The organism is Tardiphaga sp. 862_B3_N4_1 (assembly GCF_051811085.1).
Classification (GTDB): Bacteria; Pseudomonadota; Alphaproteobacteria; order Rhizobiales; family Xanthobacteraceae; genus Tardiphaga; species Tardiphaga robiniae.
This window is the reverse complement of the sequence record NZ_JBPWQB010000002.1, coordinates 887501-943444: the sequence shown is the minus strand read 5'-3', so window position 1 is coordinate 943444 and position 55944 is coordinate 887501. Positions and strand designations below refer to the sequence as shown.

52 protein-coding genes, 2 tRNA genes, 2 rRNA genes and 1 riboswitch (2 of these 57 only partly in view) are annotated in these 55944 nt (G+C 62.5%); of the genes, 32 read left to right on the top strand and 24 right to left on the bottom strand.

The window, feature by feature from the left end:
* The 4 genes in view from AB8B02_RS21710 to AB8B02_RS21695 are tightly spaced (at most 57 nt apart) and all read right to left on the bottom strand, a layout consistent with a single transcriptional unit that may run on beyond the window.
* A protein-coding gene (locus tag AB8B02_RS21710) for a tripartite tricarboxylate transporter substrate-binding protein (RefSeq protein WP_439065128.1) crosses the window boundary here: on the bottom strand, positions 1–683 show its 5' portion. Its footprint begins 295 nt before the window's first position; the window shows 683 of its 978 coding nt (coding positions 1–683); its start codon is at positions 681–683; its stop codon lies beyond the left edge, outside the window.
* A 57-nt stretch (positions 684–740) separates the two neighbouring features.
* Positions 741–1637 carry a polysaccharide deacetylase family protein gene (locus AB8B02_RS21705; protein ID WP_089267639.1) on the bottom strand — a complete coding sequence of 299 codons (897 nt, stop codon included), beginning with the start codon at positions 1635–1637 and terminating at the stop codon, positions 741–743.
* A gap of 36 nt (positions 1638–1673) precedes the next feature.
* Complete coding sequence (locus tag AB8B02_RS21700; protein ID WP_309942758.1) at positions 1674–2570, bottom strand: fumarylacetoacetate hydrolase family protein; 897 nt, start codon at positions 2568–2570, stop codon at positions 1674–1676.
* The gene (locus AB8B02_RS21695; protein WP_439065127.1) at positions 2567–3262 is read right to left on the bottom strand and encodes a GntR family transcriptional regulator; all 696 of its coding nucleotides are present in this window, start codon (positions 3260–3262) and stop codon (positions 2567–2569) included. The genes AB8B02_RS21700 and AB8B02_RS21695 overlap by 4 nt, the downstream gene beginning before the upstream one ends.
* 219 nt (positions 3263–3481) lie before the next feature.
* Between AB8B02_RS21695 and AB8B02_RS21690 the strand changes: the two genes are divergently transcribed.
* Both AB8B02_RS21690 and AB8B02_RS21685 read left to right on the top strand, forming a co-directional pair.
* On the top strand, positions 3482–4558 hold the full coding sequence (locus tag AB8B02_RS21690) for a phospholipase (RefSeq protein WP_309942761.1): 1077 nt from the start codon (positions 3482–3484) through the stop codon (positions 4556–4558).
* A 101-nt stretch (positions 4559–4659) separates the two neighbouring features.
* Positions 4660–5631 (top strand): S1C family serine protease, encoded by a 972-nt coding sequence (locus tag AB8B02_RS21685; RefSeq protein WP_120287257.1) that lies wholly within the window; start codon positions 4660–4662, stop codon positions 5629–5631.
* An 86-nt stretch (positions 5632–5717) separates the two neighbouring features.
* On the opposite strand, the gene AB8B02_RS21680 is transcribed toward AB8B02_RS21685, so the two are convergent.
* The 4 genes from AB8B02_RS21680 to AB8B02_RS21665 all read right to left on the bottom strand — a co-directional run bounded on the left by AB8B02_RS21680 (position 5718) and on the right by AB8B02_RS21665 (position 10360).
* Entirely contained in the window at positions 5718–6680 is a 963-nt protein-coding gene (locus tag AB8B02_RS21680; RefSeq protein ID WP_439065126.1) for a DUF1775 domain-containing protein, read from the bottom strand.
* A 44-nt stretch (positions 6681–6724) separates the two neighbouring features.
* Positions 6725–8941 carry a TonB-dependent receptor family protein gene (locus AB8B02_RS21675; RefSeq protein ID WP_439065125.1) on the bottom strand — a complete coding sequence of 739 codons (2217 nt, stop codon included), beginning with the start codon at positions 8939–8941 and terminating at the stop codon, positions 6725–6727.
* A gap of 70 nt (positions 8942–9011) precedes the next feature.
* Positions 9012–9395: a DUF2946 family protein gene (locus AB8B02_RS21670; RefSeq protein WP_439065124.1), complete on the bottom strand. Its 384-nt coding sequence runs from the start codon at positions 9393–9395 to the stop codon at positions 9012–9014.
* A gap of 77 nt (positions 9396–9472) precedes the next feature.
* Positions 9473–10360 carry a cation diffusion facilitator family transporter gene (locus AB8B02_RS21665; protein WP_439065123.1) on the bottom strand — a complete coding sequence of 296 codons (888 nt, stop codon included), beginning with the start codon at positions 10358–10360 and terminating at the stop codon, positions 9473–9475.
* A 654-nt stretch (positions 10361–11014) separates the two neighbouring features.
* Between AB8B02_RS21665 and AB8B02_RS21660 the strand changes: the two genes are divergently transcribed.
* On the top strand, positions 11015–11599 hold the full coding sequence (locus tag AB8B02_RS21660; protein ID WP_439065122.1) for a L,D-transpeptidase: 585 nt from the start codon (positions 11015–11017) through the stop codon (positions 11597–11599).
* 69 nt (positions 11600–11668) lie between these two features.
* Here the strand turns inward: AB8B02_RS21660 and AB8B02_RS21655 are convergent, their stop codons facing one another.
* Positions 11669–12568: an SDR family oxidoreductase gene (locus AB8B02_RS21655; protein ID WP_439065121.1), complete on the bottom strand. Its 900-nt coding sequence runs from the start codon at positions 12566–12568 to the stop codon at positions 11669–11671.
* Positions 12569–12613: 45 nt separating this feature from the next.
* Positions 12614–13354 (bottom strand): SDR family oxidoreductase, encoded by a 741-nt coding sequence (locus tag AB8B02_RS21650; RefSeq protein WP_120287251.1) that lies wholly within the window; start codon positions 13352–13354, stop codon positions 12614–12616.
* A 121-nt stretch (positions 13355–13475) separates the two neighbouring features.
* Here AB8B02_RS21650 and AB8B02_RS21645 point away from each other — a divergent pair, with 121 nt between their 5' ends.
* The 3 genes from AB8B02_RS21645 (at position 13476) to AB8B02_RS21635 (ending at position 16632) form a co-directional block, all read left to right on the top strand.
* Entirely contained in the window at positions 13476–14369 is an 894-nt protein-coding gene (locus AB8B02_RS21645; protein ID WP_439065120.1) for a LysR family transcriptional regulator, read from the top strand.
* Positions 14370–14380: 11 nt separating this feature from the next.
* Positions 14381–15268, top strand: a complete 888-nt coding sequence (gene gluQRS / locus AB8B02_RS21640; protein ID WP_439065119.1) for a tRNA glutamyl-Q(34) synthetase GluQRS — start codon at positions 14381–14383, stop codon at positions 15266–15268.
* Between the two features lie 101 nt (positions 15269–15369).
* Positions 15370–16632: an ATP-binding protein gene (locus AB8B02_RS21635; RefSeq protein ID WP_439065118.1), complete on the top strand. Its 1263-nt coding sequence runs from the start codon at positions 15370–15372 to the stop codon at positions 16630–16632.
* On the opposite strand, the gene AB8B02_RS21630 is transcribed toward AB8B02_RS21635, so the two are convergent.
* Positions 16559–17419, bottom strand: coding sequence for a YihY/virulence factor BrkB family protein (locus AB8B02_RS21630; protein WP_210269064.1), 861 nt, complete (start codon positions 17417–17419; stop codon positions 16559–16561). The two genes, AB8B02_RS21635 and AB8B02_RS21630, sit on opposite strands and share 74 nt — an antisense overlap.
* A 199-nt stretch (positions 17420–17618) precedes the next feature.
* On the opposite strand from AB8B02_RS21630, the gene AB8B02_RS21625 reads away from it, so the two are divergent.
* From AB8B02_RS21625 to AB8B02_RS21605, 5 genes are all read left to right on the top strand, one after another.
* Positions 17619–17813: a twin transmembrane helix small protein gene (locus AB8B02_RS21625; RefSeq protein ID WP_439065117.1), complete on the top strand. Its 195-nt coding sequence runs from the start codon at positions 17619–17621 to the stop codon at positions 17811–17813.
* Between the two features lie 33 nt (positions 17814–17846).
* Positions 17847–18419: a cob(I)yrinic acid a,c-diamide adenosyltransferase gene (locus AB8B02_RS21620; RefSeq protein WP_068729209.1), complete on the top strand. Its 573-nt coding sequence runs from the start codon at positions 17847–17849 to the stop codon at positions 18417–18419.
* Between the two features lie 138 nt (positions 18420–18557).
* On the top strand, positions 18558–19307 hold the full coding sequence (locus AB8B02_RS21615; RefSeq protein ID WP_089267624.1) for an electron transfer flavoprotein subunit beta/FixA family protein: 750 nt from the start codon (positions 18558–18560) through the stop codon (positions 19305–19307).
* Positions 19307–20242 (top strand): electron transfer flavoprotein subunit alpha/FixB family protein, encoded by a 936-nt coding sequence (locus AB8B02_RS21610; protein ID WP_439065116.1) that lies wholly within the window; start codon positions 19307–19309, stop codon positions 20240–20242. Before AB8B02_RS21615 ends, AB8B02_RS21610 begins: the two co-directional genes overlap by 1 nt.
* Positions 20243–20409: 167 nt before the next feature.
* Positions 20410–21291, top strand: coding sequence for a 3-hydroxybutyryl-CoA dehydrogenase (locus AB8B02_RS21605; RefSeq protein ID WP_089267834.1), 882 nt, complete (start codon positions 20410–20412; stop codon positions 21289–21291).
* Between the two features lie 279 nt (positions 21292–21570).
* Here AB8B02_RS21605 and AB8B02_RS21600 read toward each other — a convergent pair whose 3' ends face one another.
* Entirely contained in the window at positions 21571–21954 is a 384-nt protein-coding gene (locus tag AB8B02_RS21600; protein ID WP_439059914.1) for a tautomerase family protein, read from the bottom strand.
* A gap of 109 nt (positions 21955–22063) precedes the next feature.
* On the opposite strand from AB8B02_RS21600, the gene AB8B02_RS21595 reads away from it, so the two are divergent.
* Positions 22064–22915 (top strand): LysR family transcriptional regulator, encoded by an 852-nt coding sequence (locus tag AB8B02_RS21595; RefSeq protein WP_439065115.1) that lies wholly within the window; start codon positions 22064–22066, stop codon positions 22913–22915.
* Between the two features lie 72 nt (positions 22916–22987).
* On the top strand, positions 22988–23182 hold the full coding sequence (locus tag AB8B02_RS21590) for a putative motility protein (protein ID WP_439065114.1): 195 nt from the start codon (positions 22988–22990) through the stop codon (positions 23180–23182).
* A 17-nt stretch (positions 23183–23199) separates the two neighbouring features.
* Here the strand turns inward: AB8B02_RS21590 and AB8B02_RS21585 are convergent, their stop codons facing one another.
* Positions 23200–24168, bottom strand: a complete 969-nt coding sequence (locus tag AB8B02_RS21585; RefSeq protein ID WP_439065113.1) for an AraC family transcriptional regulator — start codon at positions 24166–24168, stop codon at positions 23200–23202.
* A gap of 68 nt (positions 24169–24236) precedes the next feature.
* Here AB8B02_RS21585 and AB8B02_RS21580 point away from each other — a divergent pair, with 68 nt between their 5' ends.
* On the top strand, positions 24237–25451 hold the full coding sequence (locus tag AB8B02_RS21580) for an MFS transporter (protein ID WP_089267618.1): 1215 nt from the start codon (positions 24237–24239) through the stop codon (positions 25449–25451).
* A 41-nt stretch (positions 25452–25492) separates the two neighbouring features.
* Here AB8B02_RS21580 and AB8B02_RS21575 read toward each other — a convergent pair whose 3' ends face one another.
* From AB8B02_RS21575 to tlpA, 3 genes are all read right to left on the bottom strand, one after another.
* Positions 25493–25870, bottom strand: a complete 378-nt coding sequence (locus AB8B02_RS21575) for a VOC family protein (RefSeq protein WP_089267617.1) — start codon at positions 25868–25870, stop codon at positions 25493–25495.
* Between the two features lie 19 nt (positions 25871–25889).
* Entirely contained in the window at positions 25890–26249 is a 360-nt protein-coding gene (locus AB8B02_RS21570) for a DUF1428 domain-containing protein (protein WP_089267616.1), read from the bottom strand.
* Between the two features lie 152 nt (positions 26250–26401).
* Positions 26402–27076, bottom strand: coding sequence for a thiol:disulfide interchange protein TlpA (tlpA, locus tag AB8B02_RS21565; protein ID WP_246297386.1), 675 nt, complete (start codon positions 27074–27076; stop codon positions 26402–26404).
* Between the two features lie 141 nt (positions 27077–27217).
* Here tlpA and argH point away from each other — a divergent pair, with 141 nt between their 5' ends.
* The 4 genes from argH to AB8B02_RS21545 all read left to right on the top strand — a co-directional run bounded on the left by argH (position 27218) and on the right by AB8B02_RS21545 (position 33210).
* Complete coding sequence (gene argH, locus AB8B02_RS21560) at positions 27218–28615, top strand: argininosuccinate lyase (protein WP_439065912.1); 1398 nt, start codon at positions 27218–27220, stop codon at positions 28613–28615.
* Between the two features lie 92 nt (positions 28616–28707).
* Positions 28708–28992, top strand: coding sequence for an LPS translocon maturation chaperone LptM (gene lptM, locus AB8B02_RS21555; protein WP_068730373.1), 285 nt, complete (start codon positions 28708–28710; stop codon positions 28990–28992).
* A 6-nt stretch (positions 28993–28998) separates the two neighbouring features.
* Positions 28999–30264, top strand: a complete 1266-nt coding sequence (gene lysA, locus AB8B02_RS21550; protein WP_068729188.1) for a diaminopimelate decarboxylase — start codon at positions 28999–29001, stop codon at positions 30262–30264.
* Between the two features lie 324 nt (positions 30265–30588).
* A complete protein-coding gene (locus tag AB8B02_RS21545) occupies positions 30589–33210 on the top strand; it encodes a TIGR02302 family protein (protein ID WP_439065112.1) in 2622 nt (873 codons plus the stop codon).
* Positions 33211–33355: 145 nt separating this feature from the next.
* Here the strand turns inward: AB8B02_RS21545 and AB8B02_RS21540 are convergent, their stop codons facing one another.
* Both AB8B02_RS21540 and AB8B02_RS21535 read right to left on the bottom strand, forming a co-directional pair.
* Positions 33356–33733: a response regulator gene (locus AB8B02_RS21540; protein WP_175365986.1), complete on the bottom strand. Its 378-nt coding sequence runs from the start codon at positions 33731–33733 to the stop codon at positions 33356–33358.
* Between the two features lie 15 nt (positions 33734–33748).
* Positions 33749–34612, bottom strand: a complete 864-nt coding sequence (locus AB8B02_RS21535) for an MJ0042-type zinc finger domain-containing protein (protein WP_439065111.1) — start codon at positions 34610–34612, stop codon at positions 33749–33751.
* Between the two features lie 128 nt (positions 34613–34740).
* On the opposite strand from AB8B02_RS21535, the gene ftsE reads away from it, so the two are divergent.
* The 4 genes from ftsE (at position 34741) to AB8B02_RS21515 (ending at position 37970) form a co-directional block, all read left to right on the top strand.
* Complete coding sequence (gene ftsE, locus AB8B02_RS21530; RefSeq protein WP_068729180.1) at positions 34741–35400, top strand: cell division ATP-binding protein FtsE; 660 nt, start codon at positions 34741–34743, stop codon at positions 35398–35400.
* On the top strand, positions 35393–36364 hold the full coding sequence (locus AB8B02_RS21525; protein WP_068729178.1) for a cell division protein FtsX: 972 nt from the start codon (positions 35393–35395) through the stop codon (positions 36362–36364). Before ftsE ends, AB8B02_RS21525 begins: the two co-directional genes overlap by 8 nt.
* A gap of 80 nt (positions 36365–36444) precedes the next feature.
* Positions 36445–37170 (top strand): YdcF family protein, encoded by a 726-nt coding sequence (locus AB8B02_RS21520; RefSeq protein WP_093757394.1) that lies wholly within the window; start codon positions 36445–36447, stop codon positions 37168–37170.
* A gap of 26 nt (positions 37171–37196) precedes the next feature.
* Entirely contained in the window at positions 37197–37970 is a 774-nt protein-coding gene (locus AB8B02_RS21515; protein ID WP_120287238.1) for a lysophospholipid acyltransferase family protein, read from the top strand.
* Positions 37971–37977: 7 nt separating this feature from the next.
* On the opposite strand, the gene AB8B02_RS21510 is transcribed toward AB8B02_RS21515, so the two are convergent.
* Positions 37978–38535, bottom strand: a complete 558-nt coding sequence (locus AB8B02_RS21510; RefSeq protein WP_089267609.1) for a gamma-glutamylcyclotransferase — start codon at positions 38533–38535, stop codon at positions 37978–37980.
* Between the two features lie 127 nt (positions 38536–38662).
* On the opposite strand from AB8B02_RS21510, the gene AB8B02_RS21505 reads away from it, so the two are divergent.
* Positions 38663–39853: a DUF2125 domain-containing protein gene (locus tag AB8B02_RS21505; RefSeq protein WP_439065911.1), complete on the top strand. Its 1191-nt coding sequence runs from the start codon at positions 38663–38665 to the stop codon at positions 39851–39853.
* Between the two features lie 126 nt (positions 39854–39979).
* Here the strand turns inward: AB8B02_RS21505 and AB8B02_RS21500 are convergent, their stop codons facing one another.
* Genes AB8B02_RS21500 through AB8B02_RS21490 form a run of 3 tightly spaced genes read right to left on the bottom strand, consistent with a single transcriptional unit; the run spans position 39980 to position 42901 of the window.
* Positions 39980–40918: a prephenate/arogenate dehydrogenase family protein gene (locus tag AB8B02_RS21500; RefSeq protein WP_439065110.1), complete on the bottom strand. Its 939-nt coding sequence runs from the start codon at positions 40916–40918 to the stop codon at positions 39980–39982.
* Position 40919: 1 nt separating this feature from the next.
* On the bottom strand, positions 40920–42023 hold the full coding sequence (gene hisC / locus AB8B02_RS21495; protein ID WP_120288021.1) for a histidinol-phosphate transaminase: 1104 nt from the start codon (positions 42021–42023) through the stop codon (positions 40920–40922).
* Positions 42024–42049: 26 nt separating this feature from the next.
* Positions 42050–42901 carry a chorismate mutase gene (locus AB8B02_RS21490; protein ID WP_093757388.1) on the bottom strand — a complete coding sequence of 284 codons (852 nt, stop codon included), beginning with the start codon at positions 42899–42901 and terminating at the stop codon, positions 42050–42052.
* Positions 42902–43104: 203 nt separating this feature from the next.
* Positions 43105–43184, top strand: a riboswitch (SAM riboswitch).
* An 87-nt stretch (positions 43185–43271) separates the two neighbouring features.
* Here AB8B02_RS21490 and metX point away from each other — a divergent pair.
* The 3 genes from metX (at position 43272) to AB8B02_RS21475 (ending at position 46149) form a co-directional block, all read left to right on the top strand.
* Complete coding sequence (gene metX, locus AB8B02_RS21485) at positions 43272–44474, top strand: homoserine O-acetyltransferase MetX (RefSeq protein WP_089267605.1); 1203 nt, start codon at positions 43272–43274, stop codon at positions 44472–44474.
* Positions 44475–44476: 2 nt separating this feature from the next.
* Positions 44477–45163: a methionine biosynthesis protein MetW gene (gene metW, locus AB8B02_RS21480; RefSeq protein WP_439065109.1), complete on the top strand. Its 687-nt coding sequence runs from the start codon at positions 44477–44479 to the stop codon at positions 45161–45163.
* A gap of 341 nt (positions 45164–45504) precedes the next feature.
* On the top strand, positions 45505–46149 hold the full coding sequence (locus tag AB8B02_RS21475; protein WP_068729161.1) for a TIGR02594 family protein: 645 nt from the start codon (positions 45505–45507) through the stop codon (positions 46147–46149).
* Between the two features lie 6 nt (positions 46150–46155).
* On the opposite strand, the gene AB8B02_RS21470 is transcribed toward AB8B02_RS21475, so the two are convergent.
* On the bottom strand, positions 46156–46929 hold the full coding sequence (locus AB8B02_RS21470; protein ID WP_120287234.1) for an MOSC domain-containing protein: 774 nt from the start codon (positions 46927–46929) through the stop codon (positions 46156–46158).
* A 231-nt stretch (positions 46930–47160) separates the two neighbouring features.
* On the opposite strand from AB8B02_RS21470, the gene clpB reads away from it, so the two are divergent.
* Together clpB and AB8B02_RS21460 are read left to right on the top strand one after the other, a co-directional pair.
* Complete coding sequence (gene clpB, locus AB8B02_RS21465) at positions 47161–49797, top strand: ATP-dependent chaperone ClpB (protein WP_439065108.1); 2637 nt, start codon at positions 47161–47163, stop codon at positions 49795–49797.
* A gap of 71 nt (positions 49798–49868) precedes the next feature.
* Positions 49869–50507 (top strand): NAD(P)H-binding protein, encoded by a 639-nt coding sequence (locus tag AB8B02_RS21460; RefSeq protein WP_439065107.1) that lies wholly within the window; start codon positions 49869–49871, stop codon positions 50505–50507.
* An 89-nt stretch (positions 50508–50596) separates the two neighbouring features.
* On the opposite strand, the gene AB8B02_RS21455 is transcribed toward AB8B02_RS21460, so the two are convergent.
* Positions 50597–52660: a peptidoglycan DD-metalloendopeptidase family protein gene (locus AB8B02_RS21455; protein WP_439065106.1), complete on the bottom strand. Its 2064-nt coding sequence runs from the start codon at positions 52658–52660 to the stop codon at positions 50597–50599.
* Between the two features lie 835 nt (positions 52661–53495).
* Between AB8B02_RS21455 and AB8B02_RS21450 the strand changes: the two genes are divergently transcribed.
* The 4 genes from AB8B02_RS21450 to AB8B02_RS21435 all read left to right on the top strand — a co-directional run.
* A 16S ribosomal RNA gene (locus tag AB8B02_RS21450) occupies positions 53496–54982 on the top strand.
* A 215-nt stretch (positions 54983–55197) separates the two neighbouring features.
* Positions 55198–55274: transfer RNA gene (locus tag AB8B02_RS21445), tRNA-Ile, on the top strand.
* 108 nt (positions 55275–55382) lie between these two features.
* Positions 55383–55458, top strand: a tRNA-Ala gene (locus AB8B02_RS21440).
* A 457-nt stretch (positions 55459–55915) separates the two neighbouring features.
* Positions 55916–55944: ribosomal RNA gene (locus AB8B02_RS21435) — 23S ribosomal RNA — on the top strand; it runs 2791 nt beyond the window's last position.
* The 16S and 23S rRNA genes sit together here with 2 tRNA genes alongside, the layout of an rRNA operon.

Genomic DNA, 55944 nt, shown 5'->3' with positions numbered 1-55944 from the left:
CGGCTTGTCACGGCCAGCGCCTTGACCTGTTTGCCCTTCACCAGCTCCATCGCCGCGGGCAAGGCGACACTGGCCAGAGGCGTGTGACCGCCCATCACCGCATTTAGCGCGGGACCTGCACCCGTGAACGGCGCATGCACGATGTTGGCCTTGGCGTTGAGCCTGAATATTTTTTCGGCCGACAGATGCGGCGTGGTGCCGACACCGGCGGTGCCATAGGTGAAATTTTCCTTGGCGGCAGAGGCGATCACCTCGCGCAGGGTCGATGCTGTGAGACTAGGCGCGCCGACGATCAGATTGGGCGTGGTCGCCGCGACCACCACGGTCTTGAATTCATCCGGCAAATAGCCGGCCTTTGCCGATAGGCTCGGATTGACGGCGAACGCGCTTGTTGTCACCAGCACGGTATAGCCATTGGGTTCGGCTCTTGCGGCCGCGGCAGCCGCGATATTGCCACCGGCACCACCGCGATTCTCGATCACGACGGGTTCGCGCCACAGATCGTTCAGTTTCTGTCCGACAATGCGCGCGATGATATCGGCGGGGCCGCCCGGCGCGAAAGCGACGAGCAGGCGCACCGGCTGCACCGGGTAGGGCTGCTGGGCGACGGCGGGACCGATCGCCGTCAGCAGCGCAGCGGTGATCACGACCGCGCTGGATGCGCGCTTGAAGAAGTGCGTCATGAGATTCCTCCTCGATGTTTTTTCGGGAGGCTTTTGCGCCTCCTCAACGGGTGTGGTTCAGAACACCTCGTCCTTGAACCACCGGCCCTGCGCCAGTGCGTATTCGGCAATCTCCATACGCGTGCCGATCCAGACATCGTCGCGCTTGCGCGCCAGCTTGATCATGGCGTCGTAAACCCACGCGCCTGCCGGCCGACCGAACACATGGGTATGCGCGGTGACATCGAGCATGAACGGTGCCGCGTCGGCTTGGCTTGCATTGTCGAGGATGGCGCGGAACTGGTCGATCAGCGTTGCCGGCGCATTGCCGTAGCGGATGCTGTGCGGCAGATCGTTCACGTCCATCGTCAGCGGAATGCCGACGATGCGTTGTTCCGGCGCATCTTTCTGCGTGATAATCGAGGGCAGGTCGTCGTCATTGCAGTCGCCGAACCAGACATAGCCTTCCTCAGCGAGCAGCTTTGGCGAAATCAGGCTTCCGGTGCCACGTGGGCTGATCCATCCTTTCGGACGTTCGCCGGTGACGGCGGCGATGAGGTCACCGGTGCGGCGGATATTGGCGCGCTCACCGGCCTCGTCGAAATAGACCGGGATGACATCCATGCCATAGGAATGCGCCACGATCTCGTGACCGGCGGCATGAAGCTCCTTCAGCACGGTCGGGTGGGTTTCGGCCAGCACGCCGTTGACCATGATGCTGGTCTTCACATCGTTTGCGGCAGCGATGCGCGTGAGGCGCTGGATGCCGCGTACGGCGCCGTAGCTTGCCCAGGAATGCGCGTTGGTATCGAAAAAGCCGGGCTGCAACACGTTGCCCATCGGCCCGATGCCCGGTGCCTTGCCGGGCGACCAGGCCTCATAGGCCAGATTGAAGACGATGCCGATGCGTGCGCCATTCGGCCAGCGAAAGTCCGATGTTGCACGCTGCACGCGGAATGTCCGGGAATCACTCATGTTGTTGTCCTTGTTTTTGGCGCGTGCGGTGCCGTGTCAGGCCACGATGCTGTTGGACAGGATGCCGATGCCTTCGATCTCGGCTGTGACGCGATCCCCCTTGAGCAGGAAGCGCGGCGGCGTCATCGCATAGCCGACCCCGGACGGAGTTCCGGTGGCGATCACGTCTCCAGGCTCCAGCGTGAGGCCACGCGTCAGATGTTCGATGATGGCTGGGATATCGAAGATCATGCGGCTGGTGCGGCTGTCCTGGCGGACCTCGCCATTGACCGTGCTGAAGATCCTGATGTCGGCAACATTCGGCAGCGCGGACGCATGGACCACAACCGGCCCGAATGGGCAGGAGCGATCGAGGCCTTTGCCTTTGAACCACTGGCCGTAACGGCGTTGCATGTCGCGGCCGGTGATATCGTTGATGATCGAATAGCCGAACACATGATCGAAGGCGTTCTGCGCGGAAATATTGCTGCCCGGCTTGCCGATGATGACGGCGAGCTCGACTTCGTAATCGAGCTGTTCGGTGACATTGGCATGCTGCGGAATCGTCTCACCTGAAGCGATCACGGCGGTCGGCGGTTTGGTGAAGAATTCCGGCACGCTTGGCAACGGGGCGGGCGCCTTGCCCTGCGCGCGCATGCCTTCGTCGATATGATCCTTGTAATTGCGGCCAACACAGAAAACGTTCTTCTTCGGCCGCGGGATCGGTGCCATCAGCGTCAGAGATGCGAGTGCAACAAGGTTCGCGGCATTCGCGGTGGATGCGAGACCACGCACGATGGCGAGCCCCGCTTCGCCGGCTTCGGCGAGATCGCCGACATGGCGCGGCGCGGAGGCCTGGCCATCCGGCCACGCCTTCGTCAGATCGAGAACGTTGTCATCGGTCAAGAGGCCGAGATGCGATCCGTCTGCGGCTGCAAAAGTGAGGAAGATCATGGTGTGGTCTCATTCTGTCCGGGGAGGTCGAATTCTTTCAATGACGCCGCTGCCTGGTCGCGCAGCAAACGGACATGCCGTCGCGCGAGTGTTTCCGCGCGGTCGGGATCGCGCTGTGCGATCGCGTCGATGATGTCGTGGTGCTCATGAAACGATTGCGAGCCGCGATTGAGACGCTCGATAAAGCGCAGTCCCGCCATTTTCAGATGGCCGAATGAGTCCCATGTTTTGCCGAGCAGGGCGTTGCCGCTCTCTTTGATCATCAGCGCATGAAAGGCAGTGTTGGCAGCGGCATATTCGGTGGGGCGTGCCAGCGCGCCGGCTTCATCGAAATCGGCGAACACGGCCCGCAGGCGGGGCGCGACATCATTCGCACCGTTGAGGGCGACTTCGCGCGCTGCCAGACCTTCCAGCATTTCTCGGATCGACAGCCATTCGAGATATTCCGGCAGCGATGTCGGCATCAGCCGTGCGCCGCGGCGCGGGCGAAACGTGATCAGCCCTTCCTGCTCGAGCCTGCGCATGGCCTCACGTACGGGCGTCCGGCTGACCCCGAGCTCTGCCGCAAGCTCCTCTTCTCGAAGTCGCAAGGGGGCCGTGAGGCCGGCCGCACGCACCCCCAGCCGAACTTTCAGGGCCGTATAGACTTCGTCTCTCAGATAGGGCCTGGCGGCGATCGGGCTGATGCTCATGAATTTTGTATATGTATACAAAATCGAGAAGTCCATGGTATTTCAATGTTGCGTCGCAGCGATCTTGCCGAATGTGAGTGACTTGGCTGATCGGTAACTGGGGCTGACAGATCTTTCGCCGGGCGCGGAGATGGCCGCTTTGCCGTCGTATCAGTATGGTCTCTGGCTTCTCGCTCGGTCCTGGATTGATGGGGCCAAACGATTTGCCCGGAGCTTCCGATGAGCGACATAGTCGTCGACGATATCGTTGTTCTGCTGCCGCCCCTGCTGCAGTCGCTCGAGGCGCTGCAATTCGTTGCGCGCAATCTGCATCCGCCGACTTTCGGTGCCGTCATGGAAGCGGTGGGCGAGCCTGATCAGGCGCTCAAGGCGGTGCGCGCAGAGCTCAACGCATGGCCGGATGATTTTAGCGATCTGCGGGCACATCTCGATGCGGCGAGCGACGCGGCGCTGACAGCCTTTACCGGCTTGCGCGCGGCCCAGCAGCCCGGCGGCGATCTGCCGATGGTGTTTCGTGCATTGCGCCACGCCACGCGCGCGCAGGAAGCGCTTTATGCCACGGTGGCGCGGCTGCCGCCTGTGAGTACGTTCTTTCTTCCGCCTGACATGCGCGAGAACACGGCACTGCTTGAACGACTGGCATTGCCTTCGGCAGAGAACACCGGCGTCATTCATGATGGCGAGCCCGGACGTCGCGGCGGTTTCTCGATGTATGTGCCGGAAACCTACACGCCGGATCGTGCCTGGCCGCTGGTGATGGCGCTGCATGGCGGCAGCGGCAACGGCCGGGCTTTCTTGTGGAGCTGGCTCGCCGATGCGCGCAGCTCTGGCGCGATACTCATCGCGCCGACGGCGATCGGCAGCACCTGGGCGCTGATGGGCGACGATGCCGATACGCCGAATCTTTCGCGCATTCTCGATCTGGTGCAGTCGCGCTGGCATATCGATCCCGCGCAATTGCTGCTGACCGGCATGAGCGATGGCGGCACCTTCTGCTATGTCAGCGGCCTCCGCGCCGAGTCGCCCTTCACCCATCTGGCGCCGGTGGCCTCCACCTTCCATCCACTGATGGCGCAGTTTGCCGATGCAGATCGCCTGCGCGGCCTGCCGATCCATCTCGTCCATGGCCGTCTCGACTGGATGTTTCCGGTGCAGACCGCGCGCGAGGCACAGCAGGCGCTCACGATCGCCGGCGCCGACGTCACCTATCGCGAGATCGACGATCTCAGCCACTGCTATCCGCGCGAGGTCAATGCGGTGCTACTGGCGTGGCTCGCACAACGTCCCGGTGCGTAACCAAACGCCGCAGGGTCGCTAAGTTCACAGGCTGGACTTCCACGTCCGCGATCGGTTCTTATATGGCGGGGGCTACCCATCCCGGACAAAGGAGATTTTGCATGCCTTCACTGACCGAGTGGAAAGTGCCCCCGGGTGTGCAGCCGCGTGCTGAGGATTACGGATTCGACCTCGAGCAGGCGCTGGAGGCGGTGGTTGGGCTGCATTGCATCATCCCGGAAGATGCTTTCACGGCGGATACGCTCGGCACCGAGCGCGCCGGCAATGGCGTGCTGATCGGCGACGGCCTCATTCTCACCATCGGCTATCTCATCACCGAGGCCGAAACGATCTGGGTGCATCTCGGCGACGGCCGCGTGGTGCAGGGCACGGCGCTGGGCGTCGATCAGGAAAGCGGTTTCGGACTCGTGCAGGCGCTCGGCGAGATCGACATTGCGCCGCTGCCGCTCGGTGAGTCGGCGAGCGCGAAGATCGGCGATCGCGTGGTGGTCGGCGGCGTCGGCGGACGCACGCGGTCCGTGGCCGGGAAGATCGCCGCGACACAGGAATTCGCCGGCTATTGGGAATACCTGCTCGACGACGCGATTTTCACCCATCCGGCGCATCCGAACTGGGGCGGTGCCGCCCTGATCAACGCCAAAGGCGAGTTGATCGGCATCGGCTCGCTGCAGATCGAGCGCGAGCACGGTGGCAAGAACGAACATCTCAACATGGTCGTGCCGATCGACTTGCTGAAGCCGGTCCTCGACGATCTCAAGACCTATGGTCGTGCCAACAAGCCGCCGCGGCCGTGGCTCGGGCTGTATGCCGCCGAGGTCGAGGACAAGGTCGTCGTTGTCGGGATCGCCAGGAAGGGCCCGGCGGCCCGGGCCGAGCTCAAGACCGGCGACGTGATTCTTGCCGTCAACGGTGAGGAGGTATCCGATTCCGTCGAATTCTATCGCGCACTCTGGGCGCTAGGTCCGGCCGGTGTCGACGTGCCGCTGACGCTCTATCGCGGTGGCGATACATTCGATGTCGAATTGGTATCGACGGACCGCTCCAAGATGCTGAAAGCTCCCCGGCTGCACTGACGCCAGGATACACGCGACGCAATCGCGGCCTTGTCGTAGGCATCATGCGCACCGCAACATGTGCGGTGCGCAGCATCTCGACGTGATCAGTGCGCGTGTCCGCCGCCGGCCGGTGCCGAAGCGCCGACGGCGTTGACGTCGAGTTCGATATCCACCTTGCCGGCCTTCTCGAACTGCAGCTGCGCCTTCACCTTGTCGCCCTTGGCGAACGGCTTGGCGAGATCCATCAGCATCAAGTGATAGCCGCCGGGCTCGAGCTTCACGGTGGCGCCGGGCTTGATCTCGAGCCCCTCATTGAGCGGACGCATCTTCATCACGCCATCGGTCACGCTCATCTCATGCACTTCGATGCGGCTGCCGCCGGTGAATGTGCCACCGAGCAGCTTGTCGCTGGTCTTGCCGTTGTTGGTGATGGTGAGATAGCCGCCGGCCACCTTGGCCGCGGGCGGTGTGGCACGCGTCCAGGGCGTCATGATCATCAGGTCGCCCGCATGAACCATGCCGGCCATCTGCGCCATTGCATCATGTGGTGATGCCGCGGCAAGGCGTATGGCTGGCGCCGGTGATTTCAGACTGTGCGGATCCTGTCCTGCAGCCGGGATCTGCGCCCAGTCTTCCGAACTCTGCTCGCAGCTCTGCAATGTCGGCAGATACAGCGGTGCATCGGCCTTCAATGCGGCAGGCAGATAGGCCGAGAATACGAATTCGTCATAGAAGTCGTTGTCGAGCTTCCCGGTCCAGGTGATTTCCTTGACGCCTTCCGACGCTTTCATGCCGTGCATGAAATCGTAGGACTGCGCATAGACGCCTTTCTTCACGGCGATGGTCCAGCCTGGCTTCGGCATTGGCTTCACCGCGATCATGCCTTCCGGAATTTGCACGGTGATCTTCGTCGTCGGTGAGGCGCCACAGCCATGCGGTACGGCGAGCACCGCGCGATAGGAGCCGCCGACCGTGGCCGGACCGCTCTGCACGAAGACATGGGCATAAGCGGGCGATGCCACGGCGCCCAGCGCAGTGAGAAGCAACAGCATGGAGCGGTTGGTCATGGAACGTCCTTTCGTGGATTGAAGCATAGCGGAATTCATCATCTTCACCACCTCGCCTTGACGCCGGCATAGATAGCGCGGCCGGTGCCGGGTTCGAACAGCGGCGATGTCGCCGTGGCCTGATTGAGAATGCTGGCGGAGGCGATGTAACGGGTATCGAGCACGTTGCGTGCTTCGATGTAGCCCGAATATGTGCCGCCATTGTCGACGCCGGCTTTCAAGCCGAGCAGCGCATAGGGTTCGGTCTTCAGCGTGTTGGCGCTGTCGACATAGTAGGCTTCCGGCACCCATTCGACATTGGGGCCGAGATAGAAGCCGTTGGCGTGCTTGTAGAGCAGTTCCGCGCGCAGATAGTGCCGCGGCGCGCCCGGCAGCAGGTTGTTGCCGAAAGTCGCGTCATTGTCGAAGCGGAAGTCGTTGAACGTATAGGCCATGTTGAGCCAGAGCTTGTCGGGCTGCGGCGAGGCGTCGAACATGCCCTTGAACACGGCGATGCCGAGGCCGGCCTCGATGCCCTGATGGATGGTGCGATCCGCATTCGAGACGTTGCAGCTGCCGTTGGAGCTGTAGATGCACTGCAACTCGTCCCTGATTTCCGCCCGGTAACCAGTTAACTCCCAAGTCAGGTCAGGACGTCGACCGCGGGTGCCGATCTCATAGGTCGTCGCGCGCTGCGGCCGGATGCTGGTGAAGGGGATGATCGGATTGCTCGCGCCCGAGCTGTCCTTGCCAGACACGCTCTCGCCGAAGCTCGGGACTTCGGCACTGCGCGAGACATTGGCATAGGCTTGCCATGTCGGATCGATGTTCCAGAGCAATCCGCCCTTCGGGCTCCACAGGTTGAATTCGGTCGAGCCCGATCCGTCGACCCCATTGGGCTTCAAACGATCCTGTCTGTCGCGCGTCGCATAAAGGAATTGCGTGCCACCAATGACAGCGACAGTCGGCAGGAAATAGAACGAATTCTCAGCATAGACCGAGGTGTTCTTTGATCGATCGATGAACGAGAATGTCAGTGCACCCTTCTGCCCGGCGACATTGACATACTGGTTGTTGTCGATGCGGCCGTTGATGACATTCACGCCCGCGACAAACACGTTGCGATAGCCGCCGATATTGCGGTCGTCGGTCACTTTCGCGAAGCCGCCATAGTCCTGATAGCTGTAGTCCAGATACTGGAAGATCGGATGCATCAGGTGCCGGTCGACGCCGAAGACGCCGAAGTCGATGGTGGTATTGTCGAGCCGGATGGTGGTCTTGTTGGCGAGGCGCACGGTGTCGATGTTGCGCTGCTGGTCGCCGGTGAGATTGCCTGCTGCTGCCGTCTCCGGAGAATTCAGCGCCGACGCCTTGCTCACCGAGCCGGGAATGCGCTGCCGCACGCTGTTGGCATTGAGATAGAAGCGGGTCTCGAAGTCCGGCGAGAACTGGTAGCCGACATTGCCGCTGACGCGTGTTGCCTCGCCATTGCTGTGATCGCGGAAGCCATCGGCGGATTGCGTCGAGGCCGTGATGAAACCGTCCCACGGACCATTGGCACCGCCGGTGTTGGCTTGCAGGCGGCGGAAGCCGAAAGCACCCATGTCGACCGACGCGCCGTTCGGAAAAGGATCGCGGCCAGTGGGTGTCACGAAATTGATCGCGCCGCCGAGCGAATTGGCGCCGAAGCGCAATGCGTTGCCGCCCTTGAACACCTCGACATATTTATAGGCGGTCGGGTCGATCTCCTGGAAATCGCCATAGCCGTCGGCGGTGTTGATCGGGATGCCGTCCATATAGAGCTGCACGCCGCGCAGATGGAAATTGCGCGACAGGCTCGAACCGCGGATCGACAGCCGGGTGTCGTCGCCCCATTTCGGCTGCGCGAACACGCCCGGCACATAATCGAGGATGTCCTTGATGGTGTTCGACGGCGTCGATGTTCGCCACGCATCCGCTGTCACCAGCGCGACGCCGCCGGGCGTCTGCTGGATCTCGCGGAGTGCCTGCTGGGCGGTGAGCACCGTAAGGGCCGCTGGGACGGTCGGGGCCTGCGCGCCGACAGATGCTGGCGTTGCCGCAGGGGTGCTGCGGGCCGTACGGGCGTTTGGCGCCGCGTTGCGTGGCTTGCGCGTGGCTGCAGCGCGCTGCTGCGCGGGTGCATCGACGGTAACCGCCGGAAGCGATGTTGAAAGGGCCGATTGGGCCGACACCGCGCCTGGAATGAGCGTGGCCGCGGATGCGAGCAGGACGCTGCGCAGCCGCATGGAAACGGATAGCATGGGGAAAACTCCACCGGGATTGAACTGAGCAACGCGCGCGCTGATGCGCGGCGTCTGACGGCGTGGAACGTCAGCTCAGGCACGGTGGCGCGCGGGCCCGGTGGTCGGAGGTTGCTGCTTCCGCAACGATGCGATCGTCGAGGGCGGCGACGGGAGCGATCGCGATGGCGATACGCGAGACGAGGAAAGTCGCGGAGGCCGGCGGGGCACCCGGCGCATGGGTGCCGACGCAGATCGGGCAATGCACCGCAGGAGCGCCTGATGTCTTGTCGGCGTCGTCAGGGGATGCGGCAAGGTCAGGATGGGTGAGGCAGAGCTCGAAGCCTGCGGCCTGCGCGGTCGGCGAGATCGCGGCGAGCAACAGGCTGGACAGCACGACATTGAGCACAAGCGCGTAGGCAGCGGCCAAAGATGCCACGGCCCCAAACCAGCGTTTGCGCGAAACATGTGTCACGGGAACGATCCTCGCCTCTCGATTAACACGGGGGCGGAACCTGTCAAAGCCGTTCGTGGAGCGAAGTTATCCGAAATCTAGAGAACGACGATGCCGGAATGCTTGGCCTTGTCGTCGGGTTCGACATGGATGGTGATCAGCGCTTCGCCGATCTCCTGGCGGATCGCGGTCTCGAGCTTGTCGCAAATGTCGTGCGCGGCGCTCACGGTGGTCGATCCTGCCACCACCAGATGGAAATCGATAAAGGTCATGCTGCCGGCGCGGCGGGTGCGCAGGTCATGCGCCTCGATCGCGCCGTCGGCATGGGCCGATATGGTCTGCTTGATACTCGCGAGCATGGCTGGCGGAATTGCCTCGTCCATCAACCCGCTGAGCGATTCCTTCATCAGGCCCCAGCCGGCCCACAGGATGTTGAGCGCGACGAGCGCCGCAAGGATGGGATCGAGAATGGCGATGCCCGACAGTGCCGCCACTCCGACGCCGCCGAGAACGCCGATTGAAGAATACACGTCGGACAGCAAATGGCGGCCGTCTGCTGCGAGGGCAGGCGAGCGGTGAATGCGACCTTGCCTGATCAGCACCCATGCCCAACCTGCATTGATGATGCTCGCCGCTGCGTTGACGAGTAGTCCGAACCAGGGGGCTTCGACGAGGCGCGGCGTCAGATAGCTTTGATAGGCTTCGCGCAGGATCAGGATCGCGGCGAGCACGATCAGCACGCCTTCGAGCACGGCCGAGAAATATTCAGCCTTGTGGTGCCCGTAGGGATGATCGTCGTCTGCCGGTTTCGCGCTCAGCGTGGTCGCAAGCAAAACGACGATGGCCGTCACGACATTGACGATGCTTTCAATCGCATCGGACAGCAGTGCGACGCTGCCAGTCAGATAATAGGCGGCGTATTTCATACCGAGGACCAGCAGGCCAACGGCAATGCTGCCTTGCGCAAGACTGCGAACGCTTGTCATCTGAAAATCTCGTTGGGGTAACGCGAAGTCTCACGCGGCTGTGTGCTCTAATATGCCGATCACAACGATGCAAGCCGTGAAATCCAGCTGCAAGTGCTTCGCATTATAAGGCGCGTGTACTCGTCGAGCAGGTCGTCCTCCCAATGGACATGATATCGATCTCGTCATGCGCGTGGCATTTGTAGCGGTCGTCCGCGCATTGATAGTTGCGGGACGACATCGTGCTGGATCGTGTCGTCATGGCGCGGTTCTCAATGTCGTCGGCCTCAACAAGCCCGGAGGGACCATGGTGGAGCGCTTCGGCGCGCGTCGGCGGGCATCGCGGCGGCGGCGGTTCCATGGGCAGGTTTGCGCTGCGCGCCGGCCGACCCTCAAAGGCGATCGATCAACCTGAGGTTATTCGTGAGCCTGCGCGGCTGTGGCGCGATCACCACAGCGGGGCGCAAAGTGCAGCGCAGAGCTGTTCTATGAGCGAAATGACACGCTGTTGAGCCTGATTTGATCGCTCAGCCCTGTATGAGGTGCGGGTCGTCCGCGTTGGACGCGTTGCAGCAAGGGTTGGGAATGACAGGTTTTGGTGGATCACGCGGGCTGCGCCTTCTGGCGCTTTTGATGTTGCCCGCTGTGCTGGCAGGATGTGCAAGCAGCGGGGGGATGGTGTCGTCCACCGGCTTTGGCGGTCCGTCCGCCAGCTATGCCGAGTTGAATGACGGCGAGCACACGCTGCCGGCCATCGACGTCTCCGGAATCGCTTCGGCGATGCTGCGTCAGCGCGTCGCTTACCGCACCAAGGAGCCCGTCGGCACCATTGTGGTCGATACAGCCGCACGGCATCTCTATCTCGTGGAAGGCGATGGCAAGGCGATGCGCTACGGCATCGGCGTCGGCAAGGCCGGCCTCGCTTTTGCCGGCGCTGCTGTGATCAAGCGCAAGGCCGAGTGGCCGCATTGGACCCCGACGGAAAACATGATGAACCGCGAACCCGCGCGCTATCGCAAGATGGCTGGCGGCATGGAGGGCGGCATCGACAATCCGCTCGGGCCGCGCGCGATGTATCTCTATCAGGGCGACCGCGACACCATGTTCCGCATCCACGGCACCACCGAGCCCGAGACCATCGGCCATGCCGTCTCCAGCGGCTGTATCCGGCTGATGAACCAGGATGTCGTGGATCTCTATAATCGCGTGAAGATTGGCAGTCGCGTGATGGTGATCCAGAGCGGCCGCGCCGAGTCCTAACTCTGTGTCTCAGTAAAATGGGGCGGGCGTTGTTCACGCTCGCCCCATTTTCGTTGATGACATCCCGTCTCAGGCATTCACTCGCGGTATTAGCAAATCGGCGATGCCGATGCGGCGGAACATCTCGGCGCGAACGCGGTCCGCGACACCGTTGACGATCTCGGCGCCATCTTCCGACGGATCGATGTGACTGCGGAACGGGCGCTTGCCGAACGGCAGATCGACCACGCGGACGATCTCTTTTGCCACATCGGCAGCATCCGCATCGGAGGGCTCCAGCGAAGCCAAGCCCTTCAACGCCATATCAGGTACCCCGGCATAGGGACCGTCGTCGTATTCAGCCGCGCGAGCGGTGTCGGCCGGTTTGCCGGAATGTGCGAAGTGGTTGGTTCCCTTGGTGAAGGCGCCGGGCACTATGATCGAGGTTTCGATGCCCCAGCGCGTCAGTTCGCTGGCATAGGAGACTGCAAGCGAATCCATCGCCGCCTTCGCGGCGAAATACGGCGACAGATAGGGTGGTGTGCCGCCGCGTGCGCTGGATGACGATACCCAGACGAGGAGACCTTTGCCCTGCTTGCGCAGTTGCGGCAGCGCTGCGCGATTGACGCGCTGGGTCGACAGAACGTTGATGTCGTAGAGCTGTGCGAATTGCTCCGGCGTGAAGGCTTCTGCGGGCCCAAATGACATGTGCCCGGCATTGTGGATGACGACATCGAGGTGACCGTTGTCGGCGATGATCCGGCCGATGCCGGCATCGGCCGATTCCTGCGAGGCGACGTCGAGTTCGACGCTGCGGAGATCGACTTTGTGCTCAGCGGCATACTTTGCGACGTCGGCGACGGCCGACGCATTGCGGCCGGTGGTCTCACGCATGCTGGCATAAACGGTGTGACCGGCCTCGGCGAGGGCGCGGGCGGTGAGCGCGCCAAAGCCGCTCGATGCGCCGGTGATGACAATGACGTGTTTCATGACACGTATTCCTTTGAATGGTTCTTGAGGGTGTTGGCGTTTGGTTCAGACCAGCCCGCCATTGGCGCGCAGCACCTGGGCGTTGATCCAGCCGCCTTCCGGACCGACCAGGAAGGCAACGACATTGGCGATGTCCTCGGGTGTGCCGAGGCGCTCCATTGGCGTCGCCTTGGCGAAACGCTCGATCAGCTCCGGTGACTTGCCATTGAGGAACAGGTCGGTTGCGGTTGGGCCGGGTGCGATGGCGTTCACGGTAATCGAGCGGCCACGCATCTCCTTGGCCATGATACCCGTCATGGTTTCGACCGCGGCCTTGGTGGCGGCATAGATGCCGTAGCTCTCGAGCTTGGTGCCAACCACGCCCGTGGAGAAGTTCACGACCCTGCCGCCATCGCGCAGCCGCTTGGCGGCCTCGCGCATGGTGTTGAACGTACCTTTCAGATTGACCGCGATCTGCTGGTCGAACGACGCATCGTCGGCATCGGCGAATTTCGCCAGCTTCATGATACCGGCATTGTTGACCAGTACATCGACGCCGCCGAAGGCTGCTTCCGCTGCATCGAACATCCCGCGCACAGCGGCGGGATCGCTGACATCGGCCTTGGCGGTCAGCGCGCGGCCGCCCGCGGCTTCGATCTTTTGCGCGACCGCCTCGGCCGGCGCGGCATTGCCGGAATAATTGACGATGACCGTGAAGCCGTCGCGGCCCAGCCGCTCCGCGATGGCGGCGCCAATGCCGCGTGAGGCGCCGGTGATAATAGCTACCTTATTGGTTCCGTTTGCCATTTTCGTTCTCCTCGGTGTGGTGAGCAGCGGTGCCGCTCTGATAGGAGAAATCTAGGCCATTCCATTTTCCGGATAATGATGCATTATCTGGCATCACAATTCGGATTTAACGAACAAATAGATGGACCGTTTCGAGACGATGCGGGTGTTCACCCGGGTGGTGGAGCGGCGCAGCTTTACGGCGGCGGCGGCGGATCTCGGCCTGCCGCGTTCGACCGTGACCGATGCCGTCAAGCAGATCGAGGCGCGGCTCGGCGTGCGGTTACTTGAGCGCACCACGCGGCTGGTGCGGCCGACGCTGGACGGCGAGGCCTATCACCGGCGCTGCCTGACGCTGATCGCCGATCTCGAAGACGCCGAAAGCGCGTTCTGCGGCGCCAAGCCGAAAGGGCCGTTGCGGGTGGATATGAATGGCACGCTGGCGCGCAATTTCGTGCTGCCGCATCTGCCGGACTTTCTCGCCGAATATCCTGATATCCAGCTCTATCTCAGCGAGGGCGATCGGTTGGTCGACCTGATCCGTGAAGGCATCGACTGCGTGGTACGTGTCGGCGAGCTTCGCGACAGCGATATGGTGGCGCGGCGGCTGACCATGATGGACGAAGTCACCTGCGCCGCGCCGTCCTATCTCGCGCGCACCGGCGTGCCTTTGTCCATTGATGCGCTCAAAGGTCATCGCATGGTCGGCTATCACTCGTCGGCGACGGGCGCGGTGCTGCCGCTTGAATTTCAGGACGACGGCGCGTTGCGTTATGTCACGTTGCCGGTTGCGATCACGGTGAGCAGTGCCGATAACTACGCGGCGATGGCGAAACTCAGCTTCGGTCTGGTGCAGGTGCCGCGTTATCGGGTCAAGAGCGAACTCGCCGGTGGCACGCTGGTGGAGGTATTGCCGCAACATCCGCCGACGCCGTCGCCGGTGTCGTTGCTCTATCCGCGCAACCGCCAGCTCTCGCCGCGGGTGCGCGTGTTCATGGACTGGCTGACGCGTGCTTTTGCGCGCGACCTCATTTAATGAAACCTGCGATGGCTCCTGTTTTTCGCTTCGCGCCCAGCCCCAATGGTTATCTGCATCTCGGCCACGCCGCTTCGGCGCTGCTGAATTTCGATCTGGCGCGCGAGGCCGGTGGCCGGTTGCTGCTGCGGATCGAGGATATCGATGTCACGCGCTGCCGGCCGGAATTCGAGGCGGCGATCTACGAGGATCTCGCCTGGCTCGGTATCGCCTGGGAGATGCCGGTACGGCGACAGTCGCAGCATTTTGCCGACTACCGCGCCGCGACCGAGCGGCTCGCCGCCATGGGATTGCTCTATCCGAGCTTCGAGAGCCGCACCGAGATCGCGCGCATGATCGCGGCCGAAGAAGCGAAAGGCTCATGGCCGCGCGATCCCGATGGTGCGCCTCTCTATCCAGGCATTGCCAGATCGTTGTCGCCGCAGGCCGTCGCCGAACTCAAACAGGCAGATGCCCCGATGGCGCTGCGGCTCGATATGGCCAGAGCCATTGCGGCCAGCGGTCCGCTCACATGGACCGAGCGGGGGGCGGGTCCGGGCGGCGAGACGGGTATCGTTGCTGCGCAGCCGGAAGCCTGGGGCGATGTGATCCTGGCCCGCAAGGAAACACCGACCAGCTATCATCTCTCGGTTGTCCTCGATGATGCGCTGCAGGGGGTGACCCATGTGGTGCGCGGCCAGGATCTGTTCTGGTCGACCAGCGTGCACCGGCTGCTGCAGCAACTGCTCGGCCTGCCGCAACCGGTCTATCGGCACCACCCGCTGGTGCGCGATGGCACCGGCGCAAAACTGTCGAAATCGACCGGCTCCACCAGCCTGCGGGAGTTGCGGGCGCAAGGCGCTACACCGGCGGATATCCGCCGCATGGTCGGGCTGCCTGACCCGGCCGCCGCAAGTTAGCCGCAAGCGCGCCGCAAGAAATTCGCAAGCTGGACCAGACCCGCGGCGTGACTCCGCGCGCCTCGCCGTGGCATGGTGCCGCCGGGACGGGTGGGCAACATATGGCGCTGACATCGCGCTCTCCGCGCAAGATGCGGACGCGCACCAAGCAAACGCTGAAAAAACGCGTGGCCAAGAAGCGTGCGGTAAAGAAGCTTGCATCGAAGCCGCGCGCCAAGCGCAGATCCGCGCGTGCCGATACGATGGTGGAAACCGCGCTGGCGGTGTTTGCCCATGAGGTGCGCACGCCGCTGACCGGCATTCTTGCGGTCAGCGATCTGCTGGCCACCTCCGATCTCGACGAGCGTGAGCGGCGCTGGGTCGAGACGATCAAGGCTGGCGCCGAACATCTGGCGGGTCTCGCGACATTGTTCGTCGATGCGGCGCGCAGCAGCAAATCCAGATTCGAACTGCGGCAGGATTTCTTCGATCTGCGCGCGCTTGCCCGCAACATCGGCGACTCGCTCGCGGGCCGCGCGGCTGCCAAGGGACTGCTGTCGCGGGTCGCGATCTCCGACAGACTGCCGGTGTTCGTGATCGGCGATCCCGTGCGGCTGCGCGCGGCGCTGGAAAATCTGATCGACAATGCGGTGAAATTTACCGAACAGGGCAATGTGGCGCTGAAGGTCTCGCCTGTGCGCATGGCGGGCAAGGTCGGCGTATCCTTCACCGTCTCCGATAGCGGCATCGGCCTCACGCTGGCCGAGATCAAGCGGCTGTTCAAACCGTTCTCGCAGGCCAATGTGTCGATCGCGTCGCGTTTTGGCGGTGCCGGCCTCGGTCTGTCGTCGGTGAAGCAACTCGCTCGCGCCATGGGTGGCGACATCACTGTGGCGCAGAGCCGCGGTGGTGGGACAGTGTTCACGCTGACGGTCGGCCTCGACAAGACGAATGGTCCGATCGCCATCATGTCGAGCGCCGATGATGCTTCTTTTGCGCCGGGACAGGCGCTGCGGGTGCTGAGCGTCGAGGACAATCCGTTCGGCCGTGTCGTGCTCAATGCCATTCTCACCGAACTCGGCCATCAGGCCGAGTTCATCGGTCGTGGCGAAGCAGCGGCGGAGCGCGTCGCGCAGGGCACGTTCGATGCGGTGCTCATGGACATGGTGCTGCCGGGTATCGACGGCGTCGAGGCGATCCGGCAGATCCGTGCGCTGAAGGCGCCGCATGGCCGCGTCGCGATCATTGGGGTGTCCGGTCGCAGTGAAGACGAAGCCGCATCGCGTCAGGTGGGCGCCGACGCGTTCCTGATCAAACCGGTGTCTCCGCGGGCGCTAGCGACTGCGCTGCTTGAAGCGAGACGCCGTGGGGCAGCCGCGACTTGATGATGGCGGCATTGAGTTCGCCGCCGAATACGAAGATCGCCGCAATGAAATACAGAAACACCAGCGCGATGATCACCGATGCCAGGCCGGCATACATGGTGACGTAGTTGTTGGCGAAGCGCGCGAGATAGAGGCCGAAGCCGATGCCCGAGGCGAGCGACGCCAGCATCGTGAAGATGATGCCCGGCAGGATCTGACTGAAGGTGCGGCGGCCTGCCGGCAGCCACACATGCAGGATGAACAATGCGATCACCATGGCGACGATGGTGATGCCGTAACGCGCCACGGTCAGCAGCCGCTCGTTGTTCTCGACCATCAGCGGCACATAGCGCCGTACGATTTCCAGCATCAGCGGGCCGAGCACGATCAGGAACGCCATGGCGAGCGCGGTGACGGCAGCGACCAGCGTGTAGCCGATCGACTCCAGCCGCAGCCAGTACCAGCGCCGCAGCTCGATCACCGAGTATGCGCGGTTTAGTGCGACGCGCAGACTCTCGACGCCGTTGGAGGCGAAATATACTGCGAGCACGAGGCCGATGGTGAGCGCGTCGCCGCGGGTGGTGGTCAGCACGTCGTGGATTTGCGAGGACAGTGCGCCGGCCACCTGATCGGGCCAGACCTCCAGCAGCAGGCCGACGGCCTGATCGGCGAGATTCTTGGAGCCGAAAAAGCCGGCCAGCGAGGCCAGCACGATCAGGAACGGAAACAGCGCCATCAGGGTGGAGAGGGCGATATGGCTGGCGATCGCCCAGCCGTCATCGGCAAGAAACGTATAGAAGGCGTCCATCACAACATCGTAGACGGTGCGTATCTGCCCCACGTGCCACCTGGTCCGGGATCGGCCCGGCAAATCACCGGCCCTCATGTTAGCTTCTGATATCTAACGCGAAAAAGCCAGATCGTTGCATTGCGGCGCGCGCGTAACCGCTGTGTCATTTTGACGACTGACGATAGCGCAGCCTGTGGCGCAGTGTTATGTAGCTGATATGACGTCAACGCTCAGCAACATTATCCTCCCCATCGCGGTCGGCGCCGTTGCGCTGGTCTTGCTGCTTGGCCTGTTCAACATGATGCGCGGCGGCTCGCCGGATCGCTCGCAGAAGCTGATGCGGTGGCGCGTGGCGCTACAATTCGTCGCCATTGTCCTCACTATGGCCACCGTCTGGGCGATGGGCCGCTGACGCAAATTCCTTAACTGGCGCTGGATCAATTCGATGGTCGTTCTCAACCGCATCTACACCCGCACCGGCGATGACGGCACGACGGCCCTCGGCACCGGCGAACGTCGGCCGAAATACGATCTCCGCGTCAGCGCCTATGGAACCGTGGATGAGACCAATGCGGCGATCGGCGTGGTGCGGCTGCATCTCGCCCATGCGCGGTCCCTGGATGCGATGCTCGGGCTGATCCAGAACGATCTATTCGATCTCGGGGCTGATCTTGCGGTTCCGCAGCGCGAGGGCAAGGCCGAGCGGCTGCGCCTGCTGGCGAGTCAGGTCGAGCGGTTGGAGAACGATATTGACATGCTCAACGCGCCGCTGGCCGATCTGACCTCGTTTGTTTTGCCTGGCGGAACTCCAGCCGCCGCTCACCTTCATGTCGCCCGGACGATCTGCCGCCGTGCGGAACGGATCATGGTGGAACTCGCCGCTCAGCCCGATGAGCCGGTCTCGGATGCTGGTATCCAGTATATGAACCGGCTCTCGGACTTCCTGTTCGTCGCCAGCCGCTCGCAGAACGACAATGGCGCCGGCGACGTGCTCTGGGTGCCCGGCCAGAACCGGTAATTTCGGCTAAATCGGCGGGTCTAGAGACATTCGATTTTAGGGTCTGGCGCGTTGACCCCGTGTGGCAGGGGCTTTAGGTTCCGCGCCCAAGCTTCCGAGCAAGCTCTGAAACAATAAAACTCACACGAAAGAGGATCGATGAAGGTTCTGGTCGCGGTCAAACGGGTGGTCGATTACAACGTCAAGGTTCGCGTCAAGAGCGACGGATCGGGCGTCGAACTGTCCAACGTCAAGATGTCGATGAATCCGTTCGACGAAATCGCCGTCGAGGAAGCCCTGCGCCTGAAAGAGGCCGGCAAGGCAACCGAAGTGGTGGTGGTGTCGATCGGTCCCGCACAGGCGTCCGAAACCCTCCGCACCGGCCTCGCGATGGGCGCGGACCGTGGCATCCTCGTCAAGGTTGAAGGCACCGTCGAGCCGCTCGCCGTGGCGAAGATCCTCAAGGCCGTCGCCGATGAGGAAAAGCCGGGCCTGGTAATCCTCGGCAAGCAGGCGATCGACGACGACGCCAACCAGACCGGCCAGATGCTGGCCGCGCTGCTCGGCTGGCCGCAGGCGACCTTCGCCAACAAGCTGGTTGTCGAAGGCGACGACGTCACCGTGACCCGTGAAGTCGATGGCGGTCTGCAGACCGTCAAGCTCAAGGGACCGGCCATTGTCACCACGGACCTTCGTCTGAACGAGCCGCGCTACGCGTCGCTGCCGAACATCATGAAGGCGAAGAAGAAGCCGATCGACGAGAAGACCGCCGATGGTTACGGCGTCGATATTTCTCCGCGTCTTGAGATCATCAAGACCAGCGAACCGGGCGGCCGCAAGGCCGGCGTCAAGGTCAAGGACGTCGCCGAACTGGTATCGAAACTCAAGACTGAAGCCGGGGTGCTCTAATGCCGACATTGCTGCTTGCCGATCACGACAACGCCACCCTGAAGGATTCCACCAACAAGGCGCTCACCACTGCCACCCAGATCGGCGGCGAGGTGCACATCCTCGTTGCCGGCCAGAATGCGAAGCCGGCCGCGGAAGCTGCCGCCAAGCTGCAGGGCGTCACCAAGGTACTGCTCGCCGACGACGCCTCTTATGCCCACGATCTTGCCGAGCCGCTGGCCGCGCTGATCGTGTCGCTGGCGCCCGCCTATGACGTGCTGATCGCCGCTGCGACCACGCGCTCGAAGAACGTGATGCCGCGCGTCGCCGCTCTGCTCGACGTGATGCAGGTGTCGGAAATCACCAAGGTCATCGCACCCGACACCTATGAGCGTCCGATCTATGCCGGTAACGCGATCCAGACCGTGAAGTCCAAGGATGCCAAGAAGGTCATTACGGTGCGTACCTCGACCTTCGGTGCAGCCGGTGAAGGCGGCAGCGCGGCGGTGGAAGACGCCAAGACGGCCGAGAATCCGGGTTTGTCGACCTTCGTCGGCGAGGACATGGCCAAGAGCGATCGTCCGGAACTGACCTCGGCGAAGATCATCGTGTCCGGTGGCCGTGCCATGCAGAGCCGCGAGAACTTTGCCAAATACATCGAGCCGCTCGCCGACAAGCTCGGCGCCGGTGTCGGCGCCTCGCGCGCCGCGGTGGATGCCGGTTATGCCCCGAACGACTGGCAGGTCGGCCAGACCGGCAAGGTCGTGGCTCCGGAGCTGTATATTGCCATCGGCATTTCCGGCGCGATCCAGCATCTCGCCGGCATGAAGGACTCCAAGGTGATCGTCGCGATCAACAAGGACGAAGACGCGCCGATCTTCCAGGTCGCCGATTACGGCCTGGTCGCCGACCTCTACCAGGCCGTGCCGGAGCTGACCGAAGCACTCGGCAAGTAGAGGCCCAGCGGGCAAGGATTTGGCAAATAAGGCCTTGCTGAATTAGGGCTTTGCGCCTCAATTAACGACATCGGCCGGAGTGACTGACTCCGGCCGATATTTTATGTAAAGATAGCTTTCCGAACGCGGCATGCGCGGGCGGCGTGTTCCCAGAGATGACAAGCAAGATGGCGGTTATGATCAAGAAAGTCGGCGTGATCGGCTCGGGCCAGATGGGCAATGGCATTGCGCATGTGGCTGCATTGGGCGGCCTCGAAGTTGTGCTGAACGATGTCTCTGCCGACCGCCTGAAGTCTGCCATGGCGACGATCAACGGCAACCTGTCGCGTCAGGTGTCGAAGAAGGTCATCACCGAGGATGCACGCAAGGCCGCGCTGGATCGCATCACCTCGTCGGACACGATGGACGGCCTTGCCGATTGCGATCTCGTGATCGAATCCGCCGTCGAGAAGGAAGAGATCAAGCGCAAGATCTTCCACGATCTCTGCGCTGTGCTGAAGCCGGAGGCAATCATCGCCTCCAACACATCGTCGATCTCGATCACGCGCCTCGCCGCGTCGACCGACCGTCCCGAGAAGTTCATCGGCATTCACTTCATGAATCCGGTGCCGTTGATGGAGCTGGTCGAACTGATCCGCGGCATTGCCACCGATGACGCGACCTTCGATGCGTCCAAGGACTTCGTCACGAGGCTCGGCAAGCAGATCGCCGTCTCGGAAGATTTCCCGGCCTTCATCGTCAATCGTATTCTTTTGCCGATGATCAACGAGGCGATCTACACGCTGTATGAAGGTGTCGGCAATGTCGAAGCCATCGATGCGGCGATGAAGCTCGGTGCGCATCACCCGATGGGCCCGCTCGAACTCGCCGACTTCATCGGCCTCGATACGTGCCTGTCGATCATGCAGGTGCTGCACGAAGGCCTTGCCGACTCCAAGTATCGGCCGTGCCCGCTGCTGGTGAAATATGTCGAAGCCGGCTGGCTCGGTCGCAAGACCCAGCGCGGTTTCTACGACTACCGCGGTGAGAAGCCGATCCCGACGCGTTAAGGCGAAGCGCTCGTCTTTTTTAAGATAGACGCTGTCATTGCCGGGCTTGACCCGGCAATCCACCTTTACGCATGCAAGGAAGAAGGACGGATCCGCGGGTCATCCAGCGAAGCTTGCTTCGCGCTGCCTGCGGATGACGACGGTGTGTGTGGTTGGCCTCGCGGCCAAGTTAAACCAACATCCGCATCAAGCTCACCGTCGCCGGCACCATCCCGACGATCGTCGCCATGCCCATGCCGACTCCGCACAGATGCGCCATCAATGTCTCGCGCTGCGTAATCATGTCACGTACTGCGCCACGCCATGGCCAAACGACCAGTTCTCCGGCAGCACCTCGACGAGGTTGATGAAGACGTCTTCGGGCCGCAGGCCCGGTCTGTCAGTCAGCTTCTCGACGATCCGTTTGTAGAGCGCCTGCTTCTGCTCACGAGGGCGGGTGTTACTGACCGTCAGCTGGATGATGACCAGGTCATCGGTCCGGCGAATGCCGAGATAATTCGGATCATAGATGAAAGTGCCATCCTCGTGCTCCGAGATGGTGACGAAACGATCGCCCTCCGGGACGTTGAAGGTCTCGCGCAGCGCCTGATAGACGCCTTCGGCGATCGCCTCCCGATAGGCGGCGGGCTTGCCCTTCTTCAGTGAAATGCGAACCAGCGGCATGGTGGTCTCCTGTCGTTCAAATCCGATCCAACAAACCTAATCCCATATTGATCATTGGAAAATCGTATGAAATAATATTTCAATGATGTCAGATTGAAATGATTGGCCGATGAAAGCGCTCGATATCGAGGCCGTGCAGGCCTTCGTGCTGGTGGCCGATCTCACCAGCTTCACCCGCGCCGCCGAGGCGATGGGAAGCACGCAGTCGGCGATCAGCCTGAAGATCAAGCGGCTGGAAAGCGGGCTGGGCAAGCGCCTGCTGGAGCGAACGCCGCGGCTGGTGCGCCTGTCGTCGGAGGGAGCGGCTTTTCTGGCCTCCGCGCGAAATCTCGTCGCGGCGCATCAGTCGGCGATGGGCTCATTCGCTGCGGAGCGGCGGCGTCTCGTGGTGGGGATCAGCCATCATCTCGTCGGCGCCGATCTTGCCGACGTGTTGAAACGCATGAGCGCGACCGATCCGTCCCTGGTGATCGAATTGCGGATCGAGTCATCGCGGGTCCTGCTGTCAGCCTATGACGCTGGCGATCTCGACGCGGCGATCGTGTTGCGGGTCGACAGGCGACGTGGTGACGGCGAGGTCTTGATGGAAGAACCATTTGGCTGGATGGGCACACTGGATTTTCGGCACGCGCCCGGTGAGCCGCTACGACTCGCGGCGCAGTCCGCGCCATGTACGGTCCGTTCGGCGGCGATTGCGGCACTCGATGGGGCTGGCATTCGGTGGACCGAAGCCTTCGTTGGCGGCGGCGTTGCGACCATCGGCGCGGCGATCTCCGCCGGCCTCGCCGTTGGTGCGCTGGTCCGCCGTGTTGCTCCCGCCGGCAGCATCGATCTTGGCCCACGCCTCGGTCTGCCGAAATTGCAGGATGCCGAGACGATGCTGCATTCCAGCCTCACCGATGCGAGGGCGCGCGGCGCGCTGCGCACACTGGGCGCAGCATTTCGGGCGAATGCTGGCTGATTGTTGCACGAGGTCAACATTCGTTAACCCCGCATCGCTATACCGGCGGTACGACGTTACGGAGTGTTTCTGATGGATATGGCTTTGGTTGCCAGCGCGCTTGCCATGAAGGCAGCGGGAACGCAGCAGCAGATTTCGACCTCGATCATGAAGTCGAATGCCGACATGGAAAAGAACACTGTGCTCTCGCTGCTCGGTGGCGCGCAGCAGGCCTCGCAGGCCAATCTCGGCGCGGGCGTCGGCGGCAACGTCGATATCGCCGCCTAAGGCGCTGTCGAACCTGGCTACTGCTCTTTGGAAGCAGCAGTCAGTGTCGCGCGAAAATGGCTCGGTGGCGCGCCAATGATGCGCTTGAAGGCGCGGCTGAACGCGGCTTCCGATTCATAGCCAAGCCGACGTGCGACGACCGCGATCTTCAAGCGGTCGCGAGTGAGCCACTGCTTTGCTTCCTGCATCCGCAATTGCGCGACGTAACGGGCCGGTGTCTGGCCGACGACATTGGCGAAGCGCAACGCAAATGCCGAGCGTGACGCATGCATGACGTTGGCCAGCGCCTCGACGGTCCAATCCCTGGTCGGGTCGCGATGGATCGCAGCGAGAACCCGGCCGATACCGGGATCGCGCGCTGCCGCGACCCAGCCGGCAGAGCCGCAGCCCTTCTCCACCCAGTTGCGGATCAGTGCAGCGGCGACAACATCGGCCAGCCGCGTCAGCATGCCGCCGGCACCGACGCGATCCAGCGCCAGTTCGGACGTCATCGCCTCAAGCAGATGCGGGATGGCGGGCTCGTCGGTGGCAAGTTCGTGCATCTGCATCAGCTCAGGCATCATCAGAAGTAACGGGTGCTGGCTGTCGAGGTTGAAGGTCATGCCGGCACCGAACAGCACGGTTTCTTCGCCATCTCTATTGCCACCGCTGCAGGTGTCGAGGATGCCGCAGCACACCGGCTCGAACTGGCAATTCTCGACCGGTGCCGGGAAGGCATCGGGTGAACTCGCCAGCGCGTGTTCCGCGCCGCGCGGCAGCAAGACGGCATCGCCTGGTTCAAGGCGGACCCACGCGTTATCCAGAGTTCGCAGCCAGCAGCCGCGCTCGGCGACGAAGTGGAATTGCGCCTTCGGCCGTGCCGGGAATACCAGCCCCCATGGCTCGGTCATGCGGCAGCGGACGTAATCGACGCCCTCAATCTTCAAGCCCCGGAGCATTTCAGTCAGGGGGTGAGTGGCGACAGTTGTGGACGAATGATCAAGCATTGAGGGTTTTCTAGCATGGAAACTCCAGGAGGTCACCTCCATCTCCGGGGTCCCTGCTGGAGACTGCCATGACTGATTCCGCCACTGCCGCACTTGATGCCGATGTTTCTCCAATAACCAATGAGCGGACGAACGCAGCCTGGGCGGCTGTTGTCTCCTTAATGCTTGGCGCGTTCAGCCAGGTCACGGCTGAATTCCTGCCCGCCAGCCTGCTCACGCCGATCGCCACCGATCTCGGTGTCTCGGTCGGCGCTGCCGGGCAGGTGGTGACCGCGACCTCCCTTGTCGGGATCATCGCCGGACTTGCGACGGCCATTGTGACACGCGCCATGGATCGCCGCGTCGTCCTGTGGTCGCTCACGGTGCTGCTGATCGTGTCCAATCTGCTGTCGGCTACCGCGAGCAACCTTCCAATCCTGTTGCTTGCCCGCGTGCTGCTCGGCATCAGTCTCAGCGGCTTTTGGGCAATGGCAACGGCCACCGCGATGCGGCTTGTTCCGGCGGAGGCGCTGCCGCGCGCGATCTCGCTGATTTTCAGCGGCGTTTCGATCGCCACCGTCAGCGCTGCGCCCATCGGTGCATATCTTGGAGATCTGTGGGGCTGGCGGAACGTGTTCTTGCTGGCGGCCGCTGTCGGCGCCGTCGTGCTCGTCTTTCAGGTGCTGACGCTGCCGCGCTTGCCGCCGCTCACATCACCGGATGTGCGCACGCTGTTCGTGCTGATGCGTCGGCCCAGTGTCCGGCTTGTGATGATCGCAATCGCCGTCAGTATCTCGGGCCACTTCGCCGGATTCACTTACGTCCGGCATTTCCTCGAACAAGTGCCGCAGCTTCCGGTCACTGCGATCTCGCTCGTCCTGCTGGCTTATGGCGTTGGCGGTTTCTTCGGCAATTTCGCGGGCGGGGTGCTTGTCGCCCGTAGTGCGAAACTTGCGATCGTCACGGGATCTGCGGCCATCGCCGTGCTCGCGCTGGTGCTGTTTGTCTTTGGCGCTTCGGGCCTTGTCGCGGGCATCGCGGTTGGTCTCTGGGGTTTTGCCTTCGGCGTGCTGCCGGTTGGCTTCCAGACATGGATGGTGCGGGTCGCATCGGACGAAGCTGAATCTGCGGGCGGCCTGCTCGTCTCGGCTTTCCAGGTCGCGATCACGGTTGGCGCAGTCGTTGGCGGCATTCTAGTCGATGGTTTCGGCCCGTTCGGTGCCGTTGGTTATCTCGCAGCGGCGACACTGGCGGGCGCGCTGCTCGTATTGCTGTCGCGCAGCGGCGGCGAAGTGCCGGCCTGAAGCGCGAAGGGAGGCAGCAGCCTGCTGCCTCCCGGCTTCTCTTACGCGACCGGTGTGATCCAGCCGATCCCGGCACCGCCGGGCTGCAGCAGGATTGCGAGCCGGCCGACATCGGGAATGTCGAATACCGGCCGCATCAGCGTCGCGCCGGCCGCGACAGCTTTCTTCACACGCGCATCGACGTCGTCGACCGCGAGATACGGCATCCAGCCATCGGGGACATTCTCGTAGCCCGGGCCTTCCGCGTGGAAGATGCCGCCGACCGGCACATTGTCCATCATTGCGATCCAGTAGATGCCGCCGCCCGCCAGCTTCTTGGCCTGATAGGTCCAGCCGATGGTCTCCTGATAGAAGGCTTTCGCGCGCTCGGGATCGCGCGTCACGAATTCATTCCAGTTGAAATGGCCGTGCGGCGTCATGGCGTCCTCCGTTGTTGCGTCAGACTGAAACCAGCGTCTTGAAGCCACCATAGATCATGCGCTTGGCATCGAACGGCATCGCCTTCGGATCCATCATCTTGGCGAGGCGCGGATCCTTCATCACTTTGGCGTTGATGCGGTCGCGATCTTTGCGCGTCTTGTAGATGATATAGGAAAACACAACGGTCTCGTCGGGTTTCAGTTTCACGCTGCGCGGGAACGATGTCCATTTGCCGACGCTGACGTCATCGGCGACACATTCCTGATAGTCGAGTGCGCCGTATTCGCGCCAGATTTTGCCGGCCTTGCGCGCGATGGCGGCATAGGCTTTCAGCTTCTTCTTCGGCACCGGAACGAGGAATCCGTCGATATAGGCCATTGGTCGTTTCTCCCTGCTGTCATGCGTCGGCGCCGGGCGCGCGTGGCCCGGTTGTTTTCAAGACGAACGCAATTGCGTTCATCCGACAGCATTCTGGAGAATTTTGCGATCCGCGCAGGCGGCCGTATGTCGCAGTCGTCTGTGCCGCTACCTCAGAAGCTTGCCGCGGCGGGCTTCACCGCCGCTTTCAGCAGCTTGATGGCATCTTCGCTGTCCCACTCGGCAGGGCCGGCGATGGTCGCGATCTCGCAGCCCTTCCCGTCGATCAGCACCGAGGTCGGCATACCCAGTGCACGGCCGATGCCCTTGAGGTCCTGGAACACCTTGGCTGAGGTGTCGGTGAAATAATCCAGCCGGTTGAGGCCGCCGTCTTTCAGAAAGGCCTTCGGCTTCTCGGCGTCGCGGGTGTCGATATTGATCGCAACGACCTGGAAATCCGGGCCGCCGAGCTTGGTCTCGAGGTTGTTCAGCGCCGGCATTTCCTTGCGGCAGGGCACGCACCAGGTGGCCCACAGGTTCACCAGCACCGTCCGGCCGCGCCAGTCGGACAGCTTCTTCTCCTGGCCGTCGGCATCCCTGAAAGCGAGGTCCGGCAGTTTCAGCGGCGTTCTGGCCATGGTCAGGCCGGCGACTTCGCCGCGCGCCAGCGGTTCGATCTTCTTCGACAGTGCGATGGCCGGCGCGCAGGTCGGATCGCCCGGCGCAGCCTGCTGCCGCAGCCGATCCATATTGGATACCGCGGCAAAGCCGATCACGGCGCCGACGAGCACCGCGCCGAGCACGATCAGGCGGCGTTTGGCCGGACGGGGGGCAGGCTGGTCGGGCATAGGGTTTGTCATTCGGTCTCAGTTAGGGCTATGCAACGGTTGGCGACGGACGATCCGTCGGCTGCGGTTAAAGATGAGTGACAATTCATGGCTTCGCGCAAGGGCAACGGCAAGTCCAGCAATGACGGTAAGGGCTCCAATGTGAGCAACAAGATGTGGGGCGGGCTGTTCGATGAAAGCCCCGACGCCATCATGGAGGAAATCAATGTCTCCATCGACGTCGATCGCCACCTCTATGCCCAGGACATCACCGCGTCCAAGGCCCATGCTGCGATGCTTGCCAGGCAAGGGATTATCACCGCGAAAGATGCGAAAAATATCGCAGGCGGTCTAGACACGATCCTGTCAGAGATCACCAAGGGGGCGTTCACATTCAAGCGTGCGCTCGAAGACATTCACATGAATGTGGAGAGCCGGCTCGGCGAGCTGATCGGCCCGGCCTCCGGCCGCCTGCATACCGCGCGTTCGCGCAACGACCAGGTCGCGACCGACTTCCGTCTGTTCGTGCGCGATACCATCGACGAGATCGATGCGGCCTTTGCGTCGCTGCAGCGGGCACTGGTCGATCGTGCGCTGGAGCATGCCGACACGGTGATGCCCGGCTTCACCCATCTGCAGACCGCGCAGCCGGTGACCTTCGGTCATCATCTGCTGGCCTATGTGGAAATGGTGTCGCGCGATCGCGGCCGCTTCGCCGATGCGCGCAAGCGCCTCAATGAAAGCCCGCTCGGCGCCGCTGCGCTGGCCGGTACCTCATTCCCGATCGATCGCCATGCCACAGCCAAGACGCTGGGCTTCGATCGCCCGATGGCGAATTCGCTCGATGCGGTGTCGGACCGCGATTTCGTACTCGAGACGCTGTCGGCGGCTTCGATCGCGGCCGTACATCTGTCGCGCTTCGCCGAGGAGATCGTGATCTGGACCTCGCCGCTGGTCGGCCTCGTCAGACTCTCGGACAAGTTCACCACCGGCTCCTCGATCATGCCGCAGAAGCGCAATCCGGATGCGGCCGAACTGGTCCGCGCCAAGACCGGCCGCGTGATCGGCTCGCTCACCGGATTGTTGATTGTCATGAAGGGCCTGCCGCTGGCCTATCAGAAGGACATGCAGGAGGACAAAGCGGGCGCGATGGAGGCCTATTCGGCGCTATCGCTGGCGATCCGCGCGATTGCCGGCATGGTCCGCGATCTCGTGCCCAATGAGGAGCGCATGAAGCTTGCTGCCGGCGAGGGCTATGCCACCGCCACCGATCTGGCGGACTGGCTGGTGCGAACGCTGAAAATGCCGTTCCGCGAGGCGCACCACGTCACCGGCCGGATCGTCGGCATCGCCACCAAGAAGGGCGTGGCGTTGCACGAGCTCGACCTGAAGGAGATGCAGGCGGTCGAGCCGAAGATCACCGCAGAGGTGATGAAGGTGCTGTCGGTGGAATCCTCGGTGAAGAGCCGGGTCAGCTATGGCGGCACGGCGCCGAAGAATGTGACGTCGCAGGCGAAGGCCTGGCTCAAGCGACTGGAAAAAGAGCGGAAATTGGGCTGAGCGGGCTTGGCGTGCGAAAATTCAATGGATTTCGGGGTCTCGCCAGAGCGCAGCAATCTTTGTATGGTGCGCCCGCATTTGGGGATTTCGCTGTGACTTGTCCGACCCGCCCTGCGTCCGCGCGATGGGCCATTCTCGTTCTGACCGCTTCTGCTTTGGCGCTGGCTGGCTGCGGCCGTAAAGGCGGCCTCGATCTGCCGCCACAGGCGTCTGCGCAGCCGATGGGTACCGGCGCTCCAGCGGCGGATCCCGATGCACAGTCGGCTGCCAGCAAGGGCAGGGACGTGTTCGCGCCCTCGAACGGTGTCGATGAGGGCCCGCCGGCGGCGACCCGTGGTCGCAAGAAGCCGTTCCTGCTCGATCCGATCCTGGACTAACTCGCCATGCGCCATTTCGACTATCGCAACGGCGTGCTGCACGCCGAAGGCGTTGATATTGCCGAAATGGCGGATGCCGTCGGCACGCCATTCTATTGCTATTCGACCGCGACGCTGGAGCGGCACTACCGCGTCTTCACCGAGGCCTTTGCCGATACAAAGGCCCTCGTCTGTTACGCCATGAAGGCGAATTCCAACCAGTCGGTGCTGCGCACGCTGGCGAAGCTTGGCGCTGGCGCCGACGTGGTCTCCGGTGGTGAGTTGAAGCGGGCGCTGGCCGCCGGCATCCCGCCGAAGAAGATCGTGTTTTCCGGCGTAGGCAAGACCGCGGACGAGCTGCGGTTGGCGCTCGACGAGGACATTCTCTGCCTCAATATCGAGTCGGAGCCCGAGCTCGCATTGCTGTCGGAGATCGCCAGCGAGACCGGCCGTACAGCGCGGATCTCGATCCGCGTGAATCCCGATGTCGATTCCGGCACGCATGCCAAGATCTCCACCGGCAAGTCCGAAAACAAGTTCGGCATTCCCATCAGCAAGGCACGCGAGGTCTATGCCCGTGCCGCGAAGCTGCCGGGCATTGAGGTGACCGGCGTCGACATGCATATCGGCAGCCAGATCACCGATCTCGCCCCGATGGAGCAGGCATTTCGCATCCTGGCCGATTTCGTCACCGTGCTGCGCAACGACGGCCACACGATTTCGCATGTCGATTTCGGCGGCGGCCTCGGCATTCCCTATTACGAGGACCGCGCCGCGCCGCCGGAGCCGATGGCCTATGCGGCCATGGTCAAGCGCGTGACGCATAATCTTGGCTGCACGCTGATGTTCGAGCCCGGCCGCATGATCGTCGGCAATGCCGGCATTCTTGTCGCGCGCGTGATCCATGTGAAGCATGGCGACGGCAAGACCTTCGTCATCATCGATGCTGCCATGAACGATCTGATCCGGCCGACTCTGTACGAGGCCTATCACGAGATCCTGCCGGTAGCGGCGCCCGCACCCGGTGCAAAGCTGTCGGCCGTCGACGTCGTCGGCCCGGTCTGTGAAACCGGTGATTATCTGGCGCTGGACCGCAAGCTGCCGGAGCTGAAGTCCGGCGATTTGCTCGCGATCATGACCGCCGGTGCCTATGGCGCCGTGCAGGCGGGAACCTACAATACCCGCGCGCTGGTCCCGGAAGTGCTGGTGAAGGACGACCAGTATGCGGTGGTTCGCCCGCGCATCGAAGTCGAGCAGCTGATCGCCATGGACAAGGCCGCGCCCTGGTTGTGAGGCGGTGATTTACCTCTCCCCGCTCTGCGCGGGGAGAGGTCGCCGCGCCTTCGCGGCGGGTGAGGGGCGGGGCACGGGGCTCTCTTCAAGCTCAAGCGAGGTAAGCGGATCTCGAGGAGCCCCTCACCCCACCCTCTCCCCGCAAGAGCGGGGCGAGGGAGCGCACTGCGGGCGTTCCCCTACAAAGACCCCTCACGCCTTCGTGACCCCAATCGCTCCGAATCGACTTAGGCTCAGGCTTTGCATGTGCACGGATGGCCCTTGTGCCATGCCTCATTGCCGCCGCCGTGCTAGTGTGTCGTGCGGTAACATCGGAGATCGTCGTTGAGCGCTGCGCCCCCCGACCGACCAGACCCCCAACGCGACGTACATGCCGATCGTCAGGCGGCGGCACAGCTTCAGCTCGCGCAGGCGCTGCAGCGCGCCCGGCTGGCGATTGGCTGGGAGCGGGGGTGGCCGCATCTGGCCCGGCTGCTCAGTGTCGTCGGGTTGTTTCTGGCGGCGTCCTGGGCCGGTCTGTGGCTGACGCTTCCCTTCACGGCGCGTGCCATCGGTCTTGCGTTGTTCGTCATCGCTGCGCTGGCGACGCTCGTTCCTCTCCTGAAGTTTCGCTGGCCATCGCGTGAAGAGGGCTTGTCGCGCCTCGATCGCGGCACCGGCATTGCGCATCGTCCCGCAACGGCGCTGACCGACACGCTGTCGTCGCAGGACCCGATGGCCCGGGCGCTGTGGCTGGTTCAGCGCGAGCGTACGCTGGCCTCGCTCAAGAAAATCCGCGCTGGCCTGCCGTCGCCGCGCCTCGCGATCCATGACCCCTGGGCGCTGCGCGCCATCGTGATCGTGCTGCTGTTCGCCACCTGGTTTGCCGCCAGTGGCGAGCGCGGCGCACGCATCATGGCGGCGTTCGACTGGAACGGCGTGCTGGCGCCGGCGAATGTGCGTGTCGATGCCTGGATCACGCCGCCGCCTTACACCGGCAAGCCGCCGATCATCCTGTCTGCCGCCAACAAGGATGCGTCCACGGCCGATGCCGCTGCATTGCCGGTGCCGTCGGGCTCGACGCTGATCGTGCGCTCCAGCGGTGGTGCGCTTGATGTCGTTCTCACCGGCGGCGTCGCTGACGTGGCGCCGACGGCGGAAGCCCCGAAGGGCACCAACGAAAAGCATTTCACCATCACGTCTGACGGGACGGCACATGTCCGTGCGCCGTCCGGCCAGCCGCAGTGGAAGTTCACGGCAACGGGTGATCGTCCGCCGACCATCGCGCTCGCCAAGGACCCGGAGCGTCAGGCGCGGGGTTCGCTGCAGATGTCCTACAAGCTCGAGGACGACTACGGCGTTACCGAAGCCCATGCGCAATTCGCCGCGCGTCCCGCCGAGAGCAAGGATGGCATCAAGGAAGCCGCCAAGCCGCGGCCGCTGTTCGATGCGCCGTCATTTGCGCTGGTGCTGCCAAATGCGCGCACGCGCAACGGTGTCGGCCAGACCGTCAAGGATCTCAGCGAGGATCCCTATGCCGGCGCCGATGTCACGCTGACGCTGACCGCGAAGGATGAGTCGGGCAACGAGGGCAAGAGCGAGCCGTTCAACATGCGGCTGCCGGAGCGGCTGTTCACCAAGCCGCTGCCGCGCGCGCTGATCGAACAGCGCCGTATCCTGGCACTCGACGCCAATCAGCGCGGTCAGGTCTCCTTCGCGCTGCAGGCCCTGATGATCGCGCCGGAAGCTTTCACGCCGGAAGCCGGCCAGTATCTCGGGCTGCGCAGCGTTGCCACCCAGATCGAACGCGCCCGCACCGATGCGGCCCTGAAAGAAGTCGTCGCCAGCCTGTGGGCGCTCGCCGTCACTATCGAGGACGGCGACATCACCGATGTCGACAAGGCGCTGAAGGCGGCACAGGACGCGCTGAAGCAGGCGCTGGAGCGCGGCGCCAGCGACGAGGAGATCAAGAAGCTCACCGAGAACCTGCGTGCGGCGCTGGATAACTTTCTGAAGCAGCTCGCCGAGCAGATGAAGCAGAATCCGCAGCAGCTGGCGCGTCCGCTCGACAAGAACACCAAGGTCATGCGGCAGCAGGACCTCAACAACATGATCGAGCGCATGGAGCGGCTGTCGCGCTCCGGCGACAAGGATGCCGCCAAGCAACTGCTCGAACAGATGCAGCAGATGCTGGAAAACCTGCAGATGGCGCAGCCCGGCCAGTCCGGTGACAGCGAGATGGATCAGGCGATGAACGAGCTTGGGGACATGATCCGCAAGCAGCAGCAGTTGCGCGACAAGACCTTCAAGCAGGGCCAGGACCAGCGCAACGAGCGCCGCCGCGGCAAGCAGGGCGAGCAGGGTATGGGCGATCTGCAGCAGGATCAGCAGAATCTGCGCGACCGCCTCAAGCAGCTGCAGGACCAACTCGCCAAGCAGGGTATGGGTCAGGGTCAGAAGGGCCAAAAAGGACAGCAGGGGCAAAAAGGACAGCAGGGCCAGCAAGGGCAGGGCCAAGGTCAAGGCGGCGACGATCAGGCGGACGCCGATGGTGACGGCGACGGTGATGGTCTCGGTGATGCCGACAGCGCCATGGGCGATGCCGGCGGTCAGCTTGGCGAGGGCAATGCCGATGGCGCTGTGGGTTCGCAGGGCAAGGCACTCGATGCGCTCCGCAAGGGCGCCCAGAAGCTCGCGCAGGCCATGCAGCAGGGCGAAGGTGAAGGCCAGAACGACGGCCCCGGCAACAATCCTGGCCGCCAGCAGAGCGGTGGCCGGCAAAGCGATCCGCTCGGGCGTCCGCTGCGTGGCCGCGAACTTGGCGACGACCTCACGGTGAAGATTCCTGGCGAGATTGACGTGCAGCGCGTGCGGAGAATCCTGGAAGAGCTGCGTCGTCGCCTCGGCGACACGACGCGGCCGCAGCTCGAACTCGATTACATCGAGCGGCTGCTGAAGGATTATTGAGGGCGGACGTCGGTCTGCGCCAGCGCGTAGGATGGGTAGAGCGTCTTCGCGAAACCCATCACTTTCCGTGTGGTGGCTGATGGGTTTCGCTTCAGCGCAAGTGCGCCTGCGCTCTACCCATCCTACGAAGACGGCGGGCGCCCGCTTATCCCTTGTTCTTCACCGCCAGCGCGTCCGCCACGGCCGTGCGGATATCCGCCACGGAAAACGGCTTCGTCACCACATCGTGCACAATGGCATTCAGGCCCGTCGCGCGCTCGCGCTGGTCGGCGTAACCGGTCATCAGCAGGATTGTCAGTTCGGGAAAATCGCGCGCGACGGCCAGCGCCAGCGCGATGCCGTCCATGACAGGCATCTTGATGTCGGTCAGCAGCAGGTCGAATGCGCCGCCCTGCTCGGTAAGGATTTCCAGCGCCTCGGCGCCGTCTTCGGCCGTGACGATCTCGTGGCCATCCATGGCGATGGCGCGGCCGACCAGCAGCCGCATCGATTCTTCGTCATCAGCAATCAGGATACGCGCCACGACAACTCCTTGGACTTACGCGCCGGCGACGTCGCGCTTGGTGAAGAAACGCACATCGATACTGCGGCCCTCGGCCGGCGGCGAGGCCAGCCGCGATCGAAACCATGTCTTGTCGCCGGGATTGAGGCCGAGCTGTTCGAGCACGGCGTTCCAGCCATATATTTCAGTCCCCTTCTCGTCGCGTACCACGAAACGCAGGCGCGGCAATGCGGTGGGCGTGCGGGTTTCGGACACGATCAGGCCTTCGATGAGCAAGACCGACTTGCCATCGACGGTCTCGGTGGTGACCTTGACGTCCTTGAAGGCAAGCCCCCGTATATTCACGTCGAGGCCGACCGCCTGATAGAAAGTCGCGGTCTGCGGCATCAGCTTGACCAGATCGACGCGCCAGATCACCAGTGCGAGCAACAGCGACGCCATGGCCGCGGTGGCGATCGGCAGGCTGTGACGTGGCATGACGAACAACCGCGGCAGCGACGGCACGAAACGGCCCAGCACGGCAAGGCGCGACGGCGGGGTGGCCCGCATCGCGGCCACCGCGTCGTGCTGCGCCAGCGTGGCCCAGTCGGCCTCCTCGGTACGATCATTGGCGTCGACCGGCCAGTCGGCCGAAATCGACGGGCTTTCCACCACCGGAACGTTCGGTGCCGAAGCGTCGTCGTCCTCGGTCACGCCCCAGGCGCTCATGTCCTCGTTCGGATCGGGCTCGCTGGCCTTCGCCGCCATGGCGGGAACACGGGCTTCGGCGCGGGAGAGATCCTCCGGCCGCGCCAGCCAGACTTCCTTGCAGCGGGCGCAGCGCACCGTCCGTCCGGCATCGCCGAACGTAGCCGGGTTCACGGCGTAGGACGTCGTGCAATTGGGGCAAACGATATGCATGGAGCCGATAGCCGATGACATGGCCGGCAGGCTACAAGACGACCGTTAACGAATCGGAAACCATAACGGCCGCACAAGCAATTGACCGTCTTTTTGAGGCTTTTTGAACCCATCGAACGGAGCTGAATGTGGTCCGGTTCGAAAATGTTGGTTTGCGCTACGGGCTTGGCCCGGAGATTCTGCGCGACCTCAATTTCCAGATCCCTGCGCATTCGTTCCAGTTCCTGACCGGTCCCTCTGGCGCCGGCAAGACCTCGCTGCTGCGCCTGCTGTTCCTGTCGCTGCGGCCGACCCGCGGGTTGGTCAATCTGTTCGGCCAGGATATCTCGCTGCTCGGCAAGGACGAGATCGCCGACTTGCGCAAGCGCATCGGTATCGTGCTGCAGGATTTCCGTCTGCTCGACCATATGACGACCTATGAGAATGTCGCGCTGCCGTTCCGGGTGATGGGGCGTGAGGAGTCCAGCTATCGGCGCGAAGTCATCGATCTCTTGAAATGGGTCGGGCTCGGCGATCGCATGGATGCGCTGCCGCCGATCCTGTCGGGCGGCGAGAAGCAGCGCGCTGCGATTGCGCGCGCGGTGATCGCACGGCCCATGCTGCTGCTGGCGGATGAGCCGACGGGCAACGTCGATCCGACGCTGGGCCGGCGTCTGCTGCGGCTCTTCATCGAGCTCAACAAGTCCGGCACCGCGGTGATTATCGCGACCCACGATATTACATTGATGGATCAATACGACGCGCGGCGCATGGTGCTGCATCAAGGCCGGCTGCATATCTATGAGTAGAATCGGCGAAGAACACGGCCCGCTGATGGACCTCGGCACCGATCGCCCGCAGGTCCCGGCGAAGGCGCGCAACGCATCCCCGATCGTGCCGCGCGGCTCGATCGCCGGCCGCGCGCTGGTGGCTGTTGTCGCCATCATGACCTTCCTCGCCTCCATCACCACAGGCGCGGTGCTGCTGATCAGCGCCTCGGCGTCGGAGTGGCAATCGGAAGTCGCCAGCGAAATCACCATCCAGGTGAAGCCGCAGGGCGGCCGCGATCTCGACCGCGACACACAGGCGGTGACCGATGCCATTCGCGGCCAGCCGGGGATTGTCGAGGTGCAGCCCTATAGCAGGGAGCAATCGGCGCAGTTGCTGGAGCCGTGGCTCGGCACGGGACTGTCGCTCGACGAGCTACCTGTGCCGCGCGTCATCATTGCACGTGTCGCGCCGGGGACGGCGCTGGACATTATCGGATTGCGCAAACGGGTGACGCAGGCCGTGCCCTCGGCCAGCGTTGACGATCATCGCGCCTGGGTCGAGCGGATGCGGTCGATGACATCGGCAACGGTGCTGGCCGGGCTTGGCATCCTTGCGCTCGTTATTATCGCCACCATTATCTCTGTATCCTTTGCGACGCGCGGCGCGATGGCGGCGAACCGGCCGATCGTCGAGGTGCTGCATTTCGTCGGCGCGGGCGATCGCTATATCGCCAATCGCTTCTTCCGCCACTTCCTGCGGCTTGGCCTGCAGGGCGGTATCATTGGCGGCGGTGCCGCGATGCTGATGTTCGGGTTTTCAGAGTCGATCGCGAGCTGGTTTTCCGGCACGCCGGTGGGCGATCAGTTCGCCGCATTGCTGGGGACGTTCTCGCTGCGGTCGTCAGGTTATCTCGCGGTGGCAGGGCAGGCGCTGTTGATAGCAGGAATTACCGCCTGGGCGTCGCGCCGCACATTGTTCTCGACGCTGAACGACATCGAGTAACGCGTCAGGCACAGGCGATGGCATCGCCAAGGCGCCGAAAAATACCTAAGATTGCTGCCAAAGGACCAAACGCCAGACCGATGACCTTGCTCGACGACCAGAACACCACGGAGATGCCCGTTGCCGCGCCACCGCGGCGGCGCGTCATCCGTGCGGCACTTGTGGTCGCATTTGCACTGTCCTTCATGGTCGGCGCCATCGGCTTCGTTGCGTTTCTTGCGCAACTCCGAAGCGGCGAGCTGAAGCCGTCGGCGAATGCCGACGGCATCGTGGTCCTGACCGGCGGTTCGTCGCGCGTTGCGGATGCGCTCGAACTGCTCGCCAATGGCTTCGGCAAACGGTTGCTGATCTCTGGCGTGCATCCCACCAACGGTGCCGCCAATATCTCGCGCACGCTGCCCGACAGCCAGCGGCTGCTGGATTGCTGCGTCGATCTCGATCGCTCCGCCGTCAACACCCGCAGCAACGCGGTAGAGACCAAACGCTGGGTCCATGAGCGCGGCTTCAAGTCGCTGATCGTGGTGACCTCGAATTATCACATGCCGCGCGCGATCGTCGAAATGTCGCACGAGATGCCGGATATCGAGCTGATTCCGTTCTCGGTGATTGGCGACAAATGGCGTGACGAACCGTGGTGGACCAGTGGTCCGACGCTGCGGTTGCTGCTATCGGAATATGTCAAATATCTCGCGGCCGAAGCGCGGGTGCGGCTGGCGAATATCGGCATTGATCTGATGCCGGATTCCGGCAGCGACCAGCAGAGCGACGCGCCGCAGCGCCGGCCGGCCACGGCGTCTGCGAATTGAACTGCAATTGAGCTGATCGGAACACCATGACTTCGATATTCGTGCGTTCGTTGATCTACAACGTGCTGTTCTATGTGCTGCTGGTGTTCTGGATCCTGGTGGCGATTCCAACCTTCGTGATGCCGCCGCGTGCCTTCATGGCGATCGCGAAGGCGTGGGCGACCAGCAGCATCTGGCTGATGCGTATCGTCTGCAACACCAGGGTCGATTATCGCGGACTCGAGAAAATTCCGGCGGGGCCGCTGGTGGTCGCCTCGAAACATCAATCGATGTGGGAGACCTTCGCGCTGATGCCGTTCTTCGATCGGCCGCTGTTCATCTACAAGCGCGAGCTCGGGCAGATTCCGTTCTTTGGCTGGTACCTGAAGAAGTCGAAGATGATCGGCGTCGATCGCGATGGCGGTGCGCGTTCGCTCATCGATATGGCCAAGCGCGCCACCGAAGAAATCCAGCTCGGCCGTCAGCTCATTATCTTTCCCGAAGGCACGCGTCGGCCTGTCGAGGCACCACCGGATTACAAACCCGGTGTCGCGCAGATCTACGCCAAATCCGGCGCGCCGTGTCTGCCGGTGGCGCTGAATTCCGGCCTGTTCTGGCCGCGCCGCACTTTCCTGCGCTATCCCGGCACGCTGGTGGTGGAGTTTCTCGATCCGTTGCCGGCCGGCCTGCCTCGCAAGGAATTCATCGCGGCGATCAGTACGTCGATCGAGGCGGCCACAGATCGGATCGTTGCGGAGGCGCGCGCGGAGCAGGCGACGATCTTCGGGCGCGTACCGAATGTGGCGGTGAAAGAGAGCTAGCGCTTGGTCACTCGTGCAGCATGGCTGCGAGCTGATGCAGCTGTGCATCGCGAAAACCTTCGGCCTCAATGGCCTTCACGGTCGACAGCACGTAATCGCGGTTGAGTCCGGAACGCCCGTGGCCCTGCCGCACGAAGTGCAATTGTTCGCTGAGGCTCAATCGCCCTGCATATTGCACATGACCGCGGTCGACCACATAGGCCAGCGCGCTGACGCGGGTGCGCTCCACGTCATCCAGCCAGACCGAGCGCATGACCTCGCGATAGACATGGGTGGTCTGCTCGCGCTCCCTGAGATAGGCGATGGTGTCATGGCGCAGCTTGGCCGCCACGCGAAAGGCAATGCCGCGGCAGGCGCCGCCGCGATCCAGGCCGAGCACGAGGCCGGGCTTTTCCGGCGTACCGCGGTGGTCGAAGGAATAGACGCAGAGCGCCCGATGTTCGCCGATCAGCCGGGCCGGGACCTGTTCGATGAACTCGAAGCCCGGCCGCCACATCAGCGAGCCATAGCCGAACACCCAGAGATCGCTGTCGGAATCGGGCTCGGCGGTGATTTTCGCGGTCATCCTGCCGACCTAGCAGAAACCTTGGGCCCGGGCGATCTTGATTTCCTGCAATGTGGCCCTGCGACCGCAGGATAACCCCATGAAAGGGATCGCCGATTTGACAAAATCATGCGATCTACGTCCCGCCATGTCCGAATATGCACAGCCCACCCAGCGCCGCCTCTGGCCGATTTTCATCCTGCCCGTCATCATCGTCGTCCTTGCGGCGGCGTGGAGCGGCTTCTGGTTCTATGCCGCGTCCAAGGTCGACGAAAACGTCGATATCTGGCGCGCCCGCGAGGCCGCGGCTGGCCGCGTCTATGATTGCGCCAACCGTTCGGTCTCCGGCTTCCCGTTCCGGCTCGAAGTCCGCTGCAGCGGTGTCAGTGTTTCGCTGACCTCGCAAACGGCCACCCAGAATGCGACGCAGGTGCCGATCACCGCGAAGCTCGGTGAGATCGTCGTGGTTGCGCAGATTTACACGCCGCGGCTCCTGGTCGCCGAATTCACCGCGCCGGCCGTCCTGTCCGATCGCGGTCAGCCGGCGATGGTGATGAATTGGGGCTCGGCGCGCAGCAGCATCACCGGTCTGCCCGGTACGCCTGACAGCGCCGACATCGTGTTCGACGACGTGTCGCTCGACCGTTTCGCCGGCTCGGTGCAGGCGCCGACCGCACGCGCCAAACAGGTCGAATTGCATGGCCGCACGGCAGCAAACTCCACGCCGGACAAGCCGGTGATCGAGACGGCCCTGCAGATCAGGAGCGGCAGCATTGCCGATGTTCATCCGATCCTCGCAGCGCCGTTCGATGCCGATATCCGCGCATTGCTCAGCGGACTTAAGGATGTCTCGCCCAAGCCCTGGCCGCAGCGTTTCCGCGAGCTTCAGGCTGCAGGTGGACGCGTCGAGATCGTGCAGTCGCGCGTCCAGCAGGGCGAGATCATCTCGCTGGCGACGGGCTCGCTCGGTCTGACCGCCGCGGGCAATCTCGACGGCGAATTGCAGATGACCGTGGCGGGGCTGGACAAGGCTATCGCCGCCCTCGGGATCGACAAGTTGCTGGAGATGGGCGTGCCTCAGGAGGCGCTGGATCGCATTGCACCCGGCGTGAAGTCGCAGGACGTCAACAACATCCTCGGTGCGCTGGATCGCGCGATCCCCGGTCTCGGCAATGTCGTGCGCAAGAATGCCGGCAGCGGCCTTGCCGCCGGCGTCAATTCGATCGGGACTGCGGCTGTCTTGGAAGGCAAAGCGGCGCGGACGTTCCCGTTGAAATTCGTCGATGGTGCGGTGTTCCTTGGGTCACTGCGCGTGGCGCAGATCCCGCCGCTGTTTTAGGCGTGAGGTTCGCCGGCCTCTCCACGTCATTGCGAGGAGCGAAGCGACGCGGCAATCCAGAAGCCGCAAAGCAAGTAAGGCTGGATTGCTTCGCTTCGCTCGCAATGACGGCTGTTGGTCCTGCGATCAATCCTTCTTTGTCAGCGCCTGATGCTTGCGCCCGAAGTCCGGTGCCGCTTCATCCTGACCGATACTCACGATGCCGCGGCGGATCGCGCGGGTGCGGGTGAAGTGCTCGAACAGCGCATCGCCATCGTCGCGGCGGATCGCACGGGTCAGTTTCGACAGGTCTTCCTGGAAGGTGCCGAGCATTTCCAGCACCGCGTCCTTGTTGGCGAGAAACACGTCGCGCCACATGGTCGGGTCTGATGCTGCGATACGGGTGAAATCGCGGAAACCGCCCGCGGAGAACTTCAGCACTTCCGACCTCGTGACGTCTTCGAGCTCGTCGGCCGTGCCTACGATTGTATAAGCGATCAGATGCGGCAGATGGCTGGTGACCGCGAGCACCAGATCGTGATGCGCGGCCTGCATGATCTCGACATTGGCGCCGAGCGCAGCCCAGAAGCCGGTGAGCTTTTCGACGGCCGCGGGATCCACGCCCTCGGGCGGCGTCAGAATGCACCAGCGATTGCTGAACAGTTCTGCGAAGCCGGAGTCGGGACCGGAGTTTTCCGTACCGGCGACCGGATGCGCGGGAATGAAGTGGACGTTGTCCGGCAGATATTCGGACATCGCGTGCAGCACGGAGGCCTTCACCGAACCGACGTCGGAGACGATCGCACCGGGCGCGAGATGTGCCGCGATGCTTTTCGCCACGTCGCCTGCCACACCGACGGGGACGCAGGCGATGACCAGATCGGCATCCTTGACCGCGCTGGCATTATCGTCGGCGATGCGGTCGGCGAGCTTGATTTCCACGGCGCGTGCACGCACGGCCGCCGAATTGTCGGTGGCAACGAGTTCACCGGCAAGACCAAGCTGCTGGATGCCGCGCGCCAGCGACGAGCCGATCAGGCCAAGCCCGATCAGCGCGATACGTTTGAAGGGCGGCGTGGCGCTCACGTCATTGCCCCGAATTCGATGCCATGAATTCACGCAGCGTCTCGATCACCAGCCTGTTGGCTTCCTCGGTGCCGATGGTCATGCGCAGCGAGTTCGGCAGGCCGTAATTGGTCACGGCGCGGAGCACCAGCCCGCGCCTGGTCAGGAACGCATCGGCGTCCGCTGCGGTCTTGCCGGTCGCCGGAAAATGCATCAGCAAGAAATTGGCCACGCTTGGCGTCACCTCGATGCCGAGCTTGGTGATTTCCTCGGTCAGGATGCCGATCCACTTGGCGGTGTATGTGCGCGACATCTCGACATGGCCGGTGTCCTCGATCGCCCCCACCGCGGCCATCATCGCCGGCGCCGAGACGTTGAACGGCCCACGAATCCGGTTCATCGCATCGACGATGTGCGCAGGGCCGAACATCCAGCCGATCCGCAAGGCGGCCAAGCCGTGCACCTTCGAGAAGGTGTAGGTGGCGACGGTATTCTCGGTGGTCTTCGCCAGCTCCAGGCCGTTGTCGTAGTCGCCCTTGGTCACGTAGTCCCAATACGCGGCGTCGAGCACCAGCAGCACGTGCTCCGGCAGGCCGGCGCGCAGGCGCTTGATCTCGGAGGACGGCAGATAGGTGCCAGTCGGGTTGTTGGGGTTCGCCAGCCACACCAGCTTGGTGCGCGGCGTGACACAGTTCAGGATCGCATCGACATTGCAGGTGAAGTTGGTTTCCGGAGCGACCACATTGGTGGCGCCGTTCGCCTGGGTAGCGATCGGGTAGACCAGAAAGCCGTGCGTCGTCGAAATCGCCTCGTCGCCGGGGCCGAGATAGACATGCGCAATCAGGTTGAGAATTTCGTCGGAACCGGCGCCGCAGATGATCTGCGCGGGATCGAGGCCGAAGCGGTGGCCTAGCGCCTCGCGCAGCACCTTCGACGTGCCTTCCGGATAATCCTCGAGATGCGCGACAGCAGTGGCGAAGGCGTCCTTGGCGCGCGCCGACGGACCGAACGGGGTCTCGTTGGCCGACAGCTTGTAGGTCTTGCGGCCGGGCTCCACCACCGGGCTCTTGCCAGGGGTGTAGGGCGCAATATCGAGAATGCCGGGCTTCGGCACGGGACGAGACATCTTCAACTCCAGAACGTCAAATTGGCTTACGAACGCGGTGCGTCGCTGGCGGCCACGGTATAGCGGGTTGCGTGGCTGCCGACGAGAGCCGTGGAGCGTACCGAGGCGCCGGCTTCGATCAGCGCCGACTTGATCTTGTCGAGGCTGGAGGCTCTCGTGATCGAGATCAGCAGCGCCGCGCCGTCAAAGGCGGTATCCGGCACGGCGACGATTTCGGCCAGCGGCGACAGCGCACGCGCGGTCTCGGCATTCCAGCCGGACACCCGCACGCTCCACATCTCGACCTCGGTCACCATAGCGCTGTCGGCAACGCGTGACACCACGAACACCGGCAATGCGGCCGGATGGTCGGCGCGTTCAATGAACGGCAGGCGCGCGATGATCTTCGGCGCGCCCTGGGCTTCCAGTGGAATCCACCATGGTGTGCGGCTGGATGTGGCCGAGACCAGCGCGAGATCACCCTTGGACTTGGCCACGGCCTCGACCGCTGCGGCGGCGCTGAAATGCGCGACGTAAGGCACCGTGAAGCCGAAGTGAAAGCGCGCGGAATCCCGCATCGCGCTCTCGCCGAGCGACAGATCCGCATGCACCGAGAACGGCGCCTGAACGTAAGTGAAAGTCGAGATGATCACCCGCCAGATGCTCTCGACGGTGTCGATCGGCAGGATGCCGCGATGGCGCTGCACCAGACGGCGCATCATGTCGGCCTCGCGCGCCGGCCGGAAGGCCGAGCCGACCTCCTGGGTCTGCTTCACGGAAATCAGCCGGTCGATGATGTCGCCGCGCTGCATCAACAGGGCGTGAACCTGCGCGTCGATGCTGTCGATCTCTTTGCGCAGTTCATCCAGCGAGGGCGGGGCGGGTGGTAATTTCGACATGTTCAAAACCTTCGGGACGGGAGGCGTGATAGGTCCCGTCGAGCTTGCCGGGCCGGCTCCGGGGAGCCGGCGGGCACGGCCATTGATTAGGTAAGACGGTGCCGGAAAGCAAAGAAAACATGGAAGATTTGGCCGCAGGGCAGTTGGGCAATTTGACCGGGGTATGCCCATATTGACGGCGGGCGGGTGTGGGACTAGTTTCTGGTCTCTTCCGTGGTCATTTGAGCCGGCCGGCTTGCAGCCACGTTAAACAACTCGCTAAACAGGCCGGGGACAGTTTGATCCCGGCCGAGCTATTTGTTCAGGCCGGGTTTTTTATGGCCTGATTCCGGTTTTGGTTTGAGAACCTCCTGAGGAGGCCGGTATCAAGATGGTAAATGTCGAACTGGTGAAGAGTCCGGTTGTCCGCCCCGATGAGCGTGGACATGAAGCCGATCATCCGACCTCGCTGGTCGCGGGTTTTGGCATGGATCAGCCGCTGCGGCTCGATTGCGGCGTCGACCTCGCCCCGTTCCAGATCGCCTATCAGACCTACGGAACGCTCAACGCTGACAAATCCAATGCGATCCTGGTCTGCCACGCTTTGACCGGCGACCAGCACGTCGCCAATATCAATCCGATCACCGGCAAGCCCGGCTGGTGGCAGACACTGGTCGGCCCCGGCAAGGCACTCGATACCGAACGCTACTTCATCATCTGTTCGAATGTGCTCGGCGGCTGCATGGGCTCGACCGGTCCGGCCTCGACCAATCCCGCCACCGGCAAGATCTGGGGACTGGATTTTCCGGTGATCACCATTCCCGACATGGTGCGTGCGCAGGCGATGCTGATCGACAGTCTCGGTATCGGTCAGTTGTTTTGCGTCGTCGGCGGTTCCATGGGCGGCATGCAGACGCTGCAATGGACCGCGGCCTATCCGGAGCGCGTGTTCTCCGCGCTGGCGGTCGCCTGCAGCACGCGGCACTCGGCGCAGAATATCGCCTTCCACGAATTGGGGCGTCAGGCCGTGATGGCCGATCCCGATTGGCGCGGCGGGCGCTACTTCGAGGAAGGCACGCATCCGCATCGCGGCCTCGGCGTTGCGCGGATGGCCGCGCATATCACCTATCTGTCGGATGCCGCCTTGCACCGCAAGTTCGGCCGCCGCATGCAGGACAGGGAGTTGCCGACATTCTCCTTCGATGCTGATTTCCAGGTCGAGAGCTATCTGCGCTATCAGGGCTCGTCCTTCGTCGAGCGCTTCGATGCCAACTCCTATCTCTATCTGACGCGTGCGATGGACTATTTCGATATCGCAGCCGACCACAACGGCAAGCTTGCGGAAGCGTTTCGCGATACGCAGACGCGTTTCTGTCTGATGTCGTTCACATCCGACTGGCTGTTCCCGACGGCAGAATCGCGCGACGTCGTGCACGCGCTGAATGCCGGCGGCGTCCGCGTGTCCTTTGCGGAGATCGAAACCGACAAGGGTCATGATGCCTTCCTGCTCGACGTGCCCGAGTTCCTCGATATCGCCGGTGCATTTCTGAACTCCGCAGCCTCCGTGCGCGGCCTGCCTGTTACGGGGACATAGAGATGGCGTTTCCACAACAGACCTTGCCGCTGAACTCTGCGGTGGCGACGCCGGCGCCGCGCGGCACGCAGGATTATCGTGGCGATCACCTCCTGGTTGCGGAGATGATCAAGCCGGGCTCGAAGGTGCTCGACGTGGGATGCGGCGACGGCGATCTGCTGCAATTGCTGGAGAGCCGCGGCATCGACGGCCGCGGCATCGAGTTGTCGCGCGAGGGCGTCAACCGCTGTGTCGGCAAAGGCCTCGCCGTGGTGCAGGGCGACGCCGATACGGACTTGATCAACTATCCCGACGATGCGTTCGACTACGTGATCCTGTCACAGACGCTGCAGGCGACGCGGCAGCCGCGGGTGGTGCTGGAAAATCTGCTGCGCATCGGCCGCAGCGCGATCGTGTCGTTTCCGAATTTCGGCTTCTGGAAAATGCGCGTGCAGTTGCTTGTCGGCGGCCGCATGCCACGTACGGAGAATCTGCCAGCGACGTGGTACGACACGCCGAACATTCACTTCTGTACCATCAAGGATTTCGTTGTCTTGTGCGACGAGATCAACGTGAAGATGGAGCGCGCCGTTGCGCTCGATCTCTATGGCCGTCCGCTGCGCCTCAATGCGCCGTGGTGGTTCTGGAACATGTTCGGGGAGCAGGGCGTTTTCCTGCTGAGCCGCGCGAGTAAATCGGCGCAACCCTGATCGCGTGTAGATTTCTGCCTGATGGAAACAGAAATACCGCATCCTATGCGGCTTTTCACGCCGTGTGTCGGCCTGCGATACACGCCAAAGATGTGCATAAAAGCTAATTCGAATAGGTAATATAAGCGCGCATTCTGTCGAATGGGTGGCTGCTATGTCTATACGTATGGCGTCCGTTGAAGTTGAAGCGATTCACTCCGATGTCGCCGTTAAAAAATCGTCACTTGAACCGTTCTAGGTCTTGTTATCGCCATACCAACTTCGTTACCACGCCCGTCCCGATTGTTGGCCCGCGTATTTGGGCCGATGGGGTTCGGGGGTGTTAAGAGGAAAAATTCGGTATGGTTCAGTTCTTTGCGTATCGCCGTGCACTTCGCATCTCGGCTCTTGCGGTGTGTTCGGCGGCAGTTCTCGCGTCAGTCTCTCCTGCGTCGGCACGTCCTCATCACGGCGCTTCGCGTCATTCGCACCACGTCGGCAAGTACACACACAGCACGCGTCATCACGTCCGGCATCGCGCGCGGTATGCACGGCGCAGTGCCCGAGTCGAACAGCAGGCGCCTTCGTTCGGCGACTCCACAAATTTCAATAACGCCAATGCAAGCATGAACCAGCCTTCCGGCGGCTTCGGCGGTTCGGGCATCGTCGATGCAGCGCGCAGCTTCATCGGCCGCGGCAATCCGACGGCGCGCGGTCGCTTGTGGTGCGCAGCGTTCATGAACCTCGTATTGAAGCGCACCGGCCATCAAGGCACCGGGTCTGATATGGCGCGCTCGTTCTCGAGCTATGGCCAGCGCATCTCCGGTCCGCAGGTCGGCGCCATCGCCGTGATGTCGCGCGGTCGTCGCGGCGGTCATGTCGGTGTCGTCTCCGGCGTCGATGCCAAGGGCAATCCGATCATCGTCTCCGGCAATCACGGCAACCGCGTCGCCGAGTCGGTGTATTCGCGTGGTCGCGTTTACGCCTACGTGATGCCGACGAGCTGAGTTCGTCTATTCTGCGACGACGATCTTATCGCCGGCGGTGATCGTGCCGCCGGTGATGACCTCAGCGTAAATTCCGCAATCGGCATGACCATAGGTCTGCAGCAGCGTTTTCGGAATCGTCAGATCTCGTGCGGCCGTATCCGGATCGACATTGGTCGCTGCACAGCGGACGATGCGCTTCACCACTTTGAACCGGGTGCTGCCGATAGCGAGCGTCCGATCGATCAGGTCGAATTCATGCCAGGCCGGCCAGCCCGCTACATGCACGTTGCCGCGAAAGCGTAGCGGATGCACCGGCTGTCCGACGGCCTTTTCGAGATCTTTGACGCTGGCGAGGTTGATGATCGACACCACCTTGCGCGGCACATCCGAAAAGCTATGGCCGTCCGCGAACAACACCCTGGGTGGTCCGCGCAATTCATCGGCAAAATTCTTCGCGAAGAACGCTTCGATCTCTGCACGTCCTTCGGTCGTCTGCAGGTCGGCTCGCGCCACCGCTAGATTGTCCTGCCGGATTGTCAGCGTATGGCTGGCGTCGTCGTAGTGGCTGCGGAGCGCCGCCAGGCGCTCGTTGCGCATCAGCATCAGAAACTGGGTCTTGGGAAAATATTGCGGTGCTGCCGGGTCGAACCCGATCGGGCCGTTCTCGATGGCATAGCGCCGGTCGGCCGGCAGGGTCTGACCGGGCTTCAGCGTGACTTGTTCCAGAGGCTCGGGCGTCAGGCCCTTCACCGGATAGCGGTAGATGCTGGCAACGCTGGCGTAAGACTGTTCTGGCATGGTTCCGGTCTTAAGAGATTTGGGCCCGCGGCGCCATCGCCTGGCCGATTGGAATTTTATGCGGACCCCTTCCGTTTCGGGAACTGGCTGCCCACATTTGCATCAAGCTGGTTTTGACGCCAGCGACGACCGCAGCCGGTTGACCACCATCAATGCGGCCTGCGGATACCCAATGAAGATGCCCCATCCGTGCTTTCGAGGCGGACAGGGCAGGCCGAGGGACAACACACAATGAATATTGAGAAATACACCGAACGGGTGCGCGGCTTCATCCAGTCGGCGCAGTCACTGGCCGTGCGCGAGGGACATCAGCAATTCTCGCCGCTGCACATTCTGAAAGTCCTGCTGGACGACAGCGAAGGTCTGGCCGGTGGCCTGATCGACCGCGCCGGCGGCAACTCCCGCGCCATCCTGAAGGCGACGGAAACTGAGCTGGGCAAGATGCCCAAGGTCTCGGGCGCAGGGGCCGGGCAGGTCTATCTGGCGCCGGCGACCGCGCGCGCTTTCGATGCCGCCGAAAAGGCCGCCGAAAAAGCCGGCGACAGTTTCGTCACCGTGGAGCGGCTGCTGCTTGCGCTGGCGCTCGACAAGGATTCGGAGGCCGGCAGCCTGCTCAACAAGGGCGGCGTCACGCCGCAAAATCTCAATGCCGCGATCAATGCGCTGCGCAAGGGCCGCACGGCGGATTCCGCCACGGCCGAAAACGCTTATGACGCGTTGAAGAAATATGCCCGCGACCTGACCCAGGCTGCGCGTGATGGCAAGCTCGACCCGGTGATTGGCCGCGACGAGGAAATCCGCCGCACGATTCAGGTATTGTCGCGGCGAACCAAGAACAATCCCGTGCTGATCGGCGAACCCGGCGTCGGCAAGACCGCCATCGTCGAAGGTCTCGCGCTGCGCATCCTCAATGGCGACGTGCCGGAGAGCCTGAAGGACAAGAGCCTGCTGTCGCTCGATCTCGGTGCGCTCATCGCTGGCGCGAAATATCGCGGCGAGTTCGAGGAACGGCTGAAGGCGGTGCTCGGCGAGGTGACCTCGGCCGAGGGCGGCATCATCCTGTTCATCGACGAAATGCATCAGCTGATCGGCGCCGGCAAGGGCGATGGCGCGATGGATGCGTCCAACCTGCTGAAGCCTGCGCTCGCCCGCGGCGAATTGCATTGCATCGGCGCCACCACGCTCGATGAATATCGCAAGCATGTGGAGAAGGACGCGGCGCTGGCGCGGCGTTTCCAGCCGATCTTCGTGGCTGAGCCGACTGTGGAAGACACCGTCTCGATCCTGCGCGGCCTCAAGGACAAATACGAACAGCATCACGGCGTCCGCATCACGGACTCTGCGCTGGTCGCTGCCGTGACGCTGTCGAACCGCTACATCACTGATCGCTTTTTGCCGGATAAAGCCATCGACCTGATGGACGAGGCTTCGGCGCGATTGAAGATGCAGGTCGATTCCAAGCCCGAAGAACTCGATTCGATGGACCGGGAGATCATCCGGCTCAAGATCGAGCAGGAGGCGCTTGGCAAGGAAACCGATGCAGGCTCGAAGAGCAGGCTCGAAACGCTCAAGAAGGAACTCGCCGAGCTCGAAGAGAAATCGGCCGCGCTCACCCAGCGCTGGTCGGCCGAGAAGAACAAGCTGTCGAATGCGCAGAAGCTCAAGAGCGAGCTCGATGGCTTGCGCCTTGAATTGGCCGATGCGCAGCGCCGCGGCGAATATCAGCGCGCCGGTGAGCTGGCCTATGGCCGGATTCCCGATCTTGAAAAGCGTCTGGCCGATATCGAAGCCAACGAGAATTCCGAGATGATGGAAGAGGCGGTCACCGCCAATCACATCGCGCAGGTTGTTTCGCGCTGGACCGGCGTGCCGGTCGACAAGATGCTCGAAGGCGAGAAGGACAAGCTGTTGCGGATGGAGCTGAGCCTCGGCGAGCGCGTCGTCGGCCAGGCCGAAGCCGTGCGTGCTGTGGCGACGGCGGTGCGTCGGTCGCGGGCAGGCCTGCAGGATCCGAACCGGCCGATCGGCTCGTTCATGTTCCTCGGCCCCACCGGCGTCGGCAAGACCGAGCTGACCAAGGCGCTGGCGTCGTACCTGTTTGACGATGACACCGCGATGGTTCGTCTCGACATGTCCGAATATATGGAGAAGCACTCGGTCTCACGCCTGATCGGCGCGCCTCCGGGCTATGTCGGCTACGATGAGGGCGGCGCGCTGACCGAAGCTGTGCGGCGGCGGCCCTATCAGGTCGTTCTGTTCGACGAAGTCGAGAAGGCACATCCAGATGTGTTCAACGTGCTGCTGCAGGTGCTCGACGATGGTCGTCTGACCGATGGTCAGGGCCGCACTGTCGATTTCCGCAATACTCTGATCATCATGACGTCGAATCTCGGTTCGGAATTCCTGGTCAACCAGCCCGAGGGCGAGGATACGTCAGCGGTGCGCGACCTGGTGATGGGCAATGTCCGCGCCCATTTCCGGCCGGAATTCCTGAATCGCGTCGATGAGATCATCCTGTTCCACCGCTTGCAGAAGAGCGAAATGGGCCGAATCGTCCAGATCCAGTTTGCGCGGCTCACCAAGCTGCTGGAAGATCGCAAGATCACGCTGGTGCTGCACGACGATGCCCGCGACTGGCTCGCCGACAAGGGCTGGGACCCCGCTTACGGCGCCCGTCCCCTCAAGCGCGTGATCCAGCGCAACGTCCAGGATCCGCTGGCCGAGATGATCCTCGCCGGCGACGTCAAGGACGGCGACCATGTCGACATAAGCGCCGCCGGCAACGTCCTGACCTTCAACGGCAAGCCGGCCCGGACCGCGGAGATCGCTGAGTTCGAGGCGCCGGTGCCGAAGCGGCAGCTGAACTAACGGCACGGGTTTAAACGCAACGAAACGGCCTGAACCTCACGGTTCAGGCCGTTTCCACGTCGGAGAAGATCATGACCCGCATCCTCGTGGTCGGCGCCACCGGCCTTGTCGGCCGCCATGTCATCGCCAAAGCGCTCGCCGACAGTCGGATCACGCGCATCGTTGCGCCGACGCGGCGGCCGCTCGCGGCGCATGCGAGGCTCGACAACCCGCTGGTCGATTTTAATCGGCTGCCAGCCGAGGCCGACTGGTGGGATGTCGATGGCGTGATCTGTGCGCTCGGGACGACGCGCGCCAAGGCCGGCTCGGATCAGGCGTTTCGCGTTGTGGATCATGATTACCCGCTTGAAGTCGCCCGGCTGGCGCGCAAGCACGGCGCTAGCCGTTTCGCGCTCAATTCGTCGGTGGGTGCCAATGCGCGCTCAAAGCTGCTCTATCCGCGTACCAAAGGCGAAGTGGAGGAAGCGCTGAAGGCGATCGGCTTTCAGTCTTTGACGATTGTGCGGCCAGGCCTGATCGGCGGTGATCGCGACGAATTCCGGCTGGGCGAGCACGTCGCTGCGGCGGTGCTCGGTGTGCTGGGTCCGGTTCTGCCGCGCAGCTACCGGATCAGTCCGGCAGACAAGATCGCCGCCGCATTGATCGAGGCAGCCGTGACCGGCTCGCCGGGCGTTCACCTGATCGGGTCTGCAGAGCTCGCCGCGGATTGATCGCCGGACCTCAGCGTCTCTTTTGCCACTGTCCCGAGCGTCCCCTAGCCCACGCGGCTGACGCGCAGAACAACGCGAAAAATACGGATTTAGCGGCTGGTCGTCGGCCGTGCTGGTGGCACCGCGCCGGTCACGCCTGCGTCGGACACGCGGGCGCCCGGGCCACGCATGGTCATCTGACCGTCGATCCGGTCACGTTCCTTCTCGAAGCCGGCCATCATCGGACCTTCTAGCGAGCGGCCACGCGGCAGTTTCACGCGCATCGGATCGACGAAGCGGCCGTTGACCAGAATTTCGTAGTGAACATGGGCGCCGGTGGACATGCCGGTGGAGCCGACGAAGCCGATGACCTGACCCTGCCGCACGCGCTTGCCGGGCTCCATGCCCTTGGCAAAGGCCGACATATGGCCGTAGGCGGTCTCGTAGCCGTTGTTGTGCTTGATGCGGATATATTTGCCGTAGCCGCCTTCCCAGGCTGCTTTTTCGATCACGCCGTTGCCGGATGCGAAAATCGGAGTGCCGTAGGGCGTCGACCAGTCCACGCCGGTATGCATCTTGGTGTAGCCGAGGATCGGGTGGCGGCGTCCGCCGAAGCCCGAACGCATGATGGCGTTATTGACGGGTTTGCGGACCAGAAACTTCTTCGCGCTCTTGCCGGTCTCGTCATAGTAGTCGACGACCGAGTCGTCGGTGGTCAGGAAGCGATAGTATTTTTTGGTTTCGCCGCCCACCGTAAGCGAAGCGAACAACACTTCGGTCTTTTCGGTGATGGTGGCGCCTTCGTCTTCGCCGGCAAAGAACACGTCGAACGAGTCGCCGGGCTGTACTTTGCGCTGGAAATCCACGTCGTAGGAGTAGATCCGGATCATGTCCTCGATGACAGTAGCCGGGACCTTGTTGCGCAGTGCCGTCTCGTAAATGCTCTGATAGAGCCGCACGCCGGTGCCGTCATCCTCCTCGTCATCATCCGATGCGCTTGGCGCTTCGGCGACGGTGTTCATGCTGGAGACGTCGACGGCGACGTATTTGCCGAGATCGGAGAGAGCGGCGACAGCTTCGATAGTGGAGTCGTTGGCGACGATCACGCGATACGGCTGTAAGCGCTGGCCAGGTCCGGCCGGCGACATCAGGATTCGAACTTTCTGGCCTTCCTTCAGTCCGCCGTCGCGGCCGCGGGCACCCAGCGTAGTGGCAATGGCCTTGGCTTCCTCGGGCATCGCGCCCTGGTCGCGCAGGATGGTCAGGATGGTGTCGCCCTTCTTGACGATGTGAATACGCTCGCCATTCGGGTTGCCGCCGGTCGCCTGATCCTTGGTCTTGGCCAGCAGCGTGACGTTTTCCGGCACGATACGGGTTTCGAAGCCGGCATAAGGATCGGCTGTGGTCCCTTCGGCGGCATAGGCCATCTTCATGTCGGGCTGGCCGCCGATATCGCCGGTGGCGCTGGCGACCGTCGTGTAGCGAACGCCGGTATTGCCGCGCCAGTTGGAGGCGTCGCGCACGCGCATCAGGACTTCATCGATGGCAACACTCGCGCCGATCTTGGCTTTCGGCAGTACCTGACCGAGATCGCGGGTGACGAAGGAGACTTCGGCATCGGGCTCGACGGCATTCGGATTGACCGCGGCGTCGTCGCTGTTCGGGGCGGGGCTGCCGACATCGGTTAGCAGGCGCTGTGCATTGAAGGGCGGGATCTTGGCGCTGAGATCGCTGGTCGCCATCGCCAGATTGCCCGAAATCCGGATGAAGGGCCGCACGCGCATGACGTCGCGATTGCCGACGCGGGTGACGGTGGAGACTTTGAGTACCTGGCGCGCGGCGGAAGAGTCGCTCGGCGGCGGCAGGCGGTCACTCTTATGCAGGCTTGCTTGTTTGTCGGTGGCACTGAAGGCGCCGCGCAGCGCGCCTTCGACACGCTCCGGTACCTTGGCAAAGGTCATCTCGCCGTCAAGCGACGCAAAAACGGCGCCGCCGATCAGAGCCGCGCCGCAGAGACCTGTGAGGATAGTACCACTGAACCATTGTACCGAGACGCGGCGACGATCGATGACTGCGGCTTCGGAGCCATCAACGGATAGCGGCGGCTCGTGGCCGAGATCAATCATCCCGGTCTCACGATTATAGGCGCCACCGCGTGACAGTCCGTGATTCAAGCCGACATCCCCCGAATTCCCAGCATCATGCGAAGAGTCTTCCCCAAGCACATCGCATCGACGGTCGAACAGTGCGCGCCAAAATGCTGGCCGAATGGACGAACGTCAATGCTGCAAACTCTTCGCTGTGTTCTCTTTGGCCCAAAAGCGCACTGCGATGACGCAGCTCGTTCTTTCGAGAGACCGTTGGGCCCAGATCCGGTTCGACCACCCCCAAAAAGTTTCAGAGGCGACGCAGAATCTTTGCACAAGGCATGCTCAGAACGTCGGAGGAATGTGGCTCTTGTACGGCGTCACCCCTGTAAAACCTACGCTTTTTGGGCCCTGAGGCCTCCTCCACAGCACGTGACGATTTTCTGACGAATGGCGTTGACAGTTTCGGGTGAGGGGGCCTATAACCCGGCCACTGAGCGCAGCGGCGCCGGGGCCTACCAGCCCGGGCGGTTGTTCGTGTCTCGGAAGCTCATCACCGCGAAGAGTGTTTCAGTAGCCGATAGGTGTCGGCTGCTGATCTGTTGTCGGGTGATTGAGTGACAAGATTTTCTCCCTCCTGGGGAGATTGACGCATCTGCGTCGGGCTGTTTGACAAGTTAAATTGAAGAAAGAGAAACGTGGACGGCGGAGTCCTTGCGGGTCTCGTTCGATGGGAGCTTCGGCTTCTTGAGACGGGGCCGGACGAAAGACTTCGGCGGTACACGTTTTGAACAAAGGTTAACACCATCGTTGTTAGCGCTGTGAAGCGCGGACAGCAGATTGGCCGAACTTCGGTTTGGTTGATTTAGTATGGTGGGACCTCGTCAATACGTTGTGATCAGCCGGTTTAAAGTTTCAAGTCCAACTTGAGAGTTTGATCCTGGCTCAGAGCGAACGCTGGCGGCAGGCTTAACACATGCAAGTCGAACGGGCGTAGCAATACGTCAGTGGCAGACGGGTGAGTAACGCGTGGGAACATACCTCTTGGTTCGGAACAACACAGGGAAACTTGTGCTAATACCGGATAAGCCCTTACGGGGAAAGATTTATCGCCGAGAGATTGGCCCGCGTCTGATTAGCTAGTTGGTGGGGTAAAGGCCTACCAAGGCGACGATCAGTAGCTGGTCTGAGAGGATGATCAGCCACATTGGGACTGAGACACGGCCCAAACTCCTACGGGAGGCAGCAGTGGGGAATATTGGACAATGGGCGCAAGCCTGATCCAGCCATGCCGCGTGAGTGATGAAGGCCCTAGGGTTGTAAAGCTCTTTTGTACGGGAAGATAATGACGGTACCGTAAGAATAAGCCCCGGCTAACTTCGTGCCAGCAGCCGCGGTAATACGAAGGGGGCTAGCGTTGCTCGGAATCACTGGGCGTAAAGGGTGCGTAGGCGGGTTTTTAAGTCAGAGGTGAAATCCTGGAGCTCAACTCCAGAACTGCCTTTGATACTGAAAGTCTTGAGTATGGGAGAGGTGAGTGGAACTGCGAGTGTAGAGGTGAAATTCGTAGATATTCGCAAGAACACCAGTGGCGAAGGCGGCTCACTGGCCCATAACTGACGCTGAGGCACGAAAGCGTGGGGAGCAAACAGGATTAGATACCCTGGTAGTCCACGCCGTAAACGATGAATGCCAGCCGTTAGTGGGTTTACTCACTAGTGGCGCAGCTAACGCTTTAAGCATTCCGCCTGGGGAGTACGGTCGCAAGATTAAAACTCAAAGGAATTGACGGGGGCCCGCACAAGCGGTGGAGCATGTGGTTTAATTCGACGCAACGCGCAGAACCTTACCAGCCCTTGACATGTCTATGACCGGTACCAGAGATGGAACCTTCCCTTCGGGGCATAGAGCACAGGTGCTGCATGGCTGTCGTCAGCTCGTGTCGTGAGATGTTGGGTTAAGTCCCGCAACGAGCGCAACCCCCGTCCTTAGTTGCTACCATTTAGTTGAGCACTCTAAGGAGACTGCCGGTGATAAGCCGCGAGGAAGGTGGGGATGACGTCAAGTCCTCATGGCCCTTACGGGCTGGGCTACACACGTGCTACAATGGCGGTGACAATGGGATGCAAAAGGGCGACCTCTCGCAAATCTCAAAAAGCCGTCTCAGTTCGGATTGGGCTCTGCAACTCGAGCCCATGAAGTTGGAATCGCTAGTAATCGTGGATCAGCATGCCACGGTGAATACGTTCCCGGGCCTTGTACACACCGCCCGTCACACCATGGGAGTTGGTTCTACCTGAAGGCAGTGCGCTAACCGCAAGGGGGCAGCTGACCACGGTAGGGTCAGCGACTGGGGTGAAGTCGTAACAAGGTAGCCGTAGGGGAACCTGCGGCTGGATCACCTCCTTTCTAAGGATGGATCTTCAGAAGCTTGCTTCTATCGATCCTCTTTTGAAACATCAGTGGCCAGACATTGGATCAATGTCTGAGCTGCATAGGCGGGACACCGCCGTCTTCGTTTCTCTTTCTTCGCGGACGAACACACGCTGGGGCGTGCTCGTGCTGCTTATTGGCGTTTGATCGCAAGGTCATGTCGATGAGCCGAGCGCAGTCCTTTGTTGTTAGGGCTTGTAGCTCAGTTGGTTAGAGCGCGCGCTTGATAAGCGTGAGGTCGGAAGTTCAAGTCTTCCCAGGCCCACCATATTTGCGCGCTTTGCTTTCAAGGCTGCTGCTGACGTCGACATCACATGCGCAAGCATCGCATCTGCAAAACGTTGTTCTTTAGCGTTGAGCATTCGTCTTCTGGAACGGGGGCATAGCTCAGCTGGGAGAGCGCGTGCTTTGCAAGCATGAGGTCGTCGGTTCGATCCCGTCTGCCTCCACCAGAAACTTTGGTTGGATGCTGATGAGTGATCGAGACGAAAACAACTTCAAGACATTCAGTGTGTTCAGACAGTGCGCGCCATATGGGCAGCGCCTGATTTAGTCCGCGGTATAACTTCGCTTGTCGGTCTTACGAGATCGACTGCGGGATTTATGACATCGTAAAGAGGAGATCGTTCCGAGGTTCGGATCTGCAAGCAATTGCGGGTGCCGCAATCATAATCTCCAGGAATTGAGTGCGAACGCTTTGCTTGCAAAGCTTCCGCATCGTTATTCCTTTTCAACGAAGCTTGACCGCCTCGTTGTCGGTTCGATCTTACGAAGCAAACTGGTCTTTCTAAATCATATCCAGCTGCATGAAGTGCGCACGGCTTGACCGCCGGGGTGCGGATTTTGCGTTTAGGCGCAAAGCAGCGTGCAGCAAACTCTGCCGAGTGTGTGGATATTGATAATGAGAGCAATCAAGTGTCTTAAGGGTATTCGGTGGA

What these genes read in the sequence shown, in the direction of transcription:
- AB8B02_RS21705 (WP_089267639.1), bottom strand. Translation starts at nt 1,637, where the DNA reads ATGAGTGATTCCCGGACATTCCGCGTGCAGCGTGCAACATCGGACTTT.
- AB8B02_RS21700 (WP_309942758.1), bottom strand. Translation starts at nt 2,570, where the DNA reads ATGATCTTCCTCACTTTTGCAGCCGCAGACGGATCGCATCTCGGCCTC.
- AB8B02_RS21695 (WP_439065127.1), bottom strand. Translation starts at nt 3,262, where the DNA reads ATGAGCATCAGCCCGATCGCCGCCAGGCCCTATCTGAGAGACGAAGTC.
- AB8B02_RS21690 (WP_309942761.1), top strand. Translation starts at nt 3,482, where the DNA reads ATGAGCGACATAGTCGTCGACGATATCGTTGTTCTGCTGCCGCCCCTG.
- AB8B02_RS21685 (WP_120287257.1), top strand. Translation starts at nt 4,660, where the DNA reads ATGCCTTCACTGACCGAGTGGAAAGTGCCCCCGGGTGTGCAGCCGCGT.
- AB8B02_RS21680 (WP_439065126.1), bottom strand. Translation starts at nt 6,680, where the DNA reads ATGACCAACCGCTCCATGCTGTTGCTTCTCACTGCGCTGGGCGCCGTG.
- AB8B02_RS21675 (WP_439065125.1), bottom strand. Translation starts at nt 8,941, where the DNA reads ATGCTATCCGTTTCCATGCGGCTGCGCAGCGTCCTGCTCGCATCCGCG.
- AB8B02_RS21665 (WP_439065123.1), bottom strand. Translation starts at nt 10,360, where the DNA reads ATGACAAGCGTTCGCAGTCTTGCGCAAGGCAGCATTGCCGTTGGCCTG.
- AB8B02_RS21660 (WP_439065122.1), top strand. Translation starts at nt 11,015, where the DNA reads ATGGTGTCGTCCACCGGCTTTGGCGGTCCGTCCGCCAGCTATGCCGAG.
- AB8B02_RS21655 (WP_439065121.1), bottom strand. Translation starts at nt 12,568, where the DNA reads ATGAAACACGTCATTGTCATCACCGGCGCATCGAGCGGCTTTGGCGCG.
- AB8B02_RS21650 (WP_120287251.1), bottom strand. Translation starts at nt 13,354, where the DNA reads ATGGCAAACGGAACCAATAAGGTAGCTATTATCACCGGCGCCTCACGC.
- AB8B02_RS21645 (WP_439065120.1), top strand. Translation starts at nt 13,476, where the DNA reads ATGGACCGTTTCGAGACGATGCGGGTGTTCACCCGGGTGGTGGAGCGG.
- gluQRS (WP_439065119.1), top strand. Translation starts at nt 14,381, where the DNA reads ATGGCTCCTGTTTTTCGCTTCGCGCCCAGCCCCAATGGTTATCTGCAT.
- AB8B02_RS21635 (WP_439065118.1), top strand. Translation starts at nt 15,370, where the DNA reads ATGGCGCTGACATCGCGCTCTCCGCGCAAGATGCGGACGCGCACCAAG.
- AB8B02_RS21630 (WP_210269064.1), bottom strand. Translation starts at nt 17,419, where the DNA reads ATGGACGCCTTCTATACGTTTCTTGCCGATGACGGCTGGGCGATCGCC.
- AB8B02_RS21625 (WP_439065117.1), top strand. Translation starts at nt 17,619, where the DNA reads ATGACGTCAACGCTCAGCAACATTATCCTCCCCATCGCGGTCGGCGCC.
- AB8B02_RS21620 (WP_068729209.1), top strand. Translation starts at nt 17,847, where the DNA reads ATGGTCGTTCTCAACCGCATCTACACCCGCACCGGCGATGACGGCACG.
- AB8B02_RS21615 (WP_089267624.1), top strand. Translation starts at nt 18,558, where the DNA reads ATGAAGGTTCTGGTCGCGGTCAAACGGGTGGTCGATTACAACGTCAAG.
- AB8B02_RS21610 (WP_439065116.1), top strand. Translation starts at nt 19,307, where the DNA reads ATGCCGACATTGCTGCTTGCCGATCACGACAACGCCACCCTGAAGGAT.
- AB8B02_RS21605 (WP_089267834.1), top strand. Translation starts at nt 20,410, where the DNA reads ATGGCGGTTATGATCAAGAAAGTCGGCGTGATCGGCTCGGGCCAGATG.
- AB8B02_RS21600 (WP_439059914.1), bottom strand. Translation starts at nt 21,954, where the DNA reads ATGCCGCTGGTTCGCATTTCACTGAAGAAGGGCAAGCCCGCCGCCTAT.
- AB8B02_RS21595 (WP_439065115.1), top strand. Translation starts at nt 22,064, where the DNA reads ATGAAAGCGCTCGATATCGAGGCCGTGCAGGCCTTCGTGCTGGTGGCC.
- AB8B02_RS21590 (WP_439065114.1), top strand. Translation starts at nt 22,988, where the DNA reads ATGGATATGGCTTTGGTTGCCAGCGCGCTTGCCATGAAGGCAGCGGGA.
- AB8B02_RS21585 (WP_439065113.1), bottom strand. Translation starts at nt 24,168, where the DNA reads ATGCTTGATCATTCGTCCACAACTGTCGCCACTCACCCCCTGACTGAA.
- AB8B02_RS21580 (WP_089267618.1), top strand. Translation starts at nt 24,237, where the DNA reads ATGACTGATTCCGCCACTGCCGCACTTGATGCCGATGTTTCTCCAATA.
- AB8B02_RS21575 (WP_089267617.1), bottom strand. Translation starts at nt 25,870, where the DNA reads ATGACGCCGCACGGCCATTTCAACTGGAATGAATTCGTGACGCGCGAT.
- AB8B02_RS21570 (WP_089267616.1), bottom strand. Translation starts at nt 26,249, where the DNA reads ATGGCCTATATCGACGGATTCCTCGTTCCGGTGCCGAAGAAGAAGCTG.
- tlpA (WP_246297386.1), bottom strand. Translation starts at nt 27,076, where the DNA reads ATGCCCGACCAGCCTGCCCCCCGTCCGGCCAAACGCCGCCTGATCGTG.
- lysA (WP_068729188.1), top strand. Translation starts at nt 28,999, where the DNA reads ATGCGCCATTTCGACTATCGCAACGGCGTGCTGCACGCCGAAGGCGTT.
- AB8B02_RS21535 (WP_439065111.1), bottom strand. Translation starts at nt 34,612, where the DNA reads ATGCATATCGTTTGCCCCAATTGCACGACGTCCTACGCCGTGAACCCG.
- AB8B02_RS21525 (WP_068729178.1), top strand. Translation starts at nt 35,393, where the DNA reads ATGAGTAGAATCGGCGAAGAACACGGCCCGCTGATGGACCTCGGCACC.
- AB8B02_RS21520 (WP_093757394.1), top strand. Translation starts at nt 36,445, where the DNA reads ATGACCTTGCTCGACGACCAGAACACCACGGAGATGCCCGTTGCCGCG.
- AB8B02_RS21515 (WP_120287238.1), top strand. Translation starts at nt 37,197, where the DNA reads ATGACTTCGATATTCGTGCGTTCGTTGATCTACAACGTGCTGTTCTAT.
- AB8B02_RS21510 (WP_089267609.1), bottom strand. Translation starts at nt 38,535, where the DNA reads ATGACCGCGAAAATCACCGCCGAGCCCGATTCCGACAGCGATCTCTGG.
- AB8B02_RS21505 (WP_439065911.1), top strand. Translation starts at nt 38,663, where the DNA reads ATGTCCGAATATGCACAGCCCACCCAGCGCCGCCTCTGGCCGATTTTC.
- hisC (WP_120288021.1), bottom strand. Translation starts at nt 42,023, where the DNA reads ATGTCTCGTCCCGTGCCGAAGCCCGGCATTCTCGATATTGCGCCCTAC.
- AB8B02_RS21490 (WP_093757388.1), bottom strand. Translation starts at nt 42,901, where the DNA reads ATGTCGAAATTACCACCCGCCCCGCCCTCGCTGGATGAACTGCGCAAA.
- metX (WP_089267605.1), top strand. Translation starts at nt 43,272, where the DNA reads ATGGTAAATGTCGAACTGGTGAAGAGTCCGGTTGTCCGCCCCGATGAG.
- metW (WP_439065109.1), top strand. Translation starts at nt 44,477, where the DNA reads ATGGCGTTTCCACAACAGACCTTGCCGCTGAACTCTGCGGTGGCGACG.
- AB8B02_RS21475 (WP_068729161.1), top strand. Translation starts at nt 45,505, where the DNA reads ATGGTTCAGTTCTTTGCGTATCGCCGTGCACTTCGCATCTCGGCTCTT.
- AB8B02_RS21470 (WP_120287234.1), bottom strand. Translation starts at nt 46,929, where the DNA reads ATGCCAGAACAGTCTTACGCCAGCGTTGCCAGCATCTACCGCTATCCG.
- clpB (WP_439065108.1), top strand. Translation starts at nt 47,161, where the DNA reads ATGAATATTGAGAAATACACCGAACGGGTGCGCGGCTTCATCCAGTCG.
- AB8B02_RS21460 (WP_439065107.1), top strand. Translation starts at nt 49,869, where the DNA reads ATGACCCGCATCCTCGTGGTCGGCGCCACCGGCCTTGTCGGCCGCCAT.